At 66.9% G+C, this 57,172-nt stretch carries 46 protein-coding genes (2 of these 46 cut by a window edge); 17 read left to right on the top strand and 29 right to left on the bottom strand.

Features of this window, described 5'->3' with window-relative positions; translation table 11 throughout:
* On the top strand, positions 1-800 hold the 3' portion of the coding sequence (locus C1O66_RS07230; protein ID WP_102767262.1) for an efflux RND transporter permease subunit. The gene continues 2,260 nt to the left of window position 1, outside the view; 800 of the gene's 3,060 nt are visible here — the last part of the coding sequence; the start codon falls outside the window, past its left edge; its stop codon occupies positions 798-800.
* Between the two features lie 728 nt (positions 801-1,528).
* Here the strand turns inward: C1O66_RS07230 and C1O66_RS07225 are convergent.
* Entirely contained in the window at positions 1,529-2,059 is a 531-nt protein-coding gene (locus C1O66_RS07225) for an outer membrane beta-barrel protein (protein ID WP_102767261.1), read from the bottom strand.
* Between the two features lie 212 nt (positions 2,060-2,271).
* Complete coding sequence (gene soxR, locus C1O66_RS07220; protein ID WP_243392732.1) at positions 2,272-2,856, bottom strand: redox-sensitive transcriptional activator SoxR; 585 nt, start codon at positions 2,854-2,856, stop codon at positions 2,272-2,274.
* 122 nt (positions 2,857-2,978) lie between these two features.
* Between soxR and C1O66_RS07215 the strand changes: the two genes are divergently transcribed.
* A complete protein-coding gene (locus C1O66_RS07215; protein ID WP_102767260.1) occupies positions 2,979-4,094 on the top strand; it encodes a questin oxidase family protein in 1,116 nt (371 codons plus the stop codon).
* Positions 4,095-4,231: 137 nt separating this feature from the next.
* Here the strand turns inward: C1O66_RS07215 and C1O66_RS07210 are convergent, their stop codons facing one another.
* The 3 genes from C1O66_RS07210 to C1O66_RS07200 all read right to left on the bottom strand — a co-directional run bounded on the left by C1O66_RS07210 (position 4,232) and on the right by C1O66_RS07200 (position 8,159).
* Entirely contained in the window at positions 4,232-4,771 is a 540-nt protein-coding gene (locus tag C1O66_RS07210) for an outer membrane beta-barrel protein (RefSeq protein WP_102767259.1), read from the bottom strand.
* Positions 4,772-4,917: 146 nt separating this feature from the next.
* Positions 4,918-6,567 (bottom strand): flavin monoamine oxidase family protein, encoded by a 1,650-nt coding sequence (locus tag C1O66_RS07205; RefSeq protein WP_102767258.1) that lies wholly within the window; start codon positions 6,565-6,567, stop codon positions 4,918-4,920.
* Positions 6,549-8,159: a polyamine aminopropyltransferase gene (locus C1O66_RS07200; protein ID WP_102767257.1), complete on the bottom strand. Its 1,611-nt coding sequence runs from the start codon at positions 8,157-8,159 to the stop codon at positions 6,549-6,551. The genes C1O66_RS07205 and C1O66_RS07200 overlap by 19 nt, the downstream gene beginning before the upstream one ends.
* Positions 8,160-8,431: 272 nt before the next feature.
* Between C1O66_RS07200 and C1O66_RS07195 the strand changes: the two genes are divergently transcribed.
* Together C1O66_RS07195 and C1O66_RS07190 are read left to right on the top strand one after the other, a co-directional pair.
* Positions 8,432-9,079 (top strand): hypothetical protein, encoded by a 648-nt coding sequence (locus C1O66_RS07195; protein WP_133155124.1) that lies wholly within the window; start codon positions 8,432-8,434, stop codon positions 9,077-9,079.
* Positions 9,080-9,180: 101 nt separating this feature from the next.
* The gene (locus tag C1O66_RS07190) at positions 9,181-9,543 is read left to right on the top strand and encodes a YkgJ family cysteine cluster protein (protein WP_102767255.1); all 363 of its coding nucleotides are present in this window, start codon (positions 9,181-9,183) and stop codon (positions 9,541-9,543) included.
* A gap of 18 nt (positions 9,544-9,561) precedes the next feature.
* On the opposite strand, the gene C1O66_RS07185 is transcribed toward C1O66_RS07190, so the two are convergent.
* The 3 genes from C1O66_RS07185 to C1O66_RS07175 are packed head-to-tail and all read right to left on the bottom strand — an operon-like array spanning position 9,562 to position 12,572.
* The gene (locus C1O66_RS07185) at positions 9,562-9,792 is read right to left on the bottom strand and encodes a DUF350 domain-containing protein (RefSeq protein WP_102767254.1); all 231 of its coding nucleotides are present in this window, start codon (positions 9,790-9,792) and stop codon (positions 9,562-9,564) included.
* Positions 9,793-9,844: 52 nt separating this feature from the next.
* Positions 9,845-11,500, bottom strand: a complete 1,656-nt coding sequence (locus tag C1O66_RS07180) for a DUF4178 domain-containing protein (protein WP_102767253.1) — start codon at positions 11,498-11,500, stop codon at positions 9,845-9,847.
* Between the two features lie 16 nt (positions 11,501-11,516).
* The gene (locus C1O66_RS07175; RefSeq protein ID WP_102767252.1) at positions 11,517-12,572 is read right to left on the bottom strand and encodes an SPFH domain-containing protein; all 1,056 of its coding nucleotides are present in this window, start codon (positions 12,570-12,572) and stop codon (positions 11,517-11,519) included.
* Between the two features lie 219 nt (positions 12,573-12,791).
* Between C1O66_RS07175 and C1O66_RS07170 the strand changes: the two genes are divergently transcribed.
* Positions 12,792-13,295 carry a molybdenum cofactor biosynthesis protein MoaE gene (locus C1O66_RS07170; protein WP_102769517.1) on the top strand — a complete coding sequence of 168 codons (504 nt, stop codon included), beginning with the start codon at positions 12,792-12,794 and terminating at the stop codon, positions 13,293-13,295.
* On the top strand, positions 13,292-13,693 hold the full coding sequence (crcB, locus tag C1O66_RS07165) for a fluoride efflux transporter CrcB (RefSeq protein WP_102767251.1): 402 nt from the start codon (positions 13,292-13,294) through the stop codon (positions 13,691-13,693). Before C1O66_RS07170 ends, crcB begins: the two co-directional genes overlap by 4 nt.
* 79 nt (positions 13,694-13,772) lie before the next feature.
* Here the strand turns inward: crcB and C1O66_RS24580 are convergent, their stop codons facing one another.
* Together C1O66_RS24580 and C1O66_RS07155 are read right to left on the bottom strand one after the other, a co-directional pair.
* On the bottom strand, positions 13,773-16,898 hold the full coding sequence (locus C1O66_RS24580; protein ID WP_133155123.1) for a PEP-CTERM sorting domain-containing protein: 3,126 nt from the start codon (positions 16,896-16,898) through the stop codon (positions 13,773-13,775).
* 352 nt (positions 16,899-17,250) lie between these two features.
* Positions 17,251-17,769 (bottom strand): DUF1993 domain-containing protein, encoded by a 519-nt coding sequence (locus tag C1O66_RS07155; RefSeq protein WP_102767249.1) that lies wholly within the window; start codon positions 17,767-17,769, stop codon positions 17,251-17,253.
* A 180-nt stretch (positions 17,770-17,949) separates the two neighbouring features.
* On the opposite strand from C1O66_RS07155, the gene clpB reads away from it, so the two are divergent.
* Positions 17,950-20,556: an ATP-dependent chaperone ClpB gene (gene clpB / locus C1O66_RS07150; RefSeq protein ID WP_102767248.1), complete on the top strand. Its 2,607-nt coding sequence runs from the start codon at positions 17,950-17,952 to the stop codon at positions 20,554-20,556.
* Between the two features lie 669 nt (positions 20,557-21,225).
* On the opposite strand, the gene C1O66_RS07145 is transcribed toward clpB, so the two are convergent.
* Positions 21,226-22,251: a DUF2804 domain-containing protein gene (locus tag C1O66_RS07145; RefSeq protein ID WP_243392731.1), complete on the bottom strand. Its 1,026-nt coding sequence runs from the start codon at positions 22,249-22,251 to the stop codon at positions 21,226-21,228.
* Entirely contained in the window at positions 22,248-23,264 is a 1,017-nt protein-coding gene (locus C1O66_RS07140) for an AraC family transcriptional regulator (protein ID WP_165794515.1), read from the bottom strand. The genes C1O66_RS07145 and C1O66_RS07140 overlap by 4 nt, the downstream gene beginning before the upstream one ends.
* Positions 23,265-23,464: 200 nt before the next feature.
* On the opposite strand from C1O66_RS07140, the gene C1O66_RS07135 reads away from it, so the two are divergent.
* Positions 23,465-24,355, top strand: coding sequence for a sterol desaturase family protein (locus C1O66_RS07135; protein WP_102767246.1), 891 nt, complete (start codon positions 23,465-23,467; stop codon positions 24,353-24,355).
* A gap of 18 nt (positions 24,356-24,373) precedes the next feature.
* Here C1O66_RS07135 and C1O66_RS07130 read toward each other — a convergent pair whose 3' ends face one another.
* Positions 24,374-25,561 (bottom strand): PepSY-associated TM helix domain-containing protein, encoded by a 1,188-nt coding sequence (locus C1O66_RS07130; RefSeq protein WP_102767245.1) that lies wholly within the window; start codon positions 25,559-25,561, stop codon positions 24,374-24,376.
* A gap of 2 nt (positions 25,562-25,563) precedes the next feature.
* Positions 25,564-27,741, bottom strand: a complete 2,178-nt coding sequence (locus C1O66_RS07125; protein WP_102767244.1) for a TonB-dependent receptor — start codon at positions 27,739-27,741, stop codon at positions 25,564-25,566.
* Positions 27,742-28,045: 304 nt separating this feature from the next.
* Here C1O66_RS07125 and nadB point away from each other — a divergent pair, with 304 nt between their 5' ends.
* Positions 28,046-29,683, top strand: coding sequence for an L-aspartate oxidase (gene nadB / locus C1O66_RS07120; RefSeq protein WP_102767243.1), 1,638 nt, complete (start codon positions 28,046-28,048; stop codon positions 29,681-29,683).
* 8 nt (positions 29,684-29,691) lie between these two features.
* Positions 29,692-30,441 carry a molybdate ABC transporter substrate-binding protein gene (modA, locus tag C1O66_RS07115; protein ID WP_102769515.1) on the top strand — a complete coding sequence of 250 codons (750 nt, stop codon included), beginning with the start codon at positions 29,692-29,694 and terminating at the stop codon, positions 30,439-30,441.
* Positions 30,442-30,459: 18 nt separating this feature from the next.
* On the opposite strand, the gene C1O66_RS07110 is transcribed toward modA, so the two are convergent.
* The 4 genes from C1O66_RS07110 to C1O66_RS07095 form a co-directional block, all read right to left on the bottom strand.
* Positions 30,460-30,750 carry a late competence development ComFB family protein gene (locus C1O66_RS07110; RefSeq protein WP_102767242.1) on the bottom strand — a complete coding sequence of 97 codons (291 nt, stop codon included), beginning with the start codon at positions 30,748-30,750 and terminating at the stop codon, positions 30,460-30,462.
* 124 nt (positions 30,751-30,874) lie between these two features.
* Entirely contained in the window at positions 30,875-33,079 is a 2,205-nt protein-coding gene (locus C1O66_RS07105) for a TonB-dependent receptor domain-containing protein (protein WP_102767241.1), read from the bottom strand.
* A 144-nt stretch (positions 33,080-33,223) separates the two neighbouring features.
* Positions 33,224-34,354 carry a quinolinate synthase NadA gene (gene nadA / locus C1O66_RS07100; RefSeq protein ID WP_102767240.1) on the bottom strand — a complete coding sequence of 377 codons (1,131 nt, stop codon included), beginning with the start codon at positions 34,352-34,354 and terminating at the stop codon, positions 33,224-33,226.
* A gap of 80 nt (positions 34,355-34,434) precedes the next feature.
* Positions 34,435-35,277, bottom strand: coding sequence for an AraC family transcriptional regulator (locus tag C1O66_RS07095; protein ID WP_102767239.1), 843 nt, complete (start codon positions 35,275-35,277; stop codon positions 34,435-34,437).
* Positions 35,278-35,346: 69 nt separating this feature from the next.
* On the opposite strand from C1O66_RS07095, the gene C1O66_RS07090 reads away from it, so the two are divergent.
* From C1O66_RS07090 to C1O66_RS07075, 4 genes are all read left to right on the top strand, one after another.
* Positions 35,347-36,618 (top strand): MFS transporter, encoded by a 1,272-nt coding sequence (locus tag C1O66_RS07090; RefSeq protein WP_102767238.1) that lies wholly within the window; start codon positions 35,347-35,349, stop codon positions 36,616-36,618.
* 270 nt (positions 36,619-36,888) lie between these two features.
* On the top strand, positions 36,889-37,737 hold the full coding sequence (locus C1O66_RS07085; RefSeq protein WP_102767237.1) for an HNH endonuclease: 849 nt from the start codon (positions 36,889-36,891) through the stop codon (positions 37,735-37,737).
* A gap of 126 nt (positions 37,738-37,863) precedes the next feature.
* A complete protein-coding gene (locus C1O66_RS07080; RefSeq protein WP_102767236.1) occupies positions 37,864-39,675 on the top strand; it encodes a thiamine pyrophosphate-binding protein in 1,812 nt (603 codons plus the stop codon).
* Positions 39,672-40,556, top strand: coding sequence for a hypothetical protein (locus C1O66_RS07075; RefSeq protein WP_133155122.1), 885 nt, complete (start codon positions 39,672-39,674; stop codon positions 40,554-40,556). Before C1O66_RS07080 ends, C1O66_RS07075 begins: the two co-directional genes overlap by 4 nt.
* A 24-nt stretch (positions 40,557-40,580) precedes the next feature.
* On the opposite strand, the gene C1O66_RS07070 is transcribed toward C1O66_RS07075, so the two are convergent.
* Entirely contained in the window at positions 40,581-41,546 is a 966-nt protein-coding gene (locus C1O66_RS07070; RefSeq protein ID WP_102767234.1) for a hypothetical protein, read from the bottom strand.
* 157 nt (positions 41,547-41,703) lie between these two features.
* On the opposite strand from C1O66_RS07070, the gene C1O66_RS07065 reads away from it, so the two are divergent.
* A complete protein-coding gene (locus C1O66_RS07065) occupies positions 41,704-41,925 on the top strand; it encodes an RNA-binding S4 domain-containing protein (RefSeq protein WP_102769514.1) in 222 nt (73 codons plus the stop codon).
* A 48-nt stretch (positions 41,926-41,973) separates the two neighbouring features.
* Positions 41,974-42,471: a ribonuclease E activity regulator RraA gene (rraA, locus tag C1O66_RS07060; RefSeq protein WP_102767233.1), complete on the top strand. Its 498-nt coding sequence runs from the start codon at positions 41,974-41,976 to the stop codon at positions 42,469-42,471.
* A gap of 7 nt (positions 42,472-42,478) precedes the next feature.
* Here the strand turns inward: rraA and C1O66_RS07055 are convergent, their stop codons facing one another.
* The 5 genes from C1O66_RS07055 to mfd all read right to left on the bottom strand — a co-directional run bounded on the left by C1O66_RS07055 (position 42,479) and on the right by mfd (position 49,008).
* Complete coding sequence (locus C1O66_RS07055) at positions 42,479-43,057, bottom strand: flavin reductase family protein (protein ID WP_102767232.1); 579 nt, start codon at positions 43,055-43,057, stop codon at positions 42,479-42,481.
* Between the two features lie 40 nt (positions 43,058-43,097).
* Positions 43,098-44,039 carry a septation protein IspZ gene (locus C1O66_RS07050; RefSeq protein WP_165794513.1) on the bottom strand — a complete coding sequence of 314 codons (942 nt, stop codon included), beginning with the start codon at positions 44,037-44,039 and terminating at the stop codon, positions 43,098-43,100.
* 22 nt (positions 44,040-44,061) lie between these two features.
* Complete coding sequence (gene serB, locus C1O66_RS07045; protein ID WP_394341021.1) at positions 44,062-44,769, bottom strand: phosphoserine phosphatase SerB; 708 nt, start codon at positions 44,767-44,769, stop codon at positions 44,062-44,064.
* A 70-nt stretch (positions 44,770-44,839) separates the two neighbouring features.
* Positions 44,840-45,529 (bottom strand): HAD family hydrolase, encoded by a 690-nt coding sequence (locus C1O66_RS07040; protein ID WP_102767229.1) that lies wholly within the window; start codon positions 45,527-45,529, stop codon positions 44,840-44,842.
* A 2-nt stretch (positions 45,530-45,531) separates the two neighbouring features.
* The gene (mfd, locus tag C1O66_RS07035; RefSeq protein WP_243392730.1) at positions 45,532-49,008 is read right to left on the bottom strand and encodes a transcription-repair coupling factor; all 3,477 of its coding nucleotides are present in this window, start codon (positions 49,006-49,008) and stop codon (positions 45,532-45,534) included.
* A gap of 459 nt (positions 49,009-49,467) precedes the next feature.
* Between mfd and C1O66_RS24575 the strand changes: the two genes are divergently transcribed.
* Positions 49,468-51,021 carry a methyl-accepting chemotaxis protein gene (locus C1O66_RS24575; RefSeq protein ID WP_102767228.1) on the top strand — a complete coding sequence of 518 codons (1,554 nt, stop codon included), beginning with the start codon at positions 49,468-49,470 and terminating at the stop codon, positions 51,019-51,021.
* 42 nt (positions 51,022-51,063) lie between these two features.
* Here the strand turns inward: C1O66_RS24575 and C1O66_RS07025 are convergent, their stop codons facing one another.
* The 5 genes in view from C1O66_RS07025 to C1O66_RS07005 are tightly spaced (at most 48 nt apart) and all read right to left on the bottom strand, a layout consistent with a single transcriptional unit that may run on beyond the window.
* Complete coding sequence (locus C1O66_RS07025; protein ID WP_102767227.1) at positions 51,064-52,122, bottom strand: RNA methyltransferase; 1,059 nt, start codon at positions 52,120-52,122, stop codon at positions 51,064-51,066.
* A 48-nt stretch (positions 52,123-52,170) separates the two neighbouring features.
* The gene (locus C1O66_RS07020; RefSeq protein ID WP_102767226.1) at positions 52,171-53,244 is read right to left on the bottom strand and encodes a hypothetical protein; all 1,074 of its coding nucleotides are present in this window, start codon (positions 53,242-53,244) and stop codon (positions 52,171-52,173) included.
* 47 nt (positions 53,245-53,291) lie between these two features.
* Positions 53,292-54,599 carry a sensor histidine kinase gene (locus C1O66_RS07015; RefSeq protein ID WP_102767225.1) on the bottom strand — a complete coding sequence of 436 codons (1,308 nt, stop codon included), beginning with the start codon at positions 54,597-54,599 and terminating at the stop codon, positions 53,292-53,294.
* A gap of 9 nt (positions 54,600-54,608) precedes the next feature.
* Positions 54,609-55,970, bottom strand: a complete 1,362-nt coding sequence (locus C1O66_RS07010; protein WP_102767224.1) for a sigma-54-dependent transcriptional regulator — start codon at positions 55,968-55,970, stop codon at positions 54,609-54,611.
* 40 nt (positions 55,971-56,010) lie between these two features.
* Positions 56,011-57,172 carry the 3' portion of an ABC transporter permease gene (locus C1O66_RS07005; protein WP_102767223.1) on the bottom strand. 83 nt of this gene lie beyond the right edge of the window, so only the last 1,162 of its 1,245 coding nucleotides appear in the window; its start codon lies beyond the right edge, outside the window — the gene reads right to left on this strand; its stop codon occupies positions 56,011-56,013.

Below are 57,172 nucleotides of genomic sequence, written 5' to 3'. Positions count from 1 at the left end.
GCACCACACCGCAGCAGATCGAGCAGCTCTATGTGCGCGGCAAGGGCGATGCGCTGGTGCCTCTGTCCAGCCTGGTCAAGGTCAACGAGGCCGTCAGCCCGCGCGAGCTCAATCACTTCAACCAACGCCGCTCGGTGGCCATCAGCGCCGGCTTGGCGCCAGGCTACTCGCTGGGCGAGGCGCTGGAGTTCATGGACAAGACGGCGCAGCAGATCCTGCCGGCCGGCTATGCGACCGAGCTGAATGGCGTGTCGCGCGAGTACAAATCCAGCAGCGGTGCGCTGAGCCTGGTCTTCGTGCTGGCGCTGCTCTTCATCTTTCTGGTGCTGGCAGCGCAGTTCGAGAGCTTCATCGATCCTTTTGTGATCCTGCTGTCCGTGCCCCTGTCCATGGTCGGCGCGCTGGCGGCCCTGCAATGGGCGGGCGGCACGCTCAATGTTTACTCGCAGATCGGCCTGATCACGCTGGTGGGCTTGATCACCAAGCATGGCATCCTGATCGTCGAGTTCAGCAACCAGCTGCGCCAACAGGGCAAGGCCACGCTGGAGGCGGTGGTCGAGGCCTCGGCCCTGCGCCTGCGCCCCATCCTGATGACCACCGGCGCCATGGTGCTGGGCGCCTTGCCCCTGGCTCTGGCCACCGGCGCCGGCGCCGAAAGCCGCCAGCAGATCGGCTGGGTCATCGTCGGCGGCATGAGCCTGGGCACGCTGCTGACCATTTTTGTGGTGCCCACCATGTACACCTTGTTTGCCCGCAAGAGCATCCCGGGGGAGATCACGACGCCCGCGCTGGCGGGCTGAGCGGGACACGCGCCTCACTGGCGATGGCGGCGGGGTGCACTGCTGCTATCGGCACATTGTGGCCGTCCCTTGTGCTGATCGCTCAGGCTGCGGTGTCTCGGCCCGCCGCCGGGCTCATGGTTCGTGGGTCGGCTCTGCGAGCCGACTGCCCTCGCTGCTCGCTTCGCGGCTCAGCGGCGCCAATCTCCCTCCGTTCGCTGCGCTCACTGTGGTCAAACAGTGGCGCCGAGTCAGCGCTTGAAGCGCGCGGGTACACGCGCCTGAGCCGCTCCGCTGCGCCCTCGGCCGCGCACAAATCGCCCGTCGGCAGGCCGAGCCACCTTCGAATTGCGCGTTCTCCACCGTCGCGGGGCAGATCGATCGCGATGCAAGCGCCCAGCAGCCCGTGCCGCTGCCGGGCGATTTGTGAAGGGCCGAGCAGCACAGGGCCTCGGGGCGCGCGCGTACCCGCGCGCTTCAAGTTCTGACTTGGCGCTTCTGTCTGAACGAAGCGAACGCAGGGAGCGGAGTGAGTTATGCGCCAGCCCCGAGGCGCGAGCAGCGCGGGGAAGTCGGCCCATCAGGGCCGACCCCGGAACCATGAGCCCGGTGGCGGTACGGGCTGCAGGGCCTCACGAACAAACCCAAAGGCTGCTTCGTGCCGCATTCAGCCCTTCACAATGCAGCTCGCCAACAAAAAAGCCCCGCGGCTGCGGGGCTTTTGATAGATGCATTCAGATCGGTGAGGATCAGAAAGCGTAGTTCAGGCCCAGGTTGAACTGGTGGATCTTGGATTCGAGTGGGACGCCAGCGACGTCAACTTTGTTGTTGCCCAGATTGGCGTACTCGGCGCGCAGACTCAGAGCCTTGTCGATTTGGTATGCGGCACCCAGGCCGAAGAAGGCCTTGGTCTTGTGGAAAGACACCTCTGCGGAGTTCACGGTGAAGTCCAGCGAGTTGCGGCTCACCCCCAGGCGGGCAAACAGCGAGAACTCGTTGTTGATCGGGGCGATGCCCAGAGCAGACAGTTGGATGGCGTTGACCGACAGCTTGACGCCGCTGTCCTTGGCCGAACCCAGGCGACGCACAGACGCTTCGAATGCCACGTTGGTGTTCAGTTGATAGCCCACGGTGGCTCCGAATCCGGTCTTGGTGTCGGACTCGCCGTTGCCCTTGAACTTGGTGGAGCCGACGTCGCCACCCACGTACCAGCTGTTGTCTGCGGCGCAAGCGGTGGTGGCGGCGAAGGCCAGAGCGGCCAGGGCAAAAATCTTCTTCATTGGAATACTGCTTTCTGTCTTGATTTCGAGGATCAGGTCACTACTCTCCCCCCTCTGGAGAGAGGGGGCGCATCCTATCAAGGGTTTTCCCGATTCGCGGGCTGTTGTTGTAATCACCCATCAAGCCACGAAGGGGAAGATTTCCCTGCATGACTTCATGCCAGCGACATCGTTCTTGGTGGTCTTGGCCCAAGAAATGGGCAACTCTGATGTCAGTTGGAAGATCGGCGGCTGCCGCGTCGCGCTACTTTGTGTTGGCCTTGATCGGGCTGCGGCGCGATATCTCCCAGCAGGTAGCGGGCTCCTGGGCCTTGCCTCGCGGCCTGGTCGGCCGGGTTGTAGAGCGCGCATTTGCTCAGGGACAAGCAACCGCAACCGATGCATGAGCTCAGCGTGTCACGCAGGCGGCTGAGCTCGGCAATGCGCTGGTCCAGCAAGGGGCGCCAGGAGGAGGACAGTCGGGCCCAATCGGCCACCGTGGGCGTGCGTCCTTCCGGCAATTCGGCAAGCGCGGCGCGAATCTGATCCAGGCTCAGGCCCACGGCCTGGGCCGCACGCACAAAGGCCAGGCGACGCAGGTCGCTGCGTGCGTAGTGGCGCCGGCCGCTGTCGCTGCGCGTGCTTTGCAACAGCCCTGCGTCCTCGTAGAAGCGCAAGGCGCTGGCGGCCACACCGCTGCGCCGAACCAGCTCGCCGATGGGCAGGCGATCGCTTGCCGAAGGCGCGGCGGATCGCGTTGTTCGGCTGGAACCGGATGCGGAATTGGGAGCAGGCGGTTTGCGGATGCGCATGTTCATGGATGGGGCTGCATTTGAATGCCCTTGCGGCATGCAGGGCCAAGCGACAGAACGGGCTTGACTTCAAGTTCACTTGAACTTTGAGTATAGAGGCCTCTTCACAGCAGCCGAGGTCTCGCACCATGAACCTACATCCCGCACATCCAGCCCATCAAGCACCACGTGCTCTCGCGACTCTCGCCGCGCTGCATGCCAGCCTGGACCAAATTCAGGACCATCCTCCCGAGTACGGCGATCAGCTCAGCAGCCACCTGCCCATGGCCGTGCATGCCTTGTATCAGCTCGGTGCAGAAGCGGAACAGCTTGAGGGCTTTGCGTCGACCTATGCAGCCCGTTTCGAAGGCCGACGTCTGGACGAGGCTGGCCAGGTATTGCCCGACTGGCGCGAGGCCATGGGGCAGTTCGACGCTTTTGCCGATCTGCGTTGCAGCTTTGCCGAAGAGCTGGCCCGTCGCGGGCGTGATGAACTGCTGGGCCAAGCCCTGCCGGTGTTGCTGCCCGGCATGTCGGCCGTGGCCTTTCACGGCCTGATTCGTACTGCACATGCGGTGGAGGGCGGCCATGATGGCGAACTGGCCTCGGCTTTGGCCTACTGGGCCTGCCGTTGGCAGACTTTGCCCCCGCCGCCATCACCCCCGCCATCACCCCCGCCATCACCACCGCCATCGACCATGGCATCGCCCGCATCGCCACCTGGCAGGGCGATGGACTTGGCCGCGTGGTCGCAAGCCCTGGTGGACGGTGCGCGTGGCTGGCGCAGTGAGGCGCCGCTGATCTTCCTGCGCATGCAGGAGGCCAGTGCCACGCCTTTGTATGCGGAGCTGGTTCACGGCCTTGAGCCCGAATCTCTTTTGGCGCAGCGGGTGGCTCAGCTGGCCCATTTGGCCCTGGGCTACTACCTGGCCAGCGGCAATTTCACGGTCTTGCACATGATCACCGGCCTGCGCGCCTTGCGGGTGCTTCTGCCCTGGCTGCCCCAGCGCTTGCATGTGGATCCTGCGGTTCAACACCTGCTCGGGCAAGCCTTTGTGGCCGCCTATCTGGCGGGACGGGTGCAGGTTCGGCCGCAGGCGAATGAGGCCTCACCGCTTCTGTCATGGCCCGAGCTTGCGGCCGCCGCATGCGGTTCCAAGGACGATCACGCGATCAAGTTGGTGCATGCCTGTGGCGATGAAATGGCGGTGTATGGAGACCGCCGCTATGTGCAGGCCGCGGCCCTGGCCTTGCGTTCGGGATGAGGGCTTGGGCCCGGCCAGGCGAGGGAGCACGGTTTGCTTCTGCCAAAGCGAAAGCCCCGCGGCTGCGGGGCTTGTCACGATTCACACGGGCTGAGGCACTCGTGTCAGAGGTGACGAGGCCTCAGCTTGATTCAGGTTCAGAAGGCGTAGTTCACGCCCACATTGAACTGGTGCATCTTGACCGTCACGGTGTCGGCGCCCGAACCCAGCTTGTTGCTGCCCAGGTTCATGTACTCGCCACGCAGGCTGACGTTCTTGGCCAGCTGGTAGCTGGCGCCCAGGCCGAACAAGGCCTTGGTCTTGCGTTCCGTGCCGTTGTAGCCGCCTTCGGTCACGGTCAAGGAGTTGCGGCCCACGCCCAGACGGCCGTAGAGCGAGAACTCATTGGTGATCGGGGCGATGCCCAACACCGAAGCTTGCAGCGCATTGGCCTTGGCAGAGACGCTGCCTTCCTTCCAAGTGCCCAAACGACGTGCGCTCAGTTCAAAAGCGACGTTCGGGTTCAGGGTGTAGCCCAGGGTGGCGCCGAAGCCGGTCTTGGAGCCGGACTCTCCATCGACTTTGAATTTGCTCGAGCCGATGTCGGCGCCGATGTAGAAGTTGCTGTCTGTGCCAGGGGCAGCAGAGGCGGTACCAGCGATCAGGGCCAGGGCGGCGGCGGCGATGAACTTGTTCATGGTGTGGACTGCTTTCAAGGAAAAGTTGTGGTTCAAATCAAGCTCCCCCTCGGGAGATGCTTCGCACTCTAACCATCGCTTCACCGGGTGTCGCGTCCGCCTGTGCAAGTGCTGCCGAACTGCCGCTTGGTGCTGAAAATTGCTACCTAAGATGATTTTATCGGGTTGTTGGTGGTGAATTTTGCGACTGTCGTCGCCGTTTCATATCCCAGGGTGTAGGCCTCCTCGAACACGGAGTAGGCGGCCAGGTCGCTGTGGGCGAAGTGGACGCGCCCGGGCAAGTTCCGCAGCGCCCGCAGGGCCGATGAGCCCCGCAAGCCTGGGCTCGGAATGCTCATGGCATGGCCCCAGCGCACGAGGTCGGCGCGTTCCAGCTGGGTGGGCAGATCTGGATGAACAGCGCTCAACTCCGCCAGCACCTGGGTCAGCCAGTGTCGTCTGTCTGAGCGCAGCAATTCTCCGCGGCGAGATTGAGGCAGCGCCCAGTAGGCGCTCAGCACGGTCGGGCCGCTCACCGGGCGAAGGCTTTGATGCATGGCGTCGACGTAGCCCAGCGCCTGGCTGCCGTAAATGACGTTGTCCCAGGCGGGCGGGGCGCCCAGGCGCTGCAGCAGCGGCTGCTTGAGCTGCAGATTGGCGACCAGCCAGGGCGCGTGGGCTTGCTGCGCGACCACCTCGTCGAGCGCGGCAAGACCGGGGCCCAGCAGGCGCTGGGCCATGAACAAGGGCGTGGCCAGCACCAGGTGCTGGCACTGCCAGCCTTCCTCGCGTTGCAGGCCTTCATTCCAGACGCGCAGGCTGATGTCGTGCTTGCCGGCTTCGATGCGCAGCACCGTGCGACCGGCATGGATGCGCTCACGCAAGGGGGCCGCCATCGCCTCGCTGAGGAAGGCATTGCCTTGCGGCCAGGTCAGCACCGGTTCGCGCTCGATGCTGTCGGCGCCTGGCGCATGAAAGCCATGGCGGCTGGCAAAGTAGTGCAGACCGGCCCAGGCCGAAACTCCTTCGCTGGACGTGCCGTAGTCATCGCGGCAGCAATAGTCGAGGTACCAGCGCAGCGTGGGCTCGTTCAGGCCCTGGGCTTGGAGCCAGGCCGCAAAGCTCTGGCTGTCGAGTGCCGCATGGGCTGGCGTCCAGGGCGCGCGATGGCTGGGCATGGCAAAACCCAGCTCGCGCTGTGCGTGCTCCACCGCCTGCTCGAAGCGGCGCAGCTGGGCCAGGGCATTCGGGCTGGGCTCGGGAGGGAGCAGGCCTTCGTGCCACTGGCCCTCGAAGAACAGGCGCTCCTGCGGGCTGTGGCAGAGGTAACGCTCGTCCCAGACGGCTCGGCCCAGCTCCTGGCGAACCAGCCCCAGCTGCTCCAGCAACTGGTAGACCTCGTGAGACTGAGGCCCCGGCAGCGGCAGGTAATGCGCGCCCATGGGGCAGGCCATGCCGCCCATGCGATGGCCGCGGCTGTTGCCGCCGACCTGGTCTTCCAGCTCCAGCAGGGCGAAGTCGTCCAGGCCGGCCTGGCTCAGGCCGCGCGCGCAGGCCAAGCCCGCGATGCCACCGCCGACGATGAGCACGTGGCGGCGCTGCAGGGGCAGGGCTGGCGCGCTCTGAGCCGCAGGGAGGGGCCCACGCAGGCGGTGGCCACGCTCGGCGCTGGCGCCCAGCCAGGCGCCGGGCAGCTGGGCCAGCTCTGCCTGTTGGGCTTCGCAGCCCGCCAGCAGCAGCGAGGCGCCTGCGCCTGCGCCTGCGGCCGCTTGCAGGAACTCGCGCCGACTCCAGTCCATCAATGCACCTTGCCCCATTCGGCCTCGAACTCATGGACCAGGATCTGGTTGGACAGACGGTTGATCTCGGTGGGCACACGGGCCATATCTGGCGGAAAGTCCAGCAGCGCCGGCAGGCCGCCGAGGCTCAGGAATCGCAAGCCCTCGGGCAGTTGTCTCGGCAGGGCCCAGGGACGGCGGCCGGCCAGCACAAAGCCCCATTCACCGAAGCTGGGTACATGGGCGTGGTAGGGCGTGGTGCTCAAGCCAGCCGACTCCAGGGTGCTTACCACGGTCCAGAAGCTGCGACGGGCAATCAGGGGCGAGGTGGTTTGCACCACGGCATAGCCACCCGCGTTGAGGCGTTGATCGATCAGGCGGTAGAAGCTGCTGCTGTAGAGCTTGCCCAGCGAGAAGTTGCTGGGGTCTGGGAAGTCGATCACGATCACATCGAAGCGCTCGTCGGGCGGTTGCTGCTCCAGCCAGCCAAAGGCATCGGTGTTGACGATGCGCAGCTTGGGGCTGAGCAGGGCATCGCGGTTGAGCTGGCGCAACAAGGGCAGGGTGGAGAACAGCCGGGTCATGTGCGGGTCCAGCTCGACCAGGGTCACCTGCTCAACGCTGGGGTAGCGCAGCACCTCGCGCACGGCCATGCCATCACCACCGCCCAGCACCAGCACCCGTTTGGGCGCGCCGTGGCCGGCCATGGCGGGGTGGACCAGGGCTTCGTGGTAACGGTATTCGTCGCGCGAATGGAACTGCAGATTGCCGTTCAGGAACAAGCGCGTGCCGGCCTGGCCCGAGGTCACCACCACGCGCTGGTAGTCGCTGCTCTCGCGCACGATGATGTGCTCGCCGTAGAAGCGATCTTCGGCCCAGGTGTTGAGCCGCTCGGCCATCAACATGCCCAGCACGAGAAGCAGCACGCTCAGCCCACAGGCCAGGGCGTGGCTGCGCCAGGCCCGCAGCTCGCTGCGAAAGAGAAACAGGGCCCAGACTGCCACGCCCACATTGAGCAGGCCGAAGAACAAGCCCGTGCGCACCAGGCCCAGATGCGGCACCAGCAGCAGCGGGAAGGCCAGGGCCACGACCAGGGCGCCGAGGTAGTCGAAGGTCAGTACCTGGGATACCAGATCGCGCAAGGCATAGCGGTGGCGGAACTGCTTCTTGAGGATGCGCATCACCAGCGGGATCTCCAGGCCCACCAGGGCGCCGACCAGCAGCACCAGGCCGTACAGCAGCACCCGGAAGGCCGCCTGTTGCCCGGGCGGCAGCAGGCTGTGAGCCAGGAACAGGGCGGCCGGCATCAGGCCGCCGATCAAGCCCACCAGCAGCTCGATCTTCAGGAACTGCGCCACCAGCTGACGCTCGACGTAGCGGCTCAGCCAGGAACCCAGGCCCATGGCGAAGAGGTAGGTGCCGATGATGGTGGAGAACTGCAGCACCGAATCACCGAGCAGATAACTGGCCAGCGCCCCGGCAGCCAGCTCGTAGACCAGGCCGCAGGCCGCCACCACAAACACGCTGACCAGCAGCAGCACTTCGTGCAGGGAGATGCGCCCGGCCTCAGGCGAGTCAGGGCTGGCGGGCTCGGTCGTTTCGGCGTGCGAAGGAGGTGGCGTGAGGCTCATGGAGTCCAGGGCTCTTTTTTCGGGTGCTGCATTGTGGCCGCTGCGCCGCGGCTGATTCGGTGCAGGGCGCTTCAGGGTGGCTCCGGGCCTGGCGAGTTGCTGTTGCAAATCTGCAGCAGTCGGCCCGCCCTTGATTTGAGGGGGTTGGGCAAGGATGGGTGGCGCGAGTGTGAACTGCGTCACCGCAGCTTCCGGGTGGGCCCGGAATTTGCGCTGACACTGGTTTCATTCCACAGCCACGACACCAGGACCTTTCGATGAAGACCCAGACCATGAACGCTTGGACCCGCTGCGCCGCCCTCTTGAGCTTGTTGGGCGCTGGTGTGGCGCAAGCCGGCATCGTCAGCAACGGCGGCTTTGAGAGCCAGACCGGCAGCAATGCCAATGGCTATTGCTACACCAGTTCTGCGGGCTGCGCCTTTGCCGGCTGGAGCAGCACGGGCAACGGCACCGTGGTCATTGGCGCCAACAGCAGCGCCTGGGGCACGCCCAGCAACCTGGGCAACGCCAGCGGCAATCTGGGCAGCTTTGTGCTCGGGTTGCAAGGCAATGGCGCCAACATTTCGCAAACCTTGAACCTGGCCACGGCCAGTCTGGTGGAACTGAGCTGGTTCGACGCCGGTCGCAGCAACTGGTCGGGCCTGCAAAGCTACAGCGTCTACTTTGCCGGCACCGAGCTCGGTACTTTCTCCACCCAGGCCGGTCAGGCTTGGCGCCAGCATCAGCTGAGCTTCACCGCCAGCGGCTCGGGTCTGCTGGAGTTCCGCAGTCTGAACCTGGGCAGCTATGACCGCACCAGCTTCATCAACGGCGTGCAAGCCACGGCCAGCCAGGTTCCGGAGCCGCAGTCGCTGGCGCTGGCCCTGACCGCACTGGCGGTCCTGGGCCTGACGCGTGCTCGTCGTCATCGCGGCCTCTGAGTCGGCGCGGCGCGCCATGCCGCAGGGGCTCTTGGGCAAGAGGGATTGGCAGAGTTTGCAAAAATACTGGCTGTCTGTTCGCTTCCTGTTACTTGATCGCGATGAGCCAGGCCCCTTCCTGCAACCCGCCCCATTCGTCCTCTGTTCCTATCCCTGCGGCCTCCCAGCACACCAGCCCGTGCCAGGCGTGCGGCGCGTGTTGCGCGTTTTTTCGCGTCTCGTTCTACTGGGCCGAGGCGGCCGAGTTGAACGCGCGATGGGTGGAGCCACTCACGCCCCACCTGAGCTGCATGGCCGGCACCAATCGCAAATCCCCGCGCTGTGAAGCGCTGGGTGGGCAGGTCGGCCAGCATGTGGCGTGCAGTATCTATGCCCAGCGCCCCAGCCCCTGCCACGAGTTGCAGGCCGGCGATGAGAAGTGCCAGCGTGCCCGCGCCGCGCATGGCTTGCCGCCGCTGGCCTGAGGCTTGGGGTGACGGCGCTCAGCCGTGGATGGCAGCGGCGACGATCTGACCGATCGAGATGCACATCGCGCCCACCACAATGGCCAGGGCGATATTCTTGTGCTCGACGATTTCTTCCCAGAGCTTGTAGGGGGTGAGCTTGTCGATGATGACGAAGCTGATCCAGAAGACCAGCACGCCGATCAGGGCGTAGAGGATGGAGCCCAGCACGATGCCGGGCTTGAGCCATTCGAAAGCGCTGTGGTCCATGATGTGGATCTCCTCAAATCTTGCGTGAACGGGTTGTGGCCTGGACGTTTGGCTATTTGTGGCCGCCGCCACCGCTGCTGTAGCCGCCGTAGGAGCCGCCATAGCTGCCGCCGCTTGTTCCGTAACGGGCGCCGCTGGATTTGCGGCATTGCTGGTACTCGCTGCTGGCTTCGCCGTAGTTGTCCTTGTAGGCCTGGCAATCGTCGCTGCTGCAGGCGCGCAGCAGCAAGACCAGGATCAGCAGGATGAAAAAGGCGATGACGATCTTGCGCAAGAGGCCGCCGCCGTCGCTGAGGCTGCTGGCATCGCGGCCCAGAGCGGCCGCGCGCTCGGGCGCCAGCTTGAAGGCCCGCGCCACCACGGCGGCATCAAGCTTGCGCCCGAGGCTCCAGACCACTTCGTTCTCGGTCTGTTCGCGGCTGAGCAGCATCTGCCGGGCTTCGCCCTGGCCTTCGTAGTCGCTGACCCGGGTGCGTTGGTCACGGCTGACCTGCCAGTAAAACTCACCCAGCACATAAGTGACCTTGGCCTGATAGGTCCAGCGCTTCTTGTAGCTCTTGCCACCCCAATCGATGCGATCCCCGCGGCTGCTGACGGGGGCGCCGGTCAGGGGCCGCACCAGGCTCCAGCCCTCTTCGGTGTCGACCAGAAAGGCGAAGCCCTCGATCTTGTTGTAGAGCAGGTACTCGCGCCAGAAGGTCTGCTCGTCCTCGCTGCTCTCGGGCAGGTCGCAGCGTTCCTGGTAGCCCACCACCTGCCAGCTGATGGCCTGGCCAGTCTCGGTCTGCAGCATGCCGGTGCTGCCCAGGCGCAGCTGCGGCTCCATGCCGTTGTTCTGGGCATAGTGTTCGAGATCGGCTCCGGCACCTTGCGAGATGTCCACCACGGCATGGCATTGGCCGCAGACGATGGAGCGGGTGCTGCTGAGGCTGGGCGTCAGGGCGGCGCCGCAGCTGGGGCATTCCAGGCTGCGCGATTTCAGGTCTTTGCTGTTGACATCGTCGCGCAGGCCCTGCATGGCCATGGCGTCCAGCCGGATCGAGCGGCCGAGCGACCAGATCGGCGCCGCGTCGCTGGATGCGAGTCCTGGGCTGAAGTCGAGGCTGCCGACTTCGTTGCCGGGCCCGCGCAGCTCGGCCACCAGGTACTGGCGCTCCGCTCCGAGCTGGGGTGGGCGTGGCAGCTCACCTTGGGCGGCACGCAGATGACAGCGGGTGACGGCCGCCACTGTCCAGCGCTGGCCGGCCAGTTGCAAGCTGCGGTCAAGAATCAGTTCCTGTGCCTTGGGGGCGGCTTCCGAGAGAGGCGCCTCGAAGGCCATGACATAACTGCCATTGTCCTCGGCCAGCCAGCCCGAGCGTGGGCCGGCCGGTCCGCCATCGAACAGCACATGCCATTCGTTCCAGCTGCCCTCGGCATAGGCGATCTGCTGGCGGCCGACGACGGTGAAGGGCGCGCCGGCATAGCGGCCGCTGGCGCCGATCTGAAGCGGCGAATAGTCCTCGATCAGCTCGGCGCTGATGCCGATCTTGCGCAGGGCCTCGCCCTCGCGCAGCAGGCTGCTGCGGCAATAGCTGCAGACGGCGCTGGCAGAGGCCGCCGAGGCGAACTCCACCGTGGCGCCGCAGTTGGGGCAGGCAGCTTGCCAGCGGCGCTGAGGAGCGCCACTGGCGGAGGAGCCGGAAGGAGGCGAGGTGTCCGATGCCAAGGCGCGCGCTGCTTCCTCAGCCCAGCTTCTTGAGCAGGTCGGCCTTCTTGGCGGCGAACTCTTCGTCGGTCAGGATGCCCTTGGTCTTCAAGTCGCCGAGCTTCTCCAGCAGCTGCATGATGTCCTCGGCGCTTTGCACCACGGGCGCCGCAGCAGCCACAGCGGCCGCGGCCACGGGTGCTGCTGCAGCCGCCAGGCCGCCTTGCAGCTGTTGGGCCAAGACCTGACCCATGGCCAGGCCGGCGCCCAGGCCCATGGCGTCGCCCGCGACACCGCCGCCGCCGCCCTGGCCCACGCCTTCGGCCAGCTTGGGGATGGCTTGAGCGGTCTGGTACTGCATGAACTGGCCCATGTTCTGACCGATCATGCCCATGCCGATCTTCTGGTCGAGGATCTTCTGCAGCTCTTCCGGCAGGGAGACGTTCTGCAGCGTCACGCCCTCCAGCTTCAGGCCGATCTTTTCAAACTCGGGCGCGGTGGCGGTTTGCAGCTGGCGCGCAAACTCGATCTGGTTGGCCGCCAGATCCAGGAAGGGGATGCCGCTTTGGGCCACCGCATCGCTGATGTGTTGCAGCATCAGGCCGCGCAGTTGGCCGTCCAGATCCTGCACGGTGTAGCGCTCGCGCGTGCCGGAGATCTCGGTGTGGAAGAGTTTCGCATCGGCCACGCGGTAGACGAAATTGCCGAAGGCGCGCAGGCGCACGGCACCAAAGTCCTTGTCGCGGATGGTCACCGGCTGCTGCGTGCCCCAGCGCTGGTCCACCTGCTGGCGGGTGCTGAAGAAGTAGACGTCACTCTTGAAGGGCGATTCGAAGAGCTTGTCCCAGTTCTTCAGATAGGTCAGCACCGGCAGGGTCTGGGTGTTCAGGGTGTGGGTTCCAGGCCCAAAGACATCGGCGACCTTGCCTTCGTTGACGAACACGGCCAGCTGCGACTCGCGCACCGTCAGCGAGGCGCCGTACTGGATTTCCATATCGGCCATGGGGAAGCGCCAGGCCAGCGTGCCGTCTCCATCCTCCGTCCACTGGAGGATGTCTATGAACTGCTTCTTGATGAAATCCATCAGGCCCATGGCCGCGTCTCCTTGTTGTCAGCCCGATCCCATGCAGCCGGCGCCAGCACATCACCGATGTGCTGGCATCGAAGCTCTGGCTTCGATGCAAACCGACCGCGCTTGCCGGGCAGTATGCGACAAAGTACCAATGCCTCCGGGCTCGCCCCCGGGTCAAATTCACCGTCGATCCCCAAGCTGGATGTGATATCTCCAGTGGCCGATGACACAATCCGCGCCATGACAGTCAGCCCCACTCGTGTCCGCATCCAGACGGAAGATTTTGACTTGAGCCAGGAAGCGGCCGCCTTGCGCGCGGGCGATGGGCGCACAGGCGCGGTGGTCAGCTTTCTGGGCACGGTGCGAGATGTCGGGGGCGAGGGGCCGGCCATCGAGGCCATGGAGCTCGAGCATTACCCCGGCATGACCGAGGCCAGCATCGAAGCCATGATTGAGGCGGCATTGCAGCGCTTCGACATCCACGAGGCCCGCGTGATCCACCGGGTTGGTCGCCTGGCGGCCTTGGATCAGATCGTGCTGGTGCTGGTCAGCGCCCGCCACCGCGGCCAGGCCTTCCAGGCCTGCGAATTTCTAATGGACTACCTCAAGACCCAGGCGCCGTTCTGGAAGAAGGAATACACGGCCGAGGGCGGCCACTGGGTCGATGCCCGCGAAGCGGACGATGCGGCGCTGGCTCGCTGGGGCATTCAGGTGGCCGGCAATACGGCGGGTTCGACTCTGTGAGCGGCCTGCCTGTGGGGCTGGCCCAGGGTGCCGCCGTTGCCGGTGGTGCTGCTTTGGGCGCGCTCTGCCGCTGGGTCGCCGGCGTTTACTTCAACAGCAGCTACGCCGGTTTCCCGCTCGGCACCTTGCTGGTCAATCTGGTCGGCGGCCTGCTCATCGGCATGGCGCTGGAATGGTTCGGCCGCACGCCGGATGAGTTCCTGCGCCTGCTGCTGGTCACCGGCTTTCTCGGTGGCTTGACCACCTTCTCGGCCTTTTCGGGTGAATCGCTGGGGCTGTTGCAGCGGGGCGAGATGGGGATGGCCTTGCTGCACGCCGCAGCCCATGTGCTGGGCTCGCTGGCGTGTGCGGCGCTGGGTATGAGGCTGATTCGCTTGTGGCTGGCGATGGGTGCTTGATGTCGCGAGCAGGGCAGGGGCGAAGAACGAGGTCATGAGTTGCTGGCTCGACGGCGCCCCCGGCCAGCCGGGTGCCCGCTTACTGCTCAGCCACGCGGTGGCGACGCGATGACAGCCAGCCGAACAAAGCCAGGCCCGAGAACATCAGCGCCCAGCTGGAAGGCTCAGGCACCGCAGTCACGCGCAAGGTGATGTCGCTGGCGTTGTAGTCGACGCTCAGCGTCAAGCCCGGGCTGCCCAGCCATTGCACCTGGCTGAAGCGGCCCCCGCCGACCAGTTGGCTGAAGGTGGCGATCTTGAAACTGTCTCCCACCTGAGGGCCGAATCCGTCCAGGCTCTCCACTTTCAGCACGCCGCCGACGCGCAAGTCGCTGCTGATGCTGATGGCATCAAAGCTGCTCAAGCTGGCCAGGTCGATGTCCAGCACCGAGGTGCTGCCCAGGGTCAGATCGCCGTCGATGGCCAGTTGGCCGACGGTGGACAAGCTTCCTGGGCTCAGCTCGCCCAGGTTCAGCAGCGCATAGCTCTGGCCTGCAGTCCGGATCATTCCGTCGCCCTCCAGCCGCCCGTGGTTGTTGAAGTTGGCCTCAGATGAGCTCAGGCTCGCGCCTGCAGCAATGCGGGCGACCCCGGTGTTGTTCCATGCGTCTCGGAGCAGGAAAGTGCCGGAGTTGATGTGAATCTGGCCGCTGTTGTTGAAGCCGTAGGCCTGGGTGGTGCCCAGGCCGTTGCGCTCGTAGGTGCCGGCGTTGTTGAAGCTGCCATTGCCGGAGTAGGCGAGGTAGCGGTTGCCGGAGGGGTTGACGGTACCGGCATCGACGAAGGTGGTGCCTGCGGCGACGTTGATGCGGGCATTGGAGCCGACGGAGATGGTGCCGCTGCCGGCGGACCAGCTGGCGCCGCCGTTCAGGTTGAGGGTGTGGGTGGCGTCGACGTACTGGTTGTTGCTGCCGGAGAAGCTGGCCGCGCCGGTGATGGTGGTGGTGCCGGGGCCGAAGAGGGAGCCGGAGGAGAAGGTGAGGGCGCCGGCGGTGAGCAGGCCGCTGCCACCGCGGTTGCCGCCGGCCAGGCCCAGGCTGGCCACGCTGTGGCTGCCTTCGTTGTAGAAGTTGCCGTAGTCCAGTTGCAGGGCGCCGTCGATGCTGGCGGCCGCGGTGAGGGTGAGGTTGCCAGCGCTCTGGCGCAGCAGGCCGGCGTTGCTGACGCTGCCGGAGATGGTGGCGTTGCCACCGGAGTAGTCGAGCACAGCGCCGCTGGCGATCTGGATCTGGCCGGAGGAGCTGGAGTCAGCGCGCATCAGCATCGTGCCGGCGTTGATCTTGAGCGTGCCGCTGTTGTTGAAACCGTAGGCGTGTGTGGTGCCCAGGCCGTTGCGCTCGTAGGTGCCGGCATTGTTGAAGCTGCCGTTGCCGGAGTAGGCGAGGTAGCGGTTGCCGGAGGGGTTGAGGATACCGGCATCGACGAAGGTGGTGCCGGAGGCGACGTTGATGCGGGCATTGGAGCCGACGGAGATGGTGCCGCTGCCGGCGGACCAGCTGGCGCCGCCGTTCAGGTTGAGGGTGTGGGTGGCGTCGACGTACTGGTTGTTGCTGCCGGAGAAGCTGGCCGCGCCGGTGATGGTGGTGGTGCCGGGGCCGAAGAGGGAGCCGGAGGAGAAGGTGAGGGCGTCGGCGGTGAGCAGGCCGCTGCCGCCGCGGTTGCCGCCGGCCAGGCCCAGGCTGGCCACGCTGTGGCTGCCTTCGTTGTAGAAGTTGCCGTAGTCCAGTTGCAGGGCGCCGTCGATGCTGGCGGCCGCGGTGAGGGTGAGGTTGCCGGCGCTCTGGCGCAGCAGGCCGGCGTTGCTGACGCTGCCGGAGATGGTGGCGTTGCCACCGGAGTAGTCGAGCACAGCGCCGCTGGCGATCTGGATCTGGCCGGAGGAGCTGGAGTCAGCGCGCATCAGCATCGTGCCGGCGTTGATCTTGAGCGTGCCGCTGTTGTTGAAACCGTAGGCGTGTGTGGTGCCCAGGCCGTTGCGCTCGTAGGTGCCGGCATTGTTGAAGCTGCCGCTGCCGGAGTAGGCGAGGTAGCGGTTGCCGGAGGGGTTGAGGGCACCGGCATCGACGAAGGTGGTGCCTGCGGCGACGTTGATGCGGGCATTGGAGCCGACGGAGATGGTGCCGCTGCCGGCGGACCAGCTGGCGCCGCCGTTCAGGTTGAGGGTGTGGGTGGCGTCGACGTACTGGTTGTTGCTGCCGGAGAAGCTGGCCGCGCCGGTGATGGTGGTGGTGCCGGGGCCGAAGAGGGAGCCGGAGGAGAAGGTGAGGGCGCCGGCGGTGAGCAGGCCGCTGCCACCGCGGTTGCCGCCGGCCAGGCCCAGGCTGGCCACGCTGTGGCTGCCTTCGTTGTAGAAGTTGCCGTAGTCCAGTTGCAGGGCGCCGTCGATGCTGGCGGCCGCGGTGAGGGTGAGGTTGCCGGCGCTCTGGCGCAGCAGGCCGGCGTTGCTGACGCTGCCGGAGATGGTGGCGTTGCCACCGGAGTAGTCGAGCACAGCGCCGCTGGCGATCTGGATCTGGCCGGAGGAGCTGGAGTCGGCGCGCATCAGCATCGTGCCGGCGTTGATCTTGAGCGTGCCGCTGTTGTTGAAACCGTAGGCGTGTGTGGTGCCCAGGCCGTTGCGCTCGTAGGTGCCGGCGTTGTTGAAGCTGCCGTTGCCGGAGTAGGCGAGGTAGCGGTTGCCGGAGGGGTTGAGGGTACCGGCATCGACGAAGGTGGTGCCGGAGGCGACGTTGATGCGGGCATTGGAGCCGACGGAGATGGTGCCGCTGCCGGCGGACCAGCTGGCGCCACCGTTGAGGTTGAGGGTGTGGGTGGCGTCGACGTACTGGTTGTTGCTGCCGGAGAAACTGGCCGCGCCGGTGATGGTGGTGGTGCCGGGGCCGAAGAGGGAGCCGGAGGAGAAGGTGAGGGCGCCGCTGGTGAGCAGGCCGCTGCCGCCACGGTTGCCGCCGGCCAGGATCAAGCGGTCCAGCAGTCGGTCGCTGTCCAGAATGGCGCTGCCGGTGCTGAGGGTGGCTGTGTCGCCGGAATCCGGCAGGCCCAGCAGTGACCATTTGTTTGCATCGGTCCAGCTGCCTGTGCCTCCCAGCCAGACGTAGTCCAGCGCCTGGACCGGACCGGCGCCCAATGCCAGCAAGCTGGCCAGCAGCAGGGGACTCAAGCGCATGGGCATCGGCATCAGCTGCTTCGATGGACGGCGAGATGGAACACGCGGTGCGTTCTTCATGTGGATCCCTGTGGTGAAGTGCTGCGGATGTGGGCAGCGGGACGGGGCGAATGACAATGGAGTGCCGGGCGTCATGGCCATGAACAGGCGAATGAGGTTGGGCCTGTGAAACGGCCGCCAGTCCCTTCGCCCACGCCTTGAGCGCGCCGACCCCTCAGAGACGGACATGCGGCAAGGACGTCAGGGCCGGACGAACTTCAAGTTAGGGGGCTCGCGGACAAGCCTTGGGTGTCGTCGCTCACGCGAAGGACAGGCAGCGTTGCCCCGGACATCGGGCGCGCTGGTTCAGGGGCTAACGGTAGCGATGCAAACCGTCAAAGTCCTGCTTGCCCAGGGGCACGCCGCTCTGGCGCAGCAAGGCGTAAGCGCAGCTTATGTGGAAGAAAAAATTGGGCAGGGCGAAGTGCTGCAGAAACTCGGTGGCGGGCAGTTGCAACTGCGCTCGGCCGGCGTCACTGCCGATCACCCGCGCTTCGGCACCTCGGAAGGCTTCGGCAGGCAGGGTGTCGAGGTAGCTTTGACGCTCGCGCAGCAGGGCTTGTAGGCCGTCCAGACCGGGCGCCGGGCTGCCCAGTGGTGGCACGGGCAGCCCTTGCAGCGGGGCGCAGGCGCGCAGGACAAATCCTGCGGCGATCTGCACCTGCAAATGCAGCGGCAGCATGTCCGGCGCCAGGCGCGCTTCCAGCAGCTGGGCCTCGTTGACGCGGCCCTTCGTGACTTCGGCTTGAGCTGCATCAAGCATCAGGCTCAGCTGCCTGAGGTAGCGTTGGAACACGGGCACGCTGGCGGTGTAGAGCTGGGGCGGGTTCATGGTGTGGAAGGCAGGCAGGGCGGCTGACAGGATTGCGGCGGCGATTGTGCCGCTCGCTGCGTGCCGTCGGTGGCAAGCCCCTCGCTGGAGCACTCCCCCTAGAAGCCGCGCTCTGCGCCGCGGGCCTCTTGAAAGCCGGGTCTATGGCCTCAGCTGTCCGAGCAACGGAGGATTCATCCCATGCGTGCAGACAAGTTCACCACCCGTTTCCAAGAAGCCTTGGGCGAGGCTCAGAGCCTGGCCATCACCCGCGACAACCCGTACATGGAGCCCGCCCATGTGCTGAGCGCCATGTTGGCGCAGGAGGACGGCCCCAAAGCCTTGCTGGAGCGTTCCGGCGTCAAGGTGTCGGCGCTCAAGACCGCGCTCGACAGCATCATCGCCGGCCTGCCCCAGGTGCAGGGCGAAGGCCAGCAGGTCAGCGCCGGGCGCGACCTGGTGGCCTTGCTGCAGGCGGCCGAGAAAGAGGCCTCCAAGCGCGGCGATCACTTCATCGCCAGCGAGATGTTTCTGCTGGCCTTGGCTGATGCCAAAACCGATCTGGCCGGCATCGCGCGTGGTCATGGCCTGAGCCGCAAATCGCTGGAAGCCGCCATCGAGGCGGTGCGTGGCGGCCAGAAGGTCGACAGCCAGGAGTCCGAAGGAAACCGCGAAGCGCTCAAGAAGTACACGCTCGATCTGACCGAGCGCGCCCGCGAAGGCAAGCTGGACCCGGTGATCGGCCGCGATGACGAGATCCGCCGCGCCATCCAGGTGCTGCAGCGCCGCAGCAAGAACAACCCGGTGCTGATTGGCGAGCCGGGCGTGGGCAAGACCGCCATCGTCGAAGGCCTGGCCCAGCGCATCGTCAACGGCGAGGTGCCCGATTCCCTGAAGAACAAGCGCGTGCTGGTGCTGGACATGGCCTTGCTGCTGGCTGGCGCCAAGTACCGTGGAGATTTTGAGGAACGTCTGAAGTCCGTGCTCAAGGAAGTGGCGCAGGACGAAGGCCAGACGATTCTCTTCATCGACGAGATCCACACCATGGTCGGCGCCGGCAAGGCCGAGGGCGCCATCGACGCCGGCAATATGCTCAAGCCGGCCCTGGCCCGCGGCGAGCTGCATTGCATCGGCGCGACCACCTTGGACGAGTACCGCAAGTATGTGGAGAAGGACGCCGCCCTGGAGCGCCGTTTCCAGAAGGTGCTGGTCGATGAGCCGACGGTGGAAGCCACCATCGCCATCCTGCGCGGTCTGCAGGAAAAGTATGAGGTTCACCACGGCGTGGAGATCACCGACCCGGCCATCATCGCCGCGGCGGAACTGAGCCACCGCTACATCACCGATCGCTTCTTGCCCGACAAGGCCATCGACCTGATCGACGAGGCCGCCGCCAAGATCAAGATCGAGATCGACTCGAAGCCCGAGGTGATGGACAAGCTCGATCGCCGCATGATCCAGCTCAAGATCGAGCGCGAGGCCGTGCGCCGCGAGAAGGACGAAGGCTCGATCAAGCGCTTCGAACTGATCGAGGAAGAGCTGCTCAAGCTGCAGCGCGAGTACAACGACCTGGAAGAGATCTGGACCGCCGAGAAGGCGCAGGCCCAGGGCAGTGCCCACGTCAAGGAAGAGATCGACCGCATCAAGCAGCAGATCGAGGAGCTCAAGCGCAAGGGCGATTTCAACAAGGTCGCCGAGCTGCAATACGGCCGCCTGCCCGAGCTGGAAAAGGGCCTGAAGGAGGCCCAGGCCAAGGAGGCCGGCAAGGCCAAATCAGGCAAGGAAGGGACTTCGCGCCCGCAGCTGCTGCGCACCATGGTCGGCGCCGAAGAGATCGCCGAAGTGGTGGCCCGTGCCACCGGCATCCCGGTGTCCAAGCTGATGCAGGGTGAGCGCGACAAGCTCTTGCAGATGGAAGCCAAACTGCACCAACGCGTGGTCGGCCAGGATGAGGCCATCACCGCGGTGGCCGATGCCATCCGCCGCTCGCGCGCCGGCCTGTCCGACCCCAACCGCCCCCTGGGCAGCTTCCTCTTCCTGGGCCCCACCGGCGTGGGCAAGACCGAGCTGTGCAAAGCGCTGGCCGGCTTCCTGTTCGACAGCGAAGAGCACCTGATCCGCATGGACATGAGCGAGTTCATGGAGAAACACTCGGTGTCGCGCCTGATCGGCGCCCCTCCGGGCTATGTGGGCTATGACGAAGGCGGCTACCTGACCGAGGCCGTGCGCCGCAAGCCCTACAGCGTGCTGCTGCTGGACGAGGTCGAGAAGGCCCATCCCGACGTCTTCAATGTGCTCTTGCAGGTGCTGGACGATGGCCGCTTGACCGATGGCCAGGGCCGCACCGTGGACTTCAAGAACACGGTGATCGTGATGACCAGCAACCTGGGATCTCAGCAGATCATGGCCTTGGCCGGTGAATCGAGCGAAGTCATCAAGGACGCCGTCTGGGGCGAGGTCAAGGCGCATTTCCGCCCCGAGTTCCTCAACCGCATCGACGAGACCGTGGTCTTCCATGCGCTGGACGCCAAGCACATTGCCTCCATTGCCAAGATCCAGCTGCAGATCCTGGAGCAGCGTTTGGAGAAGCTGGAGATGAAGCTCGACGTCAGCCCGGCGGCCTTGGACGAATTGGCCAAGGTCGGCTTCGACCCTGTGTTTGGCGCCCGCCCGCTCAAGCGCGCCATCCAGCAGCGCGTCGAGAACCCGCTGTCCAAGCTCATCCTGCAAGGCCGCTTCGGCCCCAAGGATGTGATCCCGGTCGATGTGCAGGACGGTGAGTTCCAGTTCGGGCGCGTGGTCCATTGAGTGCGTGGCGGCCCCACTCGCTCTGCGAGGGACTGCCAGCGGCACAGAGCAGCTGCTGGTCTTTTTCGTGAGGCCCTGCAGCCCGTGCCGCCACCGGGCTCATGGTTCCGGGGTCGGCCCTGACGGGCCGACTTCCCTGCGCTGCTCGCGCCTCGGGGCTGGCGCATAACTCACTTCGCTCCCTGCGTTCGCTTCGTTCAGACAGAAGCGCCAAGTCAGAACTTGAAGCGCACGAGTACGTGCGCGCCCCGAGGCGCTGTGCTGCTCGGCCCTTCACAAATCGCCCGGCAGCGGCACGGGCTGTAGGGCGCTTGCATCGCGATCGATCTGCCTCATCCACGGTGGAACACGCCATCTCCGGAGGTGGCTCGGCCCGCCGACGGGCGATTTGTGCGCGGCCGAGGGCGCAGCGGAGCGGCTCAGGCGCGCGCCGAAGTTTGCTTCAGGCGCGCTTCAAGCTCTGACTCGGCGCCACTGTTTGACCACAGTGAGCGCAGCGAACGGAGGGAGTTTGGCGCCGCTGAGTCGCGCAGTGAGCACCGAGGGGAGTCGGCTCGAAGAGCCGACCCGCGAACCATGAGCCCGGCGGCGGGCCGAGACACCGCAGCGGGAAAGATCAAGACAGCGGAGGTTCGCAATGTGCCGTTCACTGCCATCCCAGCTCTCGGATCACCACATCGACCGATGGTCCTCGGTCACGCCCAGCAGCTGGTGAACCTCGCGCTTGGGGTCATCGGGTGATGCTCGCACCCAGCCGCTGAAGCGGCCGACCGGCTGCACATAGTTGCTGGCGGCGAAACCGAGGTGGCGGGCGTCCTGACGGGCGCCTTCGGGCTGGAACTGCAAGTCGAGCAGGCCGTCGTCCGTGCGCACTTGCCAGGGCTGAAGGGGCCGGGCCGCGTCGAAGGCGAACTGGGCGGCGCCGAGCGGGATGAGCTGACCGTCCAGCCACAGCGCGTTTTCCTGCCCACCGAAATAGCCCTGCTGCAGATTGAAGCCCAGCCCGGGCCCGTGGGCGCTGGCCCAGCGCCAGGCGGTGTGGCGTGCCAGCAGGCCGTTGGAGGCGTCGAGCGCGCCCCAGGCCTGGTCCAGGCTCAGATCCTCATGCCCGGCAGCGCCGCGCAAGCGCGCCTGGCCGCGCAAAGGCAGGGCGCTGGTTTTCAGCGTGGCATGGGCCACGCCGCCATCGGCGATGGGGCCGATGGCCAGCAGTGGGGGCGCCAAGTGGGAGAGATCCAGTTGCGCGTCCAGCTGAAACTGTGGCGTGTCGAGCTGGACCTGCATCAGCTGACCCGAATCACGGCTCAGGCTGATGCGCGCGCCTGGGCCGCGGAAGCGGGTGACGCTGCCGGCTGCGAACGGCGCATCGGCCACGTGCGCCTGCAGGCCCGGCAGACCATCCTGGCTCCAGTCCACGCGCAGGCGGGCTTGCTGCCGGTCGAACAGGTAGGCGAAGGCCGTTGCGGTCCAGCCGACATCGACCACGGCCAGGCCGATGAACACCCGCTCGTCACCGAGGCCCAGGTAAAGCCAGCGCTTGTGATGCAGCCGGCGCCACAGCCAGCTGCGTGCGTGCGGGGGCTGCAGGCCGCGCCAGTCAAAGCCGAGGTCCAGCTGGCCGGCATAGCGCCCCGTGGCGGGGGCGCCGTTCAAGACCAGGCCGGCTGGCGCGGAGTGCAAATGGATGGGCTTCATCCGCGACGCACCTTGGCATCCTGTGTGCGCCGCCATTCCTGCGGCGTCTGCCCCGTCCACTGCCGGAAGGCGCGGCTCAGGGCGCTGTGCTCTGAGTAGCCCAGCAGGCCGGCCACCTCGCTGAGCTCCAGCTCGGGGTCGCGCAGATACGCTTCGGCCAGCTGCTGGCGGGTTTGGTCCAGCAGGGTTTGGAAGCTGCTGCCTTGCTCGCTCAGCCGGCGCTGCAGGCTGCGCGGGCTCAGGTGCAGGGCTTGGGCCAGGTCGGCCAGGGCCGTGCGGCCCGAGCGGATCAGGCCGATCAAGGTGTGGCGCCACAGGGCCAGCGGTTCGCTCAGGGCTTGGTGGGTGCCCAGCTCCTGCAGCAAGCGCTCGGCCTGCTCGTCCAGCAGGGCCAGCAAGGCGCTGTCCGAGGCTCGCAAGGGCAGGGCCAGGTCCGCATGGGCCAGGGTCAGGCGGGTGAGCGGCTGGGCAAAGCGTACCGGGCCGCCGAAGTAGGCCTCGTAGGGCTTCACATCGGCCGGCCGAGGGTTGACGAAATCCACGCCCAGGGCGCGCAGTGGCTTGCCGCTCAAATCACGCGTCAGGTGCATCAAGGCGGCCAGCGCGGTCTCGTCCACCAAGGGGCCGGGCCGGCCGCGCTCCACGCCCCAGACGATGTGCAGGCCGTCCGGACCCAGCTCGACCTGGGCCTGGTTGACGTCGTAGACCGAGCGGTGGTGGCGTTCCAATCGCTGCAGCGCTTGGGCCAGGGTGCCGCAGGCCAGGGCGGCATAGCCGATCACGCCGAAATGCCGCGGGCTGATGCCGCGGCCCAGTCGCAGCGCAAAGGTGGCCGGCGGGCCGGGGTCCAAGGCTTGGGCGCGCTGCAGCAAGGCCTGCCAGCGCTTCAAGACCACGAAATGTTCGCCCGCGGCCGGGCCTGGGCCCAGCAGGGCGGCTGCGTCGAGGCCGAGTGCGGCCAGATGCTCGTAGAGCAGCTGCACATAGCTGGCGGCAACGCGGGCTTCAGTCATGGGCAAATTGGGGGGATGAACAGGCGGTATGTCTCGGGAAACTGGCCGCGATGATGCCCGAGCCGCATGCGGCGGCGCTCCGGACAAACGCCAGGGCGCCGCGGTTTTGGCGCGATCGGTCAAGTGATTGGCCATGTCCGTCAAGCCGGTGCCTGCGGTGCGGCGCATCATGTGGGTTGCCGCGGTTTTCTGTTGACCCCATGGACGCCCTGATCGACTTTTTCCAGCAGCTCTATCTCCGCCATGGCGACTGGCGCGACCTGACCCTGCTGCTGCTCTCGCCGCTCTTCATGGTTTTTATCGCCCTGGAGGCCTGGCGCCTGCGCCAGCGCCGTGTCTACCGCTGGCGCGACACCCTGGACAGCATGAACAGCGGCGGCAGCTATCTCTTCGTCGATCTGGTCCTGCTGGCCGTTTGGGTGCTGCCGGCCATGGGCTGGATCTACCAGCACCGGCTGTTCACCCTCGAGGTGACGCCGCTGAACTTCATCGGCCTGTTTCTGGCGGTGGAGTTCCTCTACTACTGGTTCCACCGTGCCAGCCACCGCATCCGATGGTTCTGGTGCGCCCATGTGGTGCACCATGGTTCGGAACAGATGAACTTCACCACGGCGCTGCGGCAGAGCTGGTTCTATCCCATCGCCGGCAACTGGTTGTTCTACACGCCCATGGTCTGGTTGGGTTTCGAGCCGCGCTGGGTGCTGTTCGCGCTCTCGCTCAATCTGGGCTACCAGTTCTTCGTCCACACCCAGTGGGTCGATCGCATGCCGGCCTGGTTTGAGTGGCTCTTCAATACCCCCTCGCACCACCGCGCCCATCATGGCCGCAACCCGGTCTACATCGACCGCAACTTTGGCGGCATGTTGATCGTGTTCGACCGGCTTTTCGGTACCTTTGTGCCCGAAGAGGAGCCGGTGGACTACGGCCTGCAGCACCCGGTCGAGACCCACAACCTTTTCTGGCTCAATGCCCACGAATGGGCGGCCATGTTCGCGGACATGCGGCGTGAGCGCAGCCTGTGGCTGGCCCTCAAGCATCTCTGGGCGCCGCCGGAATGGCGGCGGCTCGGCGATGGGGCCGATGCGCGCTGAGTTGCCGCCGCAGCGGGCTCAGGCGCGCGCCGCCCGGCGCCGCAGCCACAAGAAAACGCCGCTGCCCAGCAACAGCGCCGGCACCAGGCCGAACAGCGTCCACAGCAGGCGCGCGCCCAGGCCCAAGGCTTCGCCCTTGTGCAGGGGGTAGATGAAATCCAGCACCTGGTTGCCCGCCGCGGTGTGCAGCGGGTCGTGCCGGGCCTGCGGCTGGCCTTGAAGATTCAGTCGCAGCCGGGTGCTGCCGGTGTCCTTGCGCCACTCGCCCTGCTGCAGCAGGCGCAGCTCCGTCTGGCCTTCGGAGGCCTTGGCCAGGGTGATGCGTGTCCAGCGTGCCTGGCCGGCGGGGAACTGCGCTTCGGCGGCGCGGGCCAGGGCGTCGTAGTCCCAGTCGGTGCTTGCTGCCGCAGGCTGCGCTGATGGCTTGAGCTTGGGCCAGTTCTGCACCGGCAGCACGCTGCCGACCAGGGCGCGCGTGCTCTCGCCAAACGCCAGGGCCGCGCCGGTGAGGCTCAGCACGATCAGCACCGGCGCCATCCACAGGCCCACGGCGCGGTGGACATCGAACCAGGTGCGTGCGGTCGATGCCCCCGTCTTGATGCTCAGCGCCTGCCGCCAGCTGCGCCAGCTGGGGCGCGCCGGCCAGGCCAGCCAGATGCCCGAGAGGCCCAGGCCGAGCAGCAGCAGTCCGCCGATGCCGACCACCGTCTCGCCACGGTCGCCGCTGAGCAGGTAGCGGTGCAGCTCGAACAGCGTGGGCATCAAATGGGCGGCGTCCCAGCGCACGGCGCCGCGGTCGCGGTGGCCGAGGTAGAGCCCGCAGCGGGCATCGATGAAATGCTCGCGGCGCCAGCCGGTCTGCGGGTCGCGACGCTCCCACACCTGGTAGGCGGCGCCCGGCTGGGCTGGCGCTACGATCAGGGCCGGCTTGCGGCCGGGCGCATGCTCGGCCAGCCGCTGCAGCACGCGGCGGATGGGCTCCGCTTCTTGGGCGGTTTCGGCCGTGGCGCAGTCCGGCCGCGCCTGCAACCAGGCCGGGTTGAGTACCGCGTCCAGCTCGGCGCGCCAGACCAGGGCGCTGCCGCTCAGGCCCAGCAGCACCAGCAAGAGGCCAGCCGCCAGCGACACCCAGCGGTGCAGCCAGACCCAGAGCTTGCGAGCGTTCCAGCGCCGGGCCTGGCCTTGCATGATGTGCAGCGTCTCCACGTTCAGAAGGGGCGGCGCCAGCTCAGGCTCAGGCCGCGGCCGCGGCCGGCGTAGAAGTCTTCGCCCGTGCCGGCGTAGTGGGCCTGGCTGTAGTAGGTGACGTACTGGCGGTTGAACAGGTTCTCGACGCCGGCGCTCCACTGGCCTTGTGCCGTGTTCCAGCTCAAGGAGGCATCGACCAGGGTGACGCCCTTGAAGTGCTCTTCCAGCGAGGTCTTGCCCGAGAACTTGCCGACATTGGCATGCCGCGGCAGCTGCCGCTGCAGGCTCAGCTGGCTGCTCCATTGCGGGGCGAACTGCCAGGTGGCGGCGGCCACCCATTTGTCCGGCCCTTGCGAGCGGGCGCCCAGGTCCAGATCGAGCGCGCCGCCATTGCTGGTGCTGGACGTGCGGCCGCGGGTGCGGGCATAGCTGCTGCTGAGCTTGAGCTGCTCGCTCGGCCGCCATTCGCCGCTCACTTCCACGCCGCGCACGGTGATGGGCACGCGCTGCACGGTGCCGATGCCATTGCTGACGATCAGCTGGCTGCCCAGGTCGGAGCGCGATTCGTAGACCGAGGCCGAGACGCTGGCCTGCCGGCCGCGCCAGGCCAGGCCCAGCTCTCGGTTCTGGGTGACGATGGGCTGCAGATCCACCAGGTCGGTGACCGAGCTGTTCGCGGCCTTGACGGCACGCAAGATCAGGCCCACATCCGGCGGGCCGAAGCCCTCGTTGTAGGCCACAAAGCTGGACCAGCCGCTGCGGCCAAAGCGCCAGACCGCGCCCAGGCTCTTGACCATCTCGCTGGCGCGGCGCTCGCCGCCTTGCACGCGCGGCTTGCCGTAAAAAGCCAGGGTGTTGTAGCTGTCCACCTGCAGCTGGGTGTGCTCGTCACGCAGGCCGCCGCGCAGGGTCAAGGGGCCGAACTCGTACTCCAGCTGGGCAAAAGGCGCGGTGCTGCGGAACTTGAGCGGCGGCACCCAGGCACGGCCGGTCAGGGTCAGGTCTTGCTGCGAGACATCGTCCAGCACGTCCAGGCCCAGGGTCAGTTCCAGGCCCGGGGTCCACAAATCCTGGCGCACCCAGCTGGCGCGCAGGCCCCATTTGCGGGCTTCGATCTGGCTCTGGTCGACCAGGGTGTTCAGCGGCGCAATGGCTGCGTCCTGGAAGGTGGCGATCACGCCGCCGCTGTAGCGTGCGGCAAAGCGCTGGGCGAACAGCTGCAGCTGTGCCTGGCCCTGGGCCAGATCGGCGTGGCTCCAGCTCAGGCTGGCCGAGCGGCTGCGGTTGTAGAGCGGCTGGTAGTCCAGCCGGCCCGGCTTGGAGGAAGCGGGCAGCTCGCGGGCGCGGTCCCCCGGCACATCGACCCAGTCCTCGAAGCCATGGGCGGTGAACTGGTTGAACATCAGCTGCAGCTCTTGGTCGCCGAGGCGCTGGCCCAGCTTGATGAAGGCGTCGTTGGCCCGGTGCAGGGATTCGGTGGCCAGCATGCGGCCCTCACCGTCCACGCCCACATCTTGCGAACGCTGGCCGAGGTAGACCAGGGCACTCCAGGGATCGGGGCCCTCGCTCAGGTGTTCCAGGCGGTAGCCGGTTTTCCAGCTGCTGCTGTCGCTGTGGCCTTGGCTGCCGAATTTCAGCTCCAGCAGGTGTTGGGTGCCGACCCGGCGCGGGCTGCGGGTGATGGTGTTGATGATGCCGCCGGTGGCGCCCATGCCCTGGGCCGCCGAAGCGCCGCTGACCACCTCGATGCGCTCCACGATCATCGGGTCGGCGAAGTAACCCTCGCGGCCGCCGAAGCGCAGCGGGTTGGTCTGCGGAATGCCGTCCAGCAAAAGCAGGGCGGTGCGGCCGCGCAGGCCCTCGCCGAAGTTGCTCATCTTCTGCCGCGCCGGCGCATAACCCGGGATCTGCAGGGTCAGCAGCTGGCTGGGGTCTTCGCTGATCAGGCTTTGGGTCTCGATGTCCTGGCGGCCGATCACGCTGACCGCGCCGGGGATTTTTTCCAGCGCCTTGCTGCTGCGTGTGGCGGTGACGACGGTGCGTTCCAACTGCTGCACCGAGCTGGCGGGCGCCTCTTCGGGCAGCGTTTGCGCCTGGCTGGCGGCGGCAGCGCTGCACAGGCTGGCGGCGAGGGCGAGGGCGTGAGGGGTGAAACGAAGGGCGGAGGTGTGGCGGGCGGAGCGGGGAGGGCGTGACATGAAGAGGGAGGGGAGAAAAAGCGCGAACGAGAAGAAAAAAGAGGAGCCGCCAAGACCCGCGAGCTGCGGGCCTGACGTTTGAGGCCTGGGCTTGGCCAAGCCCAGGTGGCCCGACCAACGTTGCCGCGCATTGTAGATTGATAAATGCGAACAATTCGCATTTAATGTTGGACGAGGCGCAATTGACTGCAGGCTCGGCCCGGCTTCCGCCCCTGCCGCACAGCGGTCTCCCCTGCGCCTCCTAGAATGGCCCACGCTGATTTCTCAGCGCCCCGCCGAGACGGGGCGTTTTTCTTTCGATTTCATGACATCTGCCGCTATGCCGAATCCGGACACTTCGCTCCCCGTGGTCATCGTCGGCGCGGGTCTGGCCGGCCTGACCACTGCGCTCCACCTGGCCGACCGCGTGCCCGTGGTGGTGCTGGCCAAGCGCCAACTGGGCGAGGGCGCCACCGCCTGGGCGCAGGGCGGCATCGTCGGCGTGCTGGGCAGCGATGACAGCATCGACTCTCATGTGCGCGACACCCGCGACGCCGGCGCCGGCCTGGTGGATGAAGACACGGCCCGCTTCATCGCCGAGCGCAGCGCCAAGGCCGTCGAGTGGCTGGTCAATCAGGGCGTGCCCTTCACCGCCGACGAAGAAGGCCCGCTGGGCCTTCACCTCACCCGCGAAGGCGGCCATGCCGTGCGCCGCATCGCCCACGCGGCGGACGCCACGGGCAAGGCCATCCACGAGCAGCTGCTGGCCGCCGCTCAGGCTCACCCCCATATCGACCTGCGTGAGCGCTGGATGGCGCTGGACCTGATCACCTCACGCCATGTGCAGCGAGAGGAAGAGCCGCGCTGCTACGGCATCTATGCGCTCAATATCGACACCCAGCGCGTCGAGGCCCTGGCCGCGCGCGCCGTGGTGCTGGCCACCGGCGGCGCCGGCAAGGTCTACCGCTACACCACCAACCCCGACACCTCCACCGGCGATGGCATCGCCATGGCCTGGCGCGCCGGCTGCCGGGTGGCGAATATGGAGTTCATCCAGTTCCACCCGACCTGCCTCTACCACCCGCAAGAGCGCAGCTTCCTGATCACGGAAGCGCTGCGCGGCGAGGGCGGCCATCTGGTGCTGCCCGACCATGTTGGCGGCGGCCGCTTCATGGCCGCGCATGACGAGCGCATGGAGCTGGCGCCGCGCGATATCGTCGCCCGCGCGATTGACTTTGAGATGAAAAAGCATGGCGTCGACCATGTCTGGCTGGACGCCACCCATCTGGGCGAGGCGTTTTTGAAGGAACATTTCCCGACCGTGCATGCGCGCTGCCTCGCTTTGGGCATCGACATCGCGCGGCAGAAGATCCCGGTCGTGCCGGCCGTGCATTTCACCTGCGGCGGCGCCGTCACCGATCTGCAGGCCTGCTGTGATCTGCCCGGGCTCTATGCCGTGGGCGAAACCGCCTACACCGGCCTGCACGGCGCCAACCGCCTGGCCAGCAACTCGCTGCTGGAATGCGTGGTGCTGGGCCAGACCTGCGCCGAGCACATCCTCGGCCTGCCCGATCTGCCGCCCGCGCCACTGCCCGCCTGGGACGAGAGCCAGGTCGAAGACGCCGACGAGCAGGTCGTCATCGCCCACAACTGGGACGAGATCCGCTTGCTGATGTGGAACTACGTCGGCATCGTGCGCACCACCAAGCGCCTGGAGCGGGCCCTGCACCGCATCCATCTGCTGCGCGCTGAGATTGACGATTACTACGCCAATTTCCGCGTCACCCGTGACCTGCTGGAGTTGCGCAATCTGGTCGATTGCGCCGAGCTGATCGTGCGCTCGGCACTCTTGCGCCACGAAAGCCGCGGCCTGCACTACAGCCGCGACTACCCGCGCACCCTGCCGGTCAGCTTCCCCACGGTGCTGGTGGCCGACCGCGGCCTGCGCACCACCAAGCGTTGAGCGCCATCATGCAGCGCCTTCGCGGATGGGCACTGGCCGGCTTGGGTCTGATGAGTGGCGCGGCCCTGGCCGCCGATGTGACGGTGTCGGCGGCTGCCAGCCTCAGCAATGCCTTCAAGGAGCTGGGGCCGGCTTTCGAGGCGCAGAACCCGGGTACCAAGCTGCTATTCAACTTTGCCGCTTCGGATGCCTTGCTGGCCCAGATCAGCAAGGGCGCGCCGGTCGATGTGCTGGCCACGGCCGATCAGGAGACCATGGACCGGGCAGAGGCGCAGAAGCTCTTGCTCCCGGGAAGCCGCTTCAATTTCGTCAGCAATGAGCTGGTGCTGGTGACGCCCGCAGAGGGCGGGGCAGCGTTGAGCAGCCTGGCCGATCTGGCCCGGCCCGCCGTCAAGCGCGTGGCGCTGGGCAAGCCTGAGGGCGTGCCGGCAGGGCGTTATGCCAAGGCGGCCTTGGAGTCGGCCAAGCTCTGGGCCGTGGTGGAGCCCAAAGCCATTTACGCCATCCATGTTCGGCAGGCGCTGGACTATGTGGCGCGCGGCGAGGTGGATGCCGGATTTGTCTACGCCAGCGATGCCTTAGCGCAGAAGGACAAGGTCCGGGTGCTGTTCACGGTGCCGACCGAAACGGCCATCCGCTATCCGGTTGCGGCCATTGCCGGCAGCAGCAAGGCCAGCGAGGCGCGCAAATTCATCGACCACCTGCTCTCTCCGGCCGGCCAGGCGGTGCTGGCGCGGCACGGCTTTCGCAAGCCCTGAACGGAGAGGCCGCGCCCCTCAGGCCTGCTGGCGCAGGGCGGTGCGGGCTTGCACGAAGTTGAAGGCGTAGTCGACCGCCTCTTCGATCGCGGCGTCGATCTCGCGGCGCTCGTTTTCGGTCAGGTAGAAGAGGAAATCCACCGCGTGGCGGATGTAGCGAGGCGGCAGGCGGTTCAGGGCCACGCAGGCCACGTCGCAGAGCAGGTCGCTGTCGGCCTCGATGCTGGGGTATTTGTGTGCCAGCGCCATCACGGCGGCCGTCACCTCGCGTTCGTGGTGGTTGTAAAGCGAGCTGAAATCTTGACTCATGGTGCAGGGGTCTCCGCGTTTCGCCGGCAGGGCGGCTTGATCCCTGCAACGATAAACGTTTTTACACGCCGGGCGTGGCAGAAAAAGCCGCGCCCGGCCGCTATTTCGCATCCTTGCCCGTGGCTCAGATCTGCTGGCTGAAGCTCAGCTTCAGATTGCGGCCCGGCGCATAGACCGCCTCCGCCAGATAGGGCTGGTAGCTGCGGTTGAACAGGTTGTCGACACTCAGCTGCATCCGGCTGCCGGCCCAGCGGCCCCGGCCCTGCCATTGGGCGAACAGGCCGTGCACGGCATAGCCCTTGGCCGCAGGCAGGGCGTAGGGCACGATTTCGTCATCCGGCACTTGGGTCTGCGCGCCGACGAACTTGCCCTGCCAGCCCAGCGCCAGGCCGTGCGCTGGCCATTTGGCGCCCAGCACCAGCACCGCCTTGGGCGCGCCGATGTCGATCAACGGCTGGTTCTTGGCCGACCAGGGGTCGCGGATCGAGCCCCGGTGCTCGCCGTCCATCCAGGCCAGCGAGGCTGTCATGAAGTAGCGGCGTTGCTCGTAATGCGCCTCCACTTCCAGGCCCTCGCTGCGGTAGCCGGGCAGGTTGCGGTAGAAGGGCAGCTGCGCGGGCCGCACGCTGCCGGGCTCCACCATGACGCCGAAGCGTTTGTGGATGTTGTCGTGCACCAGATTGCGGAAGGCGGTGAAGGTCGCGGCCAGAGCATCGCCATCGCTGAGCCAGTCGGCCTGCTGGAACTTCAGCCCGCCGCGCAGGGCGGTGACCCGCTCCTTGCGCAGGCCGCGGCTGGTCGCCGGCGCGCTGGCCGCGGCCGACTGGACCTCGAACATCTCGTCGATCACCGGTGCCCGCCAGCTGCGGCCGGCATCGGCGAACCAGCTCGCCGCAGCGCTGGCCCGCCAGCTGGCAGCCAGGTGCTGGGACCAGCCGCTGTGCCAGGCGGCGCTGTAGTCATGGCCGGCCTTGGGATCGTTGTAGCGCGGTGCCAGATTGGGCTGGCCTTCGGTGCGCACCTGCTCGTAGCGCAGGCCGGGCTTCAGGCTGAAACGGCCCCAGCGCATCTCATCCTCCAGCCAGCCGGCGAGGCTGCGTTGCTGGCCGCTGGGCATGTAGTAGGGCTGCAGCCAGCCGTAGTTGTAGCTGGCGTCCTGCGTGCGGGTGTGCAGCAGCATCAGGGTGTCGCGCTGGTGGCGCTGCACTTGCAGGCCGGCGGCCAGCTCATGCCCCAGCGCGCCGGTGGCAAAGCGGGCGGTGTTGCTCAGCTCGAACTGCTGGTCGCGGTAGCTGGCATGGCTTTGCTTGCCCAGGCTGGCGGCGAAATCGCTGCTGATGCTGTCGGGCCGTTGGTCGTCCTGCACGCTGGACGAGCGCGTCAGGCGCAGCTGCAGGTCCAGCAGCGGCTGTGCCGCCGGGGCGTACTGCCACTGCAGCGTCTGGCTGCTGTCGCGCTGATCGCGCCACAGGACCTTGCGCAGCCAGGCCTCGCGCTCGCCGTATTTGGCGATCTCGGCCGCTGTCGGCGCCGGCATCTCGTCGCGCTTGGCTGCAAAGGGTGACCAGGCTTGGCTGCGTCCCTCGATGGCGGACAGGGTCAGCTTGGCTTCGCCGATCGGCAGGCTCAGCTTGGCCAGGACCGAGCGCGCATGGGTGTTGGAGAACTCGTACTCGCTGCCGTCAGCGCGCCGCTGGTTGCCCGAGTCGCGGGCGGTGACGGCGAGCAGAAACTGCCAGGGCAGGGCCGCCTCGTCCTCGGCCCGCGCGAACACGCTGGCCGAGCCCAGGCGCTGGCCGTCATTGCTGTGCCAGGCGAGCTTGGCCAGACCGCCCAGGCGCTGGCCGGGTTGCAGCAGGTCGGCCGCATCCTTGCTCTCGATCTGCACGGTGCCGCCGAAGCCGCCGTTGCCGAAGCGCACCGAATGCGCGCCCTTATCGACGGTGATGCGCTTGATCAGCTCGGGCTCGATGAAGATGGAGCCCTGGCGGTATTTCTCGAAGCCTTTGTTGGCGCCGTCCAGCTGCACCCGGATGTCCTCGACATCGCCGAAGCCCCAGATATTGAGGCTCTGGCCACCGGGGCGGAAGCTGCCGTTCAGGTCGACGCCGGGCAGATTGTCCAGCAGCTGCTGCACCGTCAGCGCCTGCTGGCGCTCGATCTCGGCGCTGCTGATGCTGGTCTTGCCAGGGCTGATGCTGCGCACGCCGTAGACGGTGACCGGCGGCAGCTCCAGTTCGGCAGGGGTGCTGGCAGCGAAGGATTCGGGGATGGCCAGCAGCAAGGGGAGGAGAAGAGACAGCGAGGGGGTGGGGAGCAAGGACTTCACGAAAACTCAAATGAGAATTATTATCATTTGAGTATAAAGCAGTCCAGCAGCTCAGCCCTCAAGCCAAGCGGGCAATCTGCCAACGAACTGGAAGCGCGGCGGGCCCTAATGGCCGGCCGCTTGCGTGCCGCCGTCGCTGCCGAATCAGGCCGCGCCGATGCCGGGCACCAGGCTGCCAGCAGCGGGAACCGGCGCCTGGGCCTGCGCCTGGCGCACCTTGAGCGCGGCGGTGAAGTCCAGCATGCGGTCGATGCAACCCAGGGCCTCGACCCGGATCGCTTCTTCGATGTGAATCTCGCCCAGGCCCTGCTCCAGGCAGTCGACCAGGTTCTGCAAGCCGTTCATGGCCATCCAGGGGCAGTGCGCGCAGCTCTTGCAGGTGGCGCTGTTGCCGGCGGTGGGGGCTTCGATCAGGGTCTTGCCCGGCGCCAGCTGGCGCATGCGGTGCAGGATGCCGTTGTCGGTGGCGACGATGTACTCCTGCGCCGTGCCTTCGACCACGGCCTTGATCAGGGCCGAAGTCGAGCCCACCACATCGGCCTTGTCGACCACACTCTTGGGCGACTCGGGGTGAACCAGCACCATGGCGCCCGGGTGCTGCTCGAGCAGCAGGTCCAGCTCCAGGCCCTTGAACTCGTCGTGGACGATGCAGGCGCCGTTCCACATCAGCATGTCGGCGCCGGTCTGCTCCTGGATGTAGCGGCCCAGGTGGCGATCCGGGGCCCAGAGGATTTTCTGGCCCTTGGCATGCAGATCGGCCACGATCTCGAGCGCGCAGGAGCTGGTCACCATCCAGTCGGCGCGGGCCTTCACGGCGGCGCTGGTGTTGGCATAGACCACGACCTGGCGGTCCGGGTGGGCGTTGCAAAAGGCCGCGAACTCATCGGCCGGGCAGCCCAGATCGAGCGAGCAGGTGGCGTCCAGATCGGGCATGAGCACGCGCTTCTCTGGGCTCAGGATCTTGGCGCTTTCGCCCATGAAGCGAACACCGGCCACCACCAGGGTTTGGGCCGCATGGTCGCGGCCGAAACGGGCCATCTCCAGCGAATCGGAGACGATGCCGCCGGTTTCCAGGGCCAGGTCTTGCAGGTCCCCATCGACGTAGTAATGAGCCACCAGCACGGCGTTGTGCTGGCGCAGCAGCTCGGCGGCGCGGGCCTTGAGTGCCTGTCTTTGGCTGGGGTTCAGGGGCGCGGGCACTTTGGCCCAGGCGTGGGCGGTGCAGCTGTCGCCCTGGGCGTCCTGGCGGGTGTAGTCGAAAAGTACCTGTGTCATGGGCGGAAATGGTAGCGCAGGCCCGATGGACAGCGGCTGCGCAGGGTGAAGGGAAGGGCGCGGTGCGGAGGGGGCTTTGCTCAGGCCTCGGCAAAGAACTTGCTCGGCGGCATGCCCACGGTGCGGGTGACCATGGCGCTGAAGGCGCTGGCGCTGGCATAGCCCAGCTCGGCGGCGATCAGGCTCATGGGCCGCTTGCGGGCGGCCAGGCTCAGGGCTTGCGCCAGCAGCACCTGCTGGCGCCACCGGGCATAGCTGCTGCCCAGCTGTTCGCGGAACAGGCGTGAGACGGTGCGCTCGCTGGCGCCCACCTCGGCCGCCCAGTCGGCCAGGGCGGTGTGGCGTTGCGGCGCTTGCAGAATGGCTTCGCAGAGGCGGCGCAGGCGCGGGTCTTGCGGCAGGTCCACGCCCAGGCGCAAAGGCTTGGCCCGGCCCAGCTCGTCCAGCACCAGGCTGGCGATCCAGTGCTCGCGTTGGGCCTCCTGTGCCGCCAGCTCGGGCGGGCTCTCGCCGCCGCGCGCCAGCTGCAGCACCAGCTCCCGCAAGAGCGGCGTCACCTCCAGCACCCGGGCCTGGGCCCAGGCCTCGGGCCGGCTGGAGGGTGGGGCGGCATGCAGGTAGAGCGTGCGCAGATCGGCGCGCTCGACGGCGGTGACCGCATGCTCGCGCAGCGGTGGGATCCAGACCGCCCGCCCAGGCGGCAGCAAAAAGGTGGCGTCCGGCGTGTTCACCCGCACCACGCCGCTGATGGAAAACACCAGCTGGCCCCAGTCGTGGTGGTGGGCGTGGATGTCCATCCAGCTTTCCATCTGCCGCGCCTTGGCCCGCACCGGGCGCGCGGCGCTGGGGGCGTAGCGTTGCGGGTCCAGCGGCGGCAGGCTGGTGCGGCCTGCGGCTCGCAAAGCAGGGGTGGATGGTCTCATGGCGGAAATTCAATACTCTTTGGCGAACTATCGTAACCCGGCCGGGGAGGGGCCGCCTACATTGAGGGCATGAATTCCTCTTCTGCAGTCCTGACCCCTTCAAGTTCAGCCGCCGGCCTGGCCCCCGAGCAGGCCGCGGCCGAGCAAAAGCGCCGTGACATTGCCACCATCAGCCTGATCGGCTTGGCCCATGGCACCTCGCATTTCTTCCACATGCTGTTGCCGCCGCTGTTCCCGGTCTTCATCCGCGACTTCGGCCTGAGCTACTCGCAGCTGGGCCTCTTGGTCACCACCTTTTTTGTGATCTCGGGCATCGGCCAGGCCCTGGCCGGCTTTGTGGTGGACCGTCGCGGCGCCCGCCCCATCCTGTTCGCCGCGCTGGCCTGCTTTGTGGCGGCCTCGGCCGCGGCCGGCCTGGCCCAGGGTTTTGGCGGGCTGCTGCTGGCGGCGGCGCTGGCGGGGCTGGGCAATTCGCCTTTTCATCCGGTGGACTTCACCATCCTCAACAAGCGGGTCTCGCCGGCGCGCCTGGGCCATGCGTTTTCGGTGCACGGCATCTCGGGCAATATCGGTTGGGGCCTGGCGCCGCTGTTCGCGCTGGCCCTGAGCAGCTGGAGCGGCAACTGGCGCTACGCCTATCTGGGCACGGCCCTGCTGGGCCTGGCGGTGATCGCCGTGCTGGCCTGGAAGCGCGAGGCCATTGACGACGCCCACGGCAGCTGGGCGCATGAAAAAGCCGGCGCAGCCGCCCCGGCGCCCGAGCATCCGCTGGCCTTTTTGCGCCTGCCCTCGGTCTGGCTGTGCTTCTCCTTCTTCCTCTTCACCACCGCCTCCTTGAGCGCCATCCAGAGCTTTGCCAGCCCAGCCTTGTCCGCGCTCTACGGCCTGCCGCTGGCGGCCACGGCCTTCGTGGTGACGGGCTATATGTTCTGCGGCGCCGTCGGCATGGTGATCGGCGGCTTCTGGGTGGCCAAGGGCAGCTCGCTGGAACGCAATATCGCCATCGCCCTGAGCATCGCTGCGGCCCTGCTGATCCTGGCTGCCAGCGGCTGGGTGGTGCCGGCCCTGGCCGGCTTCATCGTTGCGCTGGCCGGCTTCGGCACCGGCCTGGCCGGCCCCTCGCGCGACATGCTGATCAAGCGCGCCGCGCCGCCGGGCGCCACGGGCCGGGTCTACGGCACGGTGTACTCGGGCCTGGACATCGGTTTTGCCGCGGCCGCGCCGGTCTTCGGTGCCCTGCTCGACGGCGGCCACCCGGGCGCGGTGTTTGTGGGCGCCGCCCTGGCCTTGTTGTCGGCCCTGTCGGCGGCCAGCCTGGTGCGGCGCGGGCGCGGGTCTTGATCTGACACAAAAAGGCTGGACGGCTTGCCGCTGCAATGGCGGGTAAGCCCAGAGGCGAGGGGGCCTGGGCCGCGTTTACAGTGGGGCGCATGAGCTCCAGCCCCAGCCTCTCTTCTTCCGCCGCTGCGCCCGGAACTACCGCGCCCCGTCTGGCCGGCCATGCCTTGGTCGAAGCCCTGATCGCACAGGGTGTGGACACCGTCTTCGGTGTGCCAAGGGATACGCCAAATACACAGTAGGCAAGTGCTGCTAGTCCGGAGGGGATGACGAATGGCGACCTTGGGCAACTCCTATCCTGGTATTGGTCGTTGCATCTATTGCGGACGAAACGATGGCCCGCTGACCAGAGAACACATCATTCCGTACGCTCTCGGTGGAAACTTGGTGATCCAGCAGGCAAGTTGCGAAGCCTGCAGTACGGTTACTTCGGCCGTGGAGCGCCAATGCGCGAGGGGCTTTTTTTCAGACCTGCGTGCTCACCTGAATCTGTCGAGTCGGAAAAAGAAGGAGCGACCTACCGAGCTGCCATACATCGCGGTGACGCCGAAGGGCGAGCAGAGGTTCCTAGTGCCGATCGTCAATCACCCTTATCGATTCAAGACGCTGATGCTCGAGGAAGCGACCCTTCTGCAAGGCAGGGCACCGAGTCAAGAGACTCATGCTCGCGTGGTGACGATCAACTTCCAGCAAGACTACAAGCGCCGTCTGGCCATTCAACAACATTCGCAGCACGTTGAAGAGGTGGTGTTTGATTACCTGGCCTTGGCCGGGATGGTCGCCAAGATTGGCCACGCTGCAGCGGTTGCCATCGCAGGTGCCGATGCGTTCGAGCCGGCGTTGATAGGGGTCATCCTTGGAACGGAGGCCTATGCGCACTACGTGGGAAGCGCGGAGGAGACCTTAGGCAAACAGTCGCCGCCGGAGCAACTTCACCGTCTGCGAGTCTTTACGATTTCGATTGGTGGGGTTTGGTATGTGGTTTGCGATGTGCAGCTGTTCTCTTTCTTAGGCGCACCTGCCTATCGTGTCGTTGCCGGGCGGCAATTGAAGTCGTTGCCGCACTTGGCGTCGTACGTTCCTCCAGAGGGCGCTGCGTCGTTCGACGCCAGCCATCAGTAGACAATGCCTCTTGAAGCTAGCCTTCAGTCAGTGCGGGTGTCCGCCCGATTCACGCCGCAGAACTACTTGCGTGCACGGGTAAACCATCATTCAAGGGTAGGCCGAGACGCCAACTAAAGTCCCAAGATGACAAGAAAATCTCATACCTCACGTCTTGCTGGCCACGCACTCGTCGAAGCGTTGATTGCGCAGGGCGTAACCTGTGTCTTCGGTGTGCCAGGCGAGTCCTACCTGGCCGTGCTCGACGGCTTCCATGAGCACCGCGAGCACGGCATCCGCTTCATCGCCTGCCGCCAGGAGGGCGGCGCCGCTTTCATGGCCGAGGCGCAGGGCAAGCTGAGCGGCCGCCCCGGCATCTGCTTTGTCACCCGCGGCCCCGGTGCGACGAACGCCAGCATCGGCCTGCACACCGCCTTCCAGGACAGCACGCCGATGATTCTCTTCATCGGCCAGGTCGCCAGCGACCAGCGCGACCGCGAGGCCTTCCAGGAGCTGGACTACCGCCAGATGTTCGGCCCCGGCACCCTCGGTTTTGCCAAGTGGGTGGGCGAGGTGCAAGACGCCGACCGCCTGCCCGAGTATGTGGCCCGCGCCTTCCACACCGCCTTGCAGGGCCGCCCCGGCCCGGTGGTGCTGGTGCTGCCCGAGGACATGCTGACCCAGATGACGGCCGCGCCGGTGCTGCCGCGCGTGCAGGCGGCGCAGAGCTACCCCAGCCCCGCCGCCCTGGCCGAGCTGCGCGATCGCCTGCTGGCCGCGCAACGCCCGCTGGTGATTGCCGGCGGCGGCGGCTGGACGGCCGAGAGCTGCGCCGCACTGCAGGCGTTCGCGGAGGGCTGGCAGCTGCCGGTCGGCTGCGCCTTCCGCTTCCAGGATTTGTTTGACAACGCGCATCCGCTCTATGCCGGCGATGTCGGCATCGCCATCAACCCCAAGCTGGCTCAGCGCATCCGTGAGGCCGATCTGGTCATCGCCCTGGGCCCGCGCCTGGGCGAGATGACCACCGGCGGCTACACCTTGCTGCAGGCGCCGCGCCCGGCCCAGACCTTGGTGCACCTCCATGCCGGCGCCGAAGAGCTGGGCCGCGTCTATGCGGCGGATCAGATGATCAACGCCAGCATGAGCTGCGCCGCCCAGGCCCTGGCCTCGCTGCAGGCGCCCGAGTCGGTGGCCTGGGGTGCCTGGGCCCGGCAGGCGAACGCCGATTACCAAGGCAATCTGCTGCCGCAGGCCGTCAGCCCGCTGGACATGGCCGAGGTCGTCAAGACCCTGGGCCGGCGCCTGCCCGAGGGCACGGTCTTCACCAATGGCGCGGGCAATTACAGCGGCTGGCTGCACCGCTTCCACCGCTACACCGGTTTGCAGCGTTATGGCCGCAGCCAGCTGGCGCCGACCAGCGGCGCCATGGGTTATGGCTTGCCGGCAGCGGTGGCAGCGGCTTTGCTTCAACAGTCGCCACGCCCCCAAGCCGATGCAGGGCATCGGCTGCCCCCCGAGGGGGAGCCTCGGGCTTGGGACGGCCCGGCGCCCGAGGACCGCTGGGTCGTCAACATCGCCGGTGATGGCGACTTTCTGATGAACGGCCAGGAGCTGGCCACGGCCACGGGCTATGGCGCCCGCCGGCTGATCTGCGTGGTGGTCGACAACGGCACTTACGGCACCATCCGCATGCACCAGGAGCGCGAGTACCCGGGCCGGGTCTCGGGCAGCGATCTTTACAACCCCGATTTCGCCGCCCTGGCCCTGGCCTATGGCTGGCGTTCGGCGCGGGTGGAGCGCACCGAGGACTTCGAGCCCGCCCTGCAGGCCGCGATGGCGGCGCCCGAGCAGCCGACCCTGATCCATCTGCGCCTGTCCAGCGATGTCTCCACCAGCCGCAGCAGCTTGAGTGCCATTCGCATCGCCGCCGAGCAGCGCCTGGCCGCCTCGAAATCTTGAGCACGCCGATGTGGCTGACGCTGGAGCCCGGTGGCCGGCGTCAGGTGCACAGCGCGGCCGAGCTGGCGCAGGCGCTGGACAGTTGGAGCGCCCGCGAACCCGGCAGTTTTGTCGTGCTGGAAGCGCCCGCGGGACGCTGCCTGCAGGCGGCCGGCTGCACCGCGACGGGCTTTCAGCTGGAGCTGCTGGATGATGAGGCTGAGGATGCCGAGCAGCGCCTGCTGCGCACCGAGCGAGATGACCTCAGCCGGGCCGAGCTGCTGCGGCGTTTGCAGGGCTTCTGGGCCTGTGGCGGCGAGGGCCGGGATGCCAAGGCGCCCTGGCGCCGCGGTCGCCGCTGGCTGCCCGATGGCCATGCGCGTGGCGGGCGCCGCGAGGACGAGGCGCTGACCTGGTGGTGCGCCTTGCGCGCGCTCTTGATCCTCATGATCGTTCCCGGCTTGCTGATCCTGGTGGGTTGCTGGGAGTTGCGCGAGAACGAGCGCTTTCGCAGCCAGGCCCAGGCCTTGGACATGCGGGTGCTGGCGCGCGAAGAGCATGGCAGCGGGCGCAAGGCCTATGTGCAGCTGCGCTTGCGGCCTCGCGATGCCGAAGGCCTGGAGCAGGGCGGGGAGCAGGAGCGGGTTTACACCGTCGCGCGAGGTCGCTTCCCGTCTTGGAGCCAGCCGGGCGATGTGATTCGACTCTGGCAACTGCAGGATGGCAGTGGCCGCCTGCTGGATTCCGAGCCCCATTCCTACCTGGTTTTTCTGATGGGCGTCCTCTTCGGCCTGGGTGTCCTGCACATCTGGCTGCGCGGCATCTATCGCGACTGGCGCAGGCGCGGGCAGCGGCCGCGCTGGAGCGGATTGCCACCGAGTCATGCGGCGGCGAGGGACTGAGGAGGACCGCGGCGCCGGCGAGCGTTAGCGGGCTGGCGAGTCGGAGGGCCGCTCAATGTCTTGCCGCAAGGCTTCGATCTGAAGGCCCAGGTTCTCACAAGGGGCCGTATCGCTGCTGCTCAGGGCGCCCCGCGGGATCTGCGCGTAGGCCTGGCTCAGCGCTTCCAAGCCCGGCTTGAGCAGGCGCGCCTGGCTGACTTGCTCGATCTGCTGATGCAGGTCCAGATAGGCCTGACGCGCGGCCTGCACGGCCTGCTGCGCATCAGGCTCGGGATGCTGGCGGGCCAGGCACTGGAAGGCGTTCAGCAGGTTCGGGTGGCTTTGCGCGTGGGTCTGGCGCAGCGTCTGCATGGCCTCTGCATCGCGGGCGCTGGCCTGAGCCGCTGCATTGCAGGCCTGGATGCGGGTGAGCACATGCTCTTGAAGCTGGGTCTGCACGCTCTTCTGGCGATTGAGGCCGTGCCTGAGCAAGACCAGCTCGCGCGGCCAGGCGCTCAGCGCGCGCTGTTCGGCTTGCGTGAAAGCGATGACGGGTGCGGGTACTGCCGCCTGGCCTGGCCGGGGTGGGCTCATGGTTTGTCGCAGTTCGGCCAGTTGCAGCTGCAGCGCCCTCTGGCCCAAGGTCGTGCCAAGAAAGCGGTCCAGGCCGCGCAATTCCTCGGGCTTGTAGGCCTGCGATGCCAGCTCGCCGGCGAAAGCCCGGAAGTTGTCCGGGTCCAGGGCTTTGAGGCAGATCGCAGCCTCCGCACCGGTGCCGGGTCGGGCGTGGAGGGCTCGCACCTCGGCCACGGCCTGGGTGACGGTCCAGAGCTGCAGGGCAATGGCCGTTTCGCTGCGTTCGCCGGCTAAGGCGGACGATGGAGCCAACAGGCTCAGGGCCAGGCTCAGGCCGAGCAGCAGGCCGGACCTGGGGGCCTGCAGCCCGTGAGCATGGGTGACATCCGTGGCGAAGGGGATGCCGGCCAAGGCCTGGCGAAAGTGTCGAATCATGGTTCAGCGGCGAAACTGCCGTGGGCTGGATCTTTGGATCTGAAGGCCCGGGCCTCTGAACTGCAGGCCGAGCGCCGGAAGGGTGGGCGTGGCGGAGTTTAGAGGGTGAGCGGCTGGGCCCGACAGGCAGCGCATGCCACTCTGGGACAATGCCGCCATGCAACACATCGATTTCGAATTGCGCGGCGAGTTCATCGAGCTGGACAAGCTGCTGAAGGCCAACGGTCTGGTGGAGAGCGGCGGGCGTGCCCGGGCCGTCATCAGCGAGGGCCATGTGCAGGTGGACGGGCGCGAGGAATTGCGCAAGACCGCCAAGATCCGCGCCGGCCAGGTGGTGCAGTACCAGGATGCGCGCATCAAGGTCTTGCCGCCGGCCTGAGTTTGTTCTTGGCCCTGTGGCGAACCGACTCGGAGGAGGTGTCCCGATATGGAATTCTCGACCTGCGATTTTTGCGACCGCTTCAAGTCCGACGAGTCTGGCCGCCTGCGTGTGCTGCCGGGCGTGTACCGCAGCTATGGGGCCCTGGGCCGCTTTGCCGGGCCTGTTCGCACGGTGAAGTGTTTCGAGGACAACAGCCGGGTCAAGGAAGCGGTGGAAAGCCCGGGCCAGGGCCAGGTGCTGGTGGTGGACGGCGCGGGCTCGCTGCGCCGCGCTTTGTTGGGTGGCAATCTGGCAGCGGCCGCCGCCGCCAATGGCTGGGCCGGCCTGCTGATTCATGGCTGCGTGCGCGATCTGGCCGAGCTGGCGGCCACGCCGCTGGGCATTCTGGCGCTCGGCCATGTGCCCATGCCCACCGACCGCAAAGCTCAGGGTCAGAGCGATCTGGTCCTGCATCTGCATGGCCTGCCGGTGCGGCCCGGTGAGTGGTTGTATGCCGATTCCGACGGGGTGGTGATCAGCGAGCAGGCCCTGCACGCCGCTTGATAGCGGCTCAGGAGTCGGCTTGGGTGTCGGCTTGGGTGTCGATCAGGCCCGAGCTGCTGAAATAACGGCCGCCGCCGAGGTGGTGCAGGCAGCGCCGGCTCGCATCGCTCGGCTCGACCCAGTGGCCGTCCGTGAATGCCCAGTTCTCGGCCCAGGCGGCCACCACCTCGGCCAGGAACAGGTCATAACGCTGCTCCTGCGCGGGATCGGGGATGCGCCGGCATTCCAGCCAGGCAAGGCAGCCCTCGATCAGCGGCGCCGCCACCTGAGAACCCGGCTGGGTTCGCAGGCCGAAGCGTTCGAACTTGTCGACATCGCGGCCGCTGCAGTGGCCCACGCCGGTGACCATGGCCGCCTGCGCCACGCAGGGTACGGCGATCACGAACTCACCGCTGGCCTCGATCAGGCCGCGGGTGAAGGTGTTCTTGTCGATCACCACGGCGATCTTGGGCGGCTCGAAATCCAGCGGCATGTTCCAGGCCGCGGCCATCACATCCTGCTGCGCGCCGTGGCGGCTGCTGACCAGCACGGTGGGGCCGGTGTTGAGCAGGCGGCTGGCGTGGCGGAGTTCAACGGTGTGGCGCATGGCGAGGGCTCGGGAGCGAGGGCAATGAGAAGGGCTCGATTCAGGCCGGTCGCGGGCCGGGCTTGCGTCGCGCCCAGTGGATGGCCAGATTGGACAGCACGAAGACCAGCAGCAGATCGCCCCAGAGCGTGTACCAAAGCCAGGCGTCTTTGGACATCAGGCTGGCCACGGCCGCATTGACGCCGGCCAGGGCCAGGCCCATGGCGCACATGCCGGCCGAGAGCCGGCGCGCGTCGATGTCGCTGTAGACCAGATACGTCATCACTCGCTTGCCCAGCCAGCGGCCGCCAGCCAGCGCGTCAACGCCGAAGGCGCAGGCCACCAGGCCGCCGATCACGCTGGCCTTGAGTTGCACCAGGAACTCCGACTCGAAGTACCAGGAGAAGCCGGCCGACAGCAGCATCACCACCACGCCGAACAAGGCCATGCCACCGAGCAGATCGACCCGCCGCGCGGGCGGCGCGAAGCGGTTGATGGCCCATTGCAGCGGCAGCAAGGCCAGGCCCGCCGCGGCCGTTACCAGGGCGGCCGTGCGCAGATCACCGAGCTTGCCCATCACGAAGAAAAGCAGGCCGAGCGCAATGTCCACAGCGATCGCGGGCGCCTGGCCCTTGAGGCGAGAGAAATCGGGTGCGCCCGGCGCCGAGGCCTCCCGCTGGCGCTTGGCCATCATGGCTTGCACCCGGGCCAGGTAGGCGAAGGGGTCGGGGTGGGAGCGGTAGAGCACCTGGCCTTGGCGCGACACCTTGACGCCGTAGCTGAGCACCGTGCGCGGGCCCAGCTCGAAGACCAAGGGGCCTTGTGCCGTGTCCAGTTGCAGCCGATGCAGGCGATAGGGTTCGCGGCCGAAGTCCTGCCGGTCTTCCAGCGTTTTTCCCTCGTGGGTGAGCAGCAGGCGCGAGCCGCGCAAGCCGGCCTCGAAGCGCAGCGCGTAGCGCTGGCCGTCGAGGTCGACCGGGTAGTGGTAGGTCCAGATTTTCAAGATGGGGCAGCGATGTCGGGGGTCAGCGCAAGACCTCGAGCAGGCGATCCAGCCCGCCCGCGTTGATGGCCACCATGGCCTGCTCGCGCACCCGCGGCTTGGCATGAAACGCAACCGACAGGCCGGCCGCGCCCATCATGGGCAGGTCGTTGGCGCCGTCGCCCACGGCGATGCACTGGGCGGGCAGGGCGCCGATCTCGGCCGCGCATTGCTCCAGCATGCGGCGCTTTTCTTCGCCGTCGCAGATCTCGCCCCAGGGCTGCATCACGAGCGCGCCGGTCAGTTGGCCGTCCACGATCTCCAGCTCATTGCTGCGCACCCAGTCCATGCCCAGCTCGGCGGCGACATGCCGCGTAAAGAAGGTGAAGCCACCCGAGACCAGCAGCAGCTTCAAGCCCGCAGCCTTGAGCGCCGCGCACAGCTCGCGCGCGCCGGGGTTGAACTGCAGGCGTTCACGCAGCACCTGCTCCAGCGCGCTCACCGGCACGCCTTGCAAGAGCGCCAGGCGGCGGCGCAGGCTGTCCTTGAAATCCGTGATCTCGCCGCGCATGGCGGCTTCGGTGATGGCGGCCACTTCCTCTTTCTTGCCCGCGGCGGCGGCGATCTCGTCGATGCACTCGATATTGATCAGGGTCGAGTCCATGTCGAAGGCGGCGAGGCGGAAGTGCGATAGAGGCGGGAGCGCACTGCCGTTGTGCTGGACGAGACCGCCAATTTCTGATGAGTTCACGAAATCAAAACCTTGGTCAATGGTGTGTTGGACGATTTGGGGTTCGTTGACATGGCCGGTGCTTGCTAGCCTATCGATAGCTGTTAATCCACTCGTCGTACGTCGGAACAATTGAAGCGATGCTGTCAAAGGACTCTCCGCGTACAGCCCGAAAGGTTTGTTCCACGGACTTGGGCGCATTGAACGCGACAGGTAAGCCAACTGAGGCGAGCATTTCCAAGTCATTTGCGCCGCGCCCAACAACGATGGTTTGTAAAGGGCTGCAGCCCACTACTTCCATGCATGCTCTTAGCATGCGGACTTTTACTCCCCCATCGCAAACTTGACCCCAAGGTTGGGGTGCAAGTTCACCGGTCAGTCGACCATCAACTACGCGGAGCTCATTCGCGCGAACGAAGTCGACCTTCAGGTCCGCTGCCAAGTCACGGGCAAACATTCCGAAGCCACTGGTAATGATGGCAGTCTTCAAGCCTGCAGACCGATACCGCTCAAACGTTTCTCGCACGCCTGGCCGAATTTGCATACGCTCCCGAGCGACTTCCAGCACTGCAGACATCGGCAACCCCGCTAGCAAGGTAACACGATTGAGCAGGTTGCTTTTAAATAAGCTGGGGTCGCCAGCCAGGCCCTCTTCGGTCATGGCTTCAGCGACTGATCGATGCCCTGAAAACTCCGCCAGCTCAATCAACATATCGTTGACGAGCAATGTGGAGTCCATGGCAAAAGCAGCCAACTTGTAGTCACCGAAAAACTGATTCATCGTTAGTCGCTTCGAACGGGTTGACCCAAAAGGCGCAGCACTTCGCGGATGGCTTGCGCGCGGTCCTTGGGGTCGCTCAGCGCCTTGTCGATGCGCAGCTTGTCGTTGCCGACCAGCTTGATGCTCTTGTTCTTCTGCACCAGTTCGATCACGCGCATGGCGTCGATCGGCGGGTTGGGGCGGAAGTTGATGTTCATCACCGAGGGGGCCGCGTCGATCTTGAGCACGCCGTAGGGCTTGGCCAGCACGCGCAGGCGGTGGGTGTCGAACAGGGTCTGGCCTTGCGCGGGCAGCTTGCCGAAGCGGTCGGTCACCTCTTCCAGCAGCTTGTCGATCTGCTCGCTCTTCTCGGCCGTGGCCAGGCGCTTGTAGAGCGAGAGGCGCTGGTGCACATCGCCGCAGTAGGCATCGGGCAGCAGAGCCGGGGCGTGCAGATTGATCTCGGTGGTGGCGCCCAGGGGCGAGAGCAGATCGGGCTCCTTGCCGGCCTTGAGCGAGCGCACCGCTTCGGCCAGCATCTCGTTGTAGAGCTGGAACCCGATCTCCATCATATTGCCGCTCTGGTGCTCGCCCAGCATCTCGCCGGCGCCGCGGATCTCCAGGTCGTGCATGGCCAGGTAGAAGCCCGAGCCCAGCTCTTCCATGCCCTGGATGGCGTCCAGGCGCTGGGCGGCCTGCTTGGTCAGGCCTTCCAGATCGGGCACCATCAGATAGGCATAGGCTTGGTGGTGCGAGCGGCCGACGCGGCCGCGCAGCTGGTGCAGCTGGGCCAGGCCGAACTTGTCGGCGCGGCTGATGATGATGGTGTTGGCGCTGGGCACATCGATGCCGGTCTCGATGATGGTCGAGCACAGCAGCACATTGTGTTTGCCGCCCACGAACTCGCGCATCACCCGCTCCAGCTCGCGCTCGGGCATCTGGCCGTGGGCGATGATGATGCGGGCCTCGGGCACCAGCTCTTCAAGCTTCTGACGCCGGTTCTCGATGGTCTCGACCTCGTTGTGCAGGAAGTAGACCTGGCCGCCGCGCTTCAACTCGCGCAGCATGGCCTCGCGGATGGTGCCACTGGTTTCGCTGCGCACAAAGGTCTTGATCGCCAGGCGGCGCTGCGGCGCGGTGGCAATGACGCTCAAATCGCGCAGGCCTTCCAGCGCCATGCCCAGGGTCCGCGGGATCGGCGTGGCGGTCAGCGTCAGCACATCGACCTCGGCCCGCATGGCCTTCATCGCCTCCTTGTGGCGCACGCCGAAGCGGTGTTCCTCGTCGATCACCAGCAGGCCCAGACGCGCGAACTTGCATTCGCTGGACAGCAGCTTGTGGGTGCCGACCACGATGTCGATGGTGCCGTCGGCCAGGCCCTCGAGCGCGGCCTTGATCTCCTTGCTGGAGCGGAAGCGGCTCATCTCCGCCACCTTGACCGGCCAGCGACCGAAGCGGTCGGCAATGTTCTGGTAATGCTGCTCGGCCAGCAAGGTGGTGGGTGCGAGGATGGCGACCTGCTTGCCGCCCATGACGGCGACGAAGGCCGCGCGCAGCGCCACCTCGGTCTTGCCAAAGCCCACATCGCCGCAGACCAGGCGGTCCATGGGCTTGGGGCTGATCATGTCCTGGATCACCGCATGGATGGCGGCGCGCTGGTCAGGCGTTTCTTCGAAGCCGAAGCTGGCGGCGAAGGCCTCGTAGTCATGGCCCGAGTAGCGGAAGGCATGGCCCTCGCGGGCGGCGCGGCGGGCGTAGAGGTTGAGCAGCTCGGCAGCGGTGTCGCGCACCTGCTCGGCGGCCTTGCGCTTGGCTTTTTCCCACTGGCCCGAGCCCAGGCGGTGCAGCGGCGCTTCGTCCGCTGAGACGCCGGTGTAGCGGCTGATCAGGTGCAGCTGGGCCACCGGCACGTAGAGCGTGGCCTTGTCGGCGTACTCCAGATGCAGGAACTCGCTGGCGCCGTCGCCGATGTCGATATTGATCAGGCCCTGGTAGCGGCCGATGCCGTGGTTGTTGTGCACCACCGGGTCGCCGACCTTGAGCTCGGACAGGTCCTTGATCAGGGCGTTGACGTCCGAGACCTGCTCCTGCTTGCGCCGGCGCCGTGTGGTCGGCGTGGTGGCGAACAGCTCCGTCTCGGTGAAGATCTGAATCTGATGACCGCCCTCGGGGTCGTTCCAGAAAAAGCCGGCCGCGAGCGGCGCCGCCGTGATGGCGAACTTCTCCGGGCTGGTCTCGAAATCAGCCAGGCTGCTGACCGAGGGGGGATCTATTCTGTTGTCGCGCAGCAGCTCCAGCAGGCTCTCGCGCCGGCCTTCGCTTTCGGCCAGCAGCAGCACGCGGTGCGGCGTGCTCAGCAGATGGGCGGCCAGGCGGGCCAGGGGCTCTTGCGCGCCGCGCTCGACGGACACATCGGGCAGGGGGCGGGCATAGTCCACCGCCTCCTTGCCACGCACGGCCAGCACCGGGTGCGCGTGGGTCAGGCTGAAGAACTCCTCGCTCTTGAAGTAGATCTCCTCGGGCGGCAGGATGGGCCGCTCCGGGTCGTGCTGCAGAAAGCGGTGGCGCTCGCGGGTGTCGGTCCAGAAGCGGCCCAGGGCCTCGTCGATCTCGCCGTGCAGGGCCAGCGCGCAATGCTCGCCCAGGAACTCGAAGATGCTGGCGGTCTGCTCGAAGAACAGGGGCAGGTAGTACTCGATGCCGCCGGTGGCGATGCCCTGGCCCATGTCCTTGTAGATGCGCGAGCGGCTCGGGTCGCCCTCCATCTTTTCGCGCCAGCGCGAGCGGAAAGTCTGGCGCGCGGCTTCGTCCATGGGGAACTCGCGGCCCGGCAGCAGGCGCACCGCCGGCACCGGGTAGAGGCTGCGCTGGCTGTCGGGGTCGAAAGTGCGGATGGAATCGACCTCGTCACCGAACAGGTCGACCCGGTAGGGCACCAGCGAGCCCATGGGGAAGAGGTCGATCAGTCCCCCGCGCACCGCGTACTCGCCCGGCGACACGACTTGCGCCACATGGTTGTAGCCGGCCAGGGTCAGCTGGGATTTGAGGCTGGCCTCGTCCAGGCGCTGCTTCTGCGCAAAGTTGAAGGTGGTGGCGGCCAGGAAGCTGGGCGGGGCCAGGCGGGTCAGGGCTGTGGTGGCCGGCAGCAGCACCACGTCCAGCTCCCTCTCGGCCGCCGGCATGCCGCGGCTTTGCAGCAGCTGCCAGAGCGTGGCCAGGCGCTCGGAGATCAGGTCCTGGTGGGGCGAGAAGGTGTCGTAGGGTAGGGTTTCCCAATCGGGGAAGACGCCCACGCGCAGCTCGGGCGCGAAGAATTTGAGCTCATCCTCCAGGCGCTGGGTGTCGCCCGGCTCGGCGGTGATGATGGCCGTCAGCCGGCCAGCGCCCAGCTGTTGCTGCGCAAAGCGTGCCAGCAGCAGCGCATCGGCCGAGCCCGTGGGTCGGGGCAGGCTGAACTTTTTTCCGGGCTGGATCAGGGGGAACTGCAGGGACGAGGGCATGGCGGGCGCACAAATGGAAACAGCCCCGAAGCGGGGCTGCGCGGATTGTAGGGAAGCGGGGCCGGCTGCGCTGCTCAGAGCCCGATGTCAGACGGTGCCGGGCCTTGATTCAGGGCGAACTCGAGTCCCGTCGGTGTGCACATGTCGCCCGGATGGGCGCGGGGTTGGGCCTGGGCTGCCCGGCGCGTTGCGCATGCGCTCCTGTCGCGCAGACCGCGGCAATGCTTGCTCGTGACGCGGCTTCGTTGAGGGGGATCGATCGGCGCGTGACGGTTGCGGTGCGCAGCGCGGTTTGTGGATATGAGCGCATCGGGGCCTTGCAGCGGCGGCTTTGCGGCGACGAGCTGCAGGTCGCCGTGTTGCACTTAAATGGTAAAAATGATAAATATGCACTTGCCGCATGGTGGGCCAGGTCTGAGACTTTCCTCCCATGTGTTTGCTGGCTCTTGAGGTGATCCAATGGTGAATAACAAGGCACGGTTTGGAATTGCCGCTCGGCTCTATGCCCTGGCTGTGTTTTTGTGCCTGTCGCTCGGGGGGGTGGCCTTGGTCGCCTACTTCAAGTTGGCTCGTGTGGATCAGACGGCCGAGATCACGCAGAGCATGCGGGTCCCCCAGCTGACCCGAATAGCTGCTGTGGAACTCAACATCACCCGTGTTTCGTTGCAGCTGCGCCATGCCATGCTGGCGCGCAGCCCGGCCGAAATGCAGGGGGCCCTCGATGACATCAGCGCCAAGCGCCAGGAGATCGACAAGCTGCTCAGGGCCTATGAGGGCGATCTGTCTACCTCGGGTGGTAGTGCGGGGTTTGACAAGCTCGCAGAGCCACTTTCCCGTTTCTGGCTTGCAGGGATGGCCAATCTCGATCTCATCAAAGCAGGCCAGAAGGACGAAGCCTTTGCCTTTTTGGTGGATCGAACCATTCCTGCCCGCAACGAGGTCCTTGCCCTTCTGGCCGATACAGTCTTGCAGCAGCAGAGCGCACTTCACCATGACATCGAGGGCATGCAGGATGAAACGCGGATCACCTGGCGGTTGGTGGTCGGGCTGGCGACCTTGTCTTTGGTGATCTTGCTGGTGTTTTCGATCCATGTGGCTCGCTTGCTCAAACGGCGTGTTCAACAGGCCCAGCAGTTGACCGAGCGCGTGCGTGATGGCGATTTGGCACACCCCGAGCTTGACCGCGAGCTGGATGAGTTTTCGCCCTTGTTGGCTGCACTCGATGAGATGCGCCTGGCCTTGACACAATTGGTTGGCGGCGTGCGCGGCAATGCCGAGCGGGTCTCGGGGGCCAGCAGCGAGATCGCGCAGGGCAATCTGGACCTGTCTTCTCGCACCGAGGAGCAGGCCTCCGCATTGCAGCAGACGGCGGCGACCATGGATGTGCTCAGCCACACCGTGCGCCACAACGCCGACAGTGCGCAGCAGGCCAAGCAGCTGTCCATCAACGCCTCCATGGTGGCCGAACAAGGCGGCGATGTCGTCGGCCAGGTGGTCAGCACCATGAAGGACATCAACGAGTCCTCGCGCAAGATCTCGGACATCATCGCCGTCATTGACGGCATCGCCTTCCAGACCAATATCCTGGCTCTGAACGCGGCCGTGGAAGCTGCGCGGGCCGGCGAACAAGGCCGCGGATTTGCCGTGGTGGCCAGCGAGGTGCGCGCTCTGGCGCAACGCAGCGCCGGTGCGGCCAAGGAGATCAAGACCCTGATCAGCGCCAGTGTCGAGCAGGTCGAGCAGGGCAGCGATCTGGTCGATCAGGCCGGTCAAACCATGGGCGAGATCGTCAGCGCCATCAAGCGCGTGGCCGACATCGTCGGCGAGATCAGCGCCGCCAGCCAGGAGCAAAGCCGCGGTGTGGCCCAGGTCAACGAGGCCATCACCCAGATGGACAAGACCACTCAGCAGAACGCAGCCTTGGTCGAACAGTCGGCCGCTGCAGCCGAGAGCCTGGAAGGTCAGGCCAATGAGCTGGTCCAGGCCATGGCGGTGTTCAAGCTGCAGACCTGAGGCCTGAGGACTGAGGCTTGGGGCCGGGCCGGCGCTTGCGGCTCAGTGCGCCCCGGCGCTGCGCCGCTGCACGCGGATCACCGCGTCGCTGGCGCTGCCATCGCTGGCCAGCGCCCGGGCGCGCAACTGGCCGCAGCCGCCGTCCACATCCTGGCCGGCCGAATCGCGCAGCTTGGTCAGCACACCGCGCTGGTGCAGGGCGCGGGCGATGCCCTCGGCCTTGTCCCAGCTGGGCCGGGTGAAGGGCAGCTCGGGCACGCTGTTGTAGGGAATCATGTTCAGGATGGCGTACTTGCCCTTGAGCAGCCGCACGATGCCGTCCAGCTCCTCGGCCGTGTCATTGATGCCGTCCAGCAAGGTCCACTGGTACTGGATGGGATAGCCGGTCTTGCGCGCGTAGTCTTCGCCCAGCGCGACCAGCTCCTCCGGTGTCAGCTGCGGCGCGCGCGGCAGCAGGCGTTCGCGCAAGTCAGCGCGGCTGGTGTGCAGGGACAAGGCCAGAGCCGGCTTGACCGGGCCCAGGGGCAGGCGCTCGAACACGCGCGGGTCGCCCACGGTCGAGAACACCAGGTTCTTGTGGCCGATATTGCCTTCCAGGCCCAGCAATTCGATCGCCTCCAGCACATGCTCCAGGTTGTGGGCCGGTTCGCCCATGCCCATGAACACGACCTTCTTGACCGGCCGCAGGCTGCGTGCCAGGGCCACTTGCGCAATGATTTCGGCGCTGGTGACTTGGCGGATCAGGCCCTCGCGCCCGGTCATGCAGAACTGGCAGCCGACCGCACAGCCGACCTGGCTGGACACGCACAAGCCCTCGCGTGGCAGCAGCACGCTTTCCACTGTCATGCCGTCGCGCAGGGCCAGCAGCAGGCGGGCCGAGCCGTCCTCGCCAGGGTGGTTGGAAACGAGCCGGGTCAGGCCCTGCAACTCGGCATCCAGTGCCTCCAGGCCTTCGCGCAGGGCCAGGGGCAGAAAGTTCTCGGGCTTGCGTCGGCTGCGCTCGTGCGGGCGTGCCCGCACCCAGTCGCGCAGGAGGCGGAGTTCGTGGGGCGGCTTGGCGCCCAGGGCGCGCAAGCGCTGGCGGATGTCTTCGATGCGCATGGGGCGGCGATTGTCGCTCAGCCGCGTTCTGGAGCCGAGCTGCGCGCGTCAGCGCCGAAAGTCCGCGCGCGGCCATGGCTGGCCGCTCGGTGCCTGGAACGTCAGGCCGACCTGGACGATGTCACCCTCATGCCCGATCTTCGGGCGCTGGTAGCCGGGCAGGATGCAATCGCTGTCCTGTGGGTCCTCGGGGTCGTTTTGGCTGAGCGCGCGCATATAGGGCTCCAGCCCCGCTTCGAGGATCACGCTCAGATACACACGGCTGCGCGGGATCGGGGCGCTGGGATCCAGGCCGCGGGGACGGAAGCCGATCCGAAACTCCTCGGCCTCGCTGCCCTCAGCCGTGGGCCTGGTCGCCGGGAAGTGTGACGCCTTGTGGTTCTGTCCGTAAGCGTCACGCCAGTGCAAGCGAAGCTGGGGTGTCGGCTCTTGCGACGACCACATCAGATGCAGATCGCCACCCTGCATGCAGAACTGCGGATGGCTGACGCCGGCGCTGGGGTACCAGGGCCCGGCCACACGTTGGTCGATGCTCAGCAGGCGCAGGCCCTCGGGCGCGATCAGGCTTTGGGTCCAGACCAGGCCGACCCCCGGCATGCGGTAGAGCTTGGGCGGCAGCACGCGGTGGGGCAGCAACGATTCGTCGGGCGCTTGCCGGGGGCTGGCACTGAGCTGGCGCGCTTCCTTGGCCATCTCCATCTCCGCCATCTGGGCGGCCATCAGGGGCAGGCCGAACAGCAGCACCAGGCCGAGCACGGCCATCACCAGTGATTCCAGCCAGCTCATCGGCGGCCGCAGGCGCCGCCCCAGCCAGGCATGGCTGCCAAACCACAAGCCCGGGCCCACGGTCAGCAAGAGCAGGTAGAACACCCCCAGGGCCATGGGCCCGGAGACCGCCCGCGCGGGAAGCCAGACCACAGCGAAGCACAGCGGCGCCATCAGCAGGGACAGCAGGCGCAGCTTCAGCCAGCTGCCCGCCTTGGCCTGGCGGCGGAAGTACAGCAGTTCCAGCAGCAGGGGCAGCAGGGCCGCCAGGGCGAAGCCGGCCGCGCCTTGCCACCACAGCGCCCGGCGATCCGCCGCCATGGCCAGCCAGGTCTCTTGCATCTGTGCGAAGTCCATGGGCGCATCTTCTCGCAGTGAGGGCGGGGTAACTAAAGTCTAGGCCTTCACTGAGGCAGGCAGAACCGCACCTCCAGGCCGCCGCCTTCGCGGTTGCTCAGGCCAATGCGACCGCCATGGGCCTCGGCAATCTCGCGTGCCAGGGCCAGGCCCAGGCCGCTGCCGCCATGCTGGCCGCCGCTGCGCTTGGTCGAGTAAAAGGGCAGCAAGGCCTGGGCCAGCACCGCCTCGCTCATGCCGCAGCCGCGGTCGCGCACGACAAAGCACAGCTCGCGCGCCTGCCACTCCACGGCCAGGCTGACCGCCTCGGGCGGGCCGCCGGCTTCCTGGGCGTTCTTGAGCAAGTTGATCAAGGCCTGAGCCAGCTGGCCCGGGTCGAAGCGGGCCGGGCGGGTGGGCTCGGCGCCCTCCAGCCGGTAGGGGTGCTGGGCCAGCAGGCCGGCCAGGAAGGCCGGCCAATCCACGCTCTGCCAGTGCGGCGAGGGCAGCTTGGCGAACTCGGCATAGGCCGCCAGAAAACGGTGCAGCTGGCGCGAGCGCTCGCCGATGCTGGCGAACACTGCCTCCAGGCGCTCGGTCTGGGCGCGCCGCGCCAGCTCGGCGCCGCTGTGCGAGAGCGAGGAGATGGGGGCCAGCGAGTTGTTCAGCTCATGGCTGATGACGCGGATCACCCGCTTCCAGCTGGCCACCTCCTGGCGCGAGAGCTCGCGGGTCATGCGCCGCAGCAGCAGCAGGCGGTGCGGCTGGCCTTGCAGCTGCAGGCTGCGTTGCGAGAGGTGGAAGAGTTCCTCCTGTCCGTTTTCGCTCATGCCGAAGACCTGGTCCTGGCCGCTGGCCAGGGCCAGGCGCAAGGTCTCGGGGCTGTCATCCAGCAGGCTGGCCAGGCTCAGGCCCGCCAGGCTGCGCCCCCGGGCCAGCAATTGGCGCGCGGCAATATTGGCATAACTGATTTCACCGCCGGGTTCCTGCAGCAGCAGCAAGGCCAGGGGCGTGTTCTGTACCACCGTGTCCAGCAGCAGCTCGCGACGGGCCAGCTGCTGGCGCTGCTCGCGCAGGGCCAGGCCCAGCTCTTGGTGGGCGCGCAGCAAGGCGGCCAGCTCGGCCTGGCGCAGCGGGCCGCTGGGGCCGGCTGCGATGGACATGCTGAAGTCGCCATCGCGGTAGCTGAGCACCGCACCCTCCAGCGCGCGCAGCAAGCGGCGCAGCGGCTCCAGCAGCTGGCCGCTCAGGCCGTACAGGGGCAGGGCCAGCACCAGCAGGCTGTAGATCGGCCACTGCCACTGCTGGATGAGGGCCTGCGCGCCCGCACCGAGCAGGGCCGCGGCCAGCAGGGCCAGGAAGAGTCGCCATTGCATGAATCGGTCTCAGCTGGCTTCGGCCATGCCGTAGCGCTCCATGCGCCGGTACAGCGCCTGGCGCGACAGACCCAGGGCCTGGGCGGCGCGGCTGACCACGCCGCCGGCGGCCGTGAGGGCGGCCTGAACAGCCTCGCGGCTGGGCTCGTCGAGGTTGCGATGGCCGGCTGCCGAGGCGGCCGCTGGCGCTGCCGCTTGCAGACCGAGGTGCTGCGGCTGGATGCTGGCGCCGGCAGCCAGCAGCCCGGCGCGCGCCATCACATTCTTCAGCTCGCGCACATTGCCCGGCCAGCGGTGGGCCAGCAAGGCCTCGCGCGCTGCTTCTGACAAGGAGGCCGCGCCGGCCAGGAAATGCTCGGCCAGCACCAGGATGTCTTCGCGCCGCTCCGCCAACGGGGGCAGGCGCAGCTCAAAGACATTGAGCCGGTAGTACAGGTCTTCGCGGAAGCTGCCTTCGGCGACCATGGCCTTCAGGTCGGCATTGGTGGCGCTGATCACGCGCACCTGGCTGCTGCGCGTGCGGCTGGAGCCCAGGCGTTCGAAGCGCCCGGTCTCCAGCACGCGCAGCAGCTTGACCTGGCCGGCCAGGGGCAGGGTGCCGATTTCATCGAGGAACAGCGTGCCGCCATCGGCCGCCTCGAAGCGGCCCTCGCGTGCCTTGTGGGCGCCGGTGTAGGCGCCGCTTTCGCTGCCGAAGAGCTCGGCCTCGATCAGATCCGCGGGCAGGGCGCCGCAGTTCAGGGCCACGAAGGGACCTGTGCGCTGGGCCGAGTTGGCATGGACGATGGCCGCCAGCCGCTCCTTGCCGCTGCCATTGGGCCCGCTGATCAGCACGGGCAGCTCGGTGCGCGCCACCTGTGCGGCCAGCTCCAGCGTGCCCAGCATGGCATCGGAGGCGAACACCATGCCGGCCAGATCCAGGCGCTGCGTCAGCTGTGCGCGGCGAGCCTGGCGGGCCTGGCGCGCCTGGCTCAGGGCGCGGTTGGATTCGCCCAGCTCCAGCAGGTTCTCCACCGTGGCCACCAGCTTGTGATCATCCCAGGGCTTGGCCAGGTAGTCGGCCGCGCCGGCCTTGACCAGCTCCACCGCCGCCTCCAGCCGGGTCCAGGCAGTCAGCAGGATGACGGGCAGGTCGGGGTGCTGGGCCCGGATGGCGCGGAACAGGGCCGCGCCTTCTTCGCCCGAGGTGGTATCGGCGCTGAAGTTCATGTCCTGGATCACCAGGTCCACGGGAGGGCGGGCCCGCGCCAGCAGGGCCAGACCTTGGGCCGGGCTGTCGGCCAGCAGGGGCTCGATGTCGTGCAGGGAGAGCAGCAGGGCCAGGGCCTCGCGCACGCCGGCGTTGTCATCGATGATCAGCACATGTCTCATGGGGTGGCGAGCATAGCAAGAGCCTTCATGCGGGCGGGCCTCAGAAGCGCAGCGCTGCCACCGGCGGCAAGGCTGCGGCGCGCCGCGCCGGGCCCAGCACGGCCAGTTGCCCCAGCAAGCAAAGCGCCAGCGCGCCCACCGGCAGGTAATAGGCCGGCAGCAAGGGCAGCTCATAGCTGCGGATCAGGGCCAGATTGATGCCGTAGGCCGCGCCCATGCCGAGCGCAATGCCGGCGCTGGACAGCAGCAGGTTCTCGAGCTGGAAATATCGCAGGATCTGCCCGCGTGTGGCGCCCAGGGCGCGCCGGGTGCCGATCATGCGGGTGCGCTGCTGCACCCAGAAACTGGCCAGGCCGACGATGCCCAGGGCCGTGACCAGGAGCAGGGCCACGCAAACGCCGCCGAGCAGCCAGATCATGGCGCGGTCCTGCGCGTAGTAGCTGCTGCGCATCTCCTCCAGAGTGCGCGCCTCGCGCACCATGCGCTTGCCGCCGATGGACTCCAGCACCGGGGTGGCCGCCTTGAGCACCGCATCGCGTTGAGCCGGGTCCACGCGCATCACGTAGAAGCCTCCGCGATAGCTGTTGCGCAGCGGCAGCAGCATGCCGTACCGGCCTGCACCTCCGGTTTCGTTCGGTCCTTGGGCTTGGGGTCCCGGATGAACCTCACCCAAGGTCTGCACCACGCCAATCACCTCGATCGGCACATCGCCGAAGACGTACACCTGCTTGCCGAGAGCTGAACTGCCGGGAAACAGACGTTTCGCCAGGGCTTGGCTGATGATGACCTGGCGGGGGCGCGGCGGGTTTTCGCCGGGGCCGTTGAAGGCGTTGTCGAGCACGATTTCTTCGGCGCGGAAGTTGCGGCCCTCGACGAGTTTCAGGCCCATGGTCGCCAGCGCATGTTCATCGCTGGCGTATTGCGGCACGGCGATGCCTTCGCCATTGGGTTCCGGTTGTTGGCGCATACCGCTGACGGTACTGCTGTTGCCGAATGTCACCTGGTTGATGATGGTGGCGCTTTTCACGCCAGGCAGGGCGCGCAGGGCCTGAAGGTCCTGGCTGGTGATTTCGTCGACATTGTCGGCTTTGCCGATGCCGCTGAGGTAGAGGGTCACCAACTCAGATTCAGCCAGACCACTTTCGGCCTGGATGCGCTCCACGCGCTGTTGAATCAGGTGCAGGGCATTGCAGACGATGGCG

This window comes from Paucibacter aquatile (assembly GCF_002885975.1).
Taxonomy (GTDB): Bacteria; Pseudomonadota; Gammaproteobacteria; order Burkholderiales; family Burkholderiaceae_C; genus Paucibacter_A; species Paucibacter_A aquatilis.
Note: the sequence above shows the minus strand (reverse complement) of the source record. Positions and strands in the feature narration are given on the sequence as shown.

Coding starts and splice junctions, on each gene's coding strand:
- C1O66_RS07225 (WP_102767261.1), bottom strand. CDS start 2,059: ATGAAGAAGATTTTTGCCCTGGCCGCTCTGGCCTTCGCCGCCACCACC.
- soxR (WP_243392732.1), bottom strand. CDS start 2,856: ATGAACATGCGCATCCGCAAACCGCCTGCTCCCAATTCCGCATCCGGT.
- C1O66_RS07215 (WP_102767260.1), top strand. CDS start 2,979: ATGAACCTACATCCCGCACATCCAGCCCATCAAGCACCACGTGCTCTC.
- C1O66_RS07210 (WP_102767259.1), bottom strand. CDS start 4,771: ATGAACAAGTTCATCGCCGCCGCCGCCCTGGCCCTGATCGCTGGTACC.
- C1O66_RS07205 (WP_102767258.1), bottom strand. CDS start 6,567: ATGGGGCAAGGTGCATTGATGGACTGGAGTCGGCGCGAGTTCCTGCAA.
- C1O66_RS07200 (WP_102767257.1), bottom strand. CDS start 8,159: ATGAGCCTCACGCCACCTCCTTCGCACGCCGAAACGACCGAGCCCGCC.
- C1O66_RS07195 (WP_133155124.1), top strand. CDS start 8,432: ATGAACGCTTGGACCCGCTGCGCCGCCCTCTTGAGCTTGTTGGGCGCT.
- C1O66_RS07190 (WP_102767255.1), top strand. CDS start 9,181: ATGAGCCAGGCCCCTTCCTGCAACCCGCCCCATTCGTCCTCTGTTCCT.
- C1O66_RS07185 (WP_102767254.1), bottom strand. CDS start 9,792: ATGGACCACAGCGCTTTCGAATGGCTCAAGCCCGGCATCGTGCTGGGC.
- C1O66_RS07175 (WP_102767252.1), bottom strand. CDS start 12,572: ATGGGCCTGATGGATTTCATCAAGAAGCAGTTCATAGACATCCTCCAG.
- C1O66_RS07170 (WP_102769517.1), top strand. CDS start 12,792: ATGACAGTCAGCCCCACTCGTGTCCGCATCCAGACGGAAGATTTTGAC.
- C1O66_RS24580 (WP_133155123.1), bottom strand. CDS start 16,898: ATGCGCTTGAGTCCCCTGCTGCTGGCCAGCTTGCTGGCATTGGGCGCC.
- C1O66_RS07155 (WP_102767249.1), bottom strand. CDS start 17,769: ATGAACCCGCCCCAGCTCTACACCGCCAGCGTGCCCGTGTTCCAACGC.
- clpB (WP_102767248.1), top strand. CDS start 17,950: ATGCGTGCAGACAAGTTCACCACCCGTTTCCAAGAAGCCTTGGGCGAG.
- C1O66_RS07145 (WP_243392731.1), bottom strand. CDS start 22,251: ATGAAGCCCATCCATTTGCACTCCGCGCCAGCCGGCCTGGTCTTGAAC.
- C1O66_RS07140 (WP_165794515.1), bottom strand. CDS start 23,264: ATGACTGAAGCCCGCGTTGCCGCCAGCTATGTGCAGCTGCTCTACGAG.
- C1O66_RS07135 (WP_102767246.1), top strand. CDS start 23,465: ATGGACGCCCTGATCGACTTTTTCCAGCAGCTCTATCTCCGCCATGGC.
- C1O66_RS07125 (WP_102767244.1), bottom strand. CDS start 27,741: ATGTCACGCCCTCCCCGCTCCGCCCGCCACACCTCCGCCCTTCGTTTC.
- nadB (WP_102767243.1), top strand. CDS start 28,046: ATGACATCTGCCGCTATGCCGAATCCGGACACTTCGCTCCCCGTGGTC.
- modA (WP_102769515.1), top strand. CDS start 29,692: ATGCAGCGCCTTCGCGGATGGGCACTGGCCGGCTTGGGTCTGATGAGT.
- C1O66_RS07110 (WP_102767242.1), bottom strand. CDS start 30,750: ATGAGTCAAGATTTCAGCTCGCTTTACAACCACCACGAACGCGAGGTG.
- nadA (WP_102767240.1), bottom strand. CDS start 34,354: ATGACACAGGTACTTTTCGACTACACCCGCCAGGACGCCCAGGGCGAC.
- C1O66_RS07095 (WP_102767239.1), bottom strand. CDS start 35,277: ATGAGACCATCCACCCCTGCTTTGCGAGCCGCAGGCCGCACCAGCCTG.
- C1O66_RS07090 (WP_102767238.1), top strand. CDS start 35,347: ATGAATTCCTCTTCTGCAGTCCTGACCCCTTCAAGTTCAGCCGCCGGC.
- C1O66_RS07085 (WP_102767237.1), top strand. CDS start 36,889: ATGGCGACCTTGGGCAACTCCTATCCTGGTATTGGTCGTTGCATCTAT.
- C1O66_RS07080 (WP_102767236.1), top strand. CDS start 37,864: ATGACAAGAAAATCTCATACCTCACGTCTTGCTGGCCACGCACTCGTC.
- C1O66_RS07070 (WP_102767234.1), bottom strand. CDS start 41,546: ATGATTCGACACTTTCGCCAGGCCTTGGCCGGCATCCCCTTCGCCACG.
- C1O66_RS07065 (WP_102769514.1), top strand. CDS start 41,704: ATGCAACACATCGATTTCGAATTGCGCGGCGAGTTCATCGAGCTGGAC.
- rraA (WP_102767233.1), top strand. CDS start 41,974: ATGGAATTCTCGACCTGCGATTTTTGCGACCGCTTCAAGTCCGACGAG.
- C1O66_RS07055 (WP_102767232.1), bottom strand. CDS start 43,057: ATGCGCCACACCGTTGAACTCCGCCACGCCAGCCGCCTGCTCAACACC.
- C1O66_RS07040 (WP_102767229.1), bottom strand. CDS start 45,529: ATGAATCAGTTTTTCGGTGACTACAAGTTGGCTGCTTTTGCCATGGAC.
- mfd (WP_243392730.1), bottom strand. CDS start 49,008: ATGCCCTCGTCCCTGCAGTTCCCCCTGATCCAGCCCGGAAAAAAGTTC.
- C1O66_RS24575 (WP_102767228.1), top strand. CDS start 49,468: ATGGTGAATAACAAGGCACGGTTTGGAATTGCCGCTCGGCTCTATGCC.
- C1O66_RS07025 (WP_102767227.1), bottom strand. CDS start 52,122: ATGCGCATCGAAGACATCCGCCAGCGCTTGCGCGCCCTGGGCGCCAAG.
- C1O66_RS07020 (WP_102767226.1), bottom strand. CDS start 53,244: ATGGACTTCGCACAGATGCAAGAGACCTGGCTGGCCATGGCGGCGGAT.
- C1O66_RS07015 (WP_102767225.1), bottom strand. CDS start 54,599: ATGCAATGGCGACTCTTCCTGGCCCTGCTGGCCGCGGCCCTGCTCGGT.
- C1O66_RS07010 (WP_102767224.1), bottom strand. CDS start 55,970: ATGAGACATGTGCTGATCATCGATGACAACGCCGGCGTGCGCGAGGCC.